Origin of the sequence: Roseburia hominis, from assembly GCA_040702975.1 — a bacterium.
In the GTDB taxonomy this organism is placed as follows: Bacteria; Bacillota; Clostridia; order Lachnospirales; family Lachnospiraceae; genus Allocoprococcus; species Allocoprococcus hominis_A.
The window spans coordinates 1,268,775-1,326,445 of sequence record CP159990.1; the positions used below are offsets into that span (position 1 = coordinate 1,268,775).

Here is a 57,671-nt window from a genome sequence, read left to right on the forward strand (position 1 = left end):
CCGGACTTATTATCAAGCTGGCCAAGATTATTGGACGGGTAGAAGACGAGACACAGGACGAGGGAGCGATCCTTCTCGACGAACGTATGCTGGAGACGCCGGGTATCGCCCTGCAGTCCCTGATTTCCGAGATTGTGCGTATGGGCCATATCGTGGCAAGATCTTTGGATACAGCGCAGAGAGTGCTGTTCTCACAAAAAGAAGAAGAGATACAGGCTTTGAAGGAAGACGAAGAGAAGGTGGACCGCTTAAGTGCAGGTATCACCGAATATGCGATCAAGCTTTCCGCCTTGCAGATCAGTCAGCGTGAGCATGAGTCCGTTTCAAGAATGCTTCAGGTGGTTTCCGATATGGAACGTATCAGTGATTACTGCGAAAATATTTCCGAATTTGCAGAAAGCATGATCGACCGGAAAATCGTATTTTCCGAAATTGGCGAGGAGCATTTAAGACATATGATGGAAGTGTGCAGCGGCAGCTATCTGTATGCACTGGAAGCATTTGAATCCAACGATCATGAAAGTGCACTTAAGACCGTGGAAAAAGAAACAGAGGCTGACGGACTGGAGATTTCCCTCCGTTCACAGCACATTGCGCGCCTTACCAATAATCAGTGCAATACGGAAGCCGGAATCGTGTTCCTGGATACACTTGTATACATGGAACGTATTTCCGACCATGCGAGAAATATTGCGGAGGAAGTATTGGAGCAGGGAAGATAAGAGGACTTGGCGTTAAAAAATCAGGAATAGGAGAACTGGATATCCGCTTATAGGGGGGAGGTCCGGTTCTTTTAAATTTATGGAAAATTCCATAGACTTTACACAGTTTAAGTTTACAAAATAGAACGACTATAATATAATAAATGTAAATATTTTCAGAATTTTTAACATGACAGGAGGCGGTCTATTATGAAGAAACATACGATTATCACAATCGGCAGACAGTTTGGGAGTGGCGGGCATGAAGTGGGGAAGCGCCTGTCAGACAGACTGGATATTCCACTTTACGACCGCAACCTGATTCAGATGGCGGCGAAAGAGCTGAAAGTAGAGACAGCAGAAGCTGAGAAAATGGACGAGTCCCTTCTGGGCCACCTGTTATCAGGGATGAAGGGGGCCGGCGACTATGTCAATTACGTAAGCGCCATGAAAGAAGAACCCCTAAGTGACCGCATGTTTCAGGTACAGTCCGAACTGATTCGGGGACTCGCACGCCGGGGTCCCTGTATCATCATAGGAAGATGCGCAGACTACATACTACAGGAATTCCCCTGCATCAACGCTTTCATTTACGCAGAAATCCGGGACAGAATCGAAAGAATCCAGAAAATCTACAACCTGAACGAAGAACAGGCGTGGGAAAAAATTAAAAATGTAGACAAAGAAAGAAAATACTACTACGAAGCCCACACCGGCAGCACCTGGGGCAGCATCGAGTCCCACCAAATGCTGTTCAACGTAAGCCTGTTACCAATGGAAGACGCCGTAGACGTACTAACCGCCATGTACCGTGCAAGGCGGTAAAATATTTAGATGCTTTTGTGAAGACCGTTCCCCACACAACCCCAAAAAATGGCTCTCCAGGAAGAGCCAGCCCCGCGCGCTACACTAGTTATGCAGGACCGTAAAAAACGCCGGCACTAGATGGCAGCAGCCGCTTTTGCGGCGCCCTGGCATCGTACGTACCGCTGCGTTTTTTTCCGAGCGAGAGCGTGTCCTGCATAACTAGTGTAGCGCGCGGGGGCGTCCCTTCCGCCAAAATCTTAAAGAATTCTTAAACAATCTTAATCCTTTACCAACATTTTCCCGCCTCTAATATGATACAATAATACCAAAGTGCGAATGAGAGGAGGTCCTCAATGGAAAATGTAATTGAAGTACGTAATTTATATAAATTCTACCGCGTAGGCGACAGCATCGTCCGGGCCCTTAACGGAGTCAGCTTTGATATCCACCAGGGCGAATTCTGTGCCATTGTCGGCACATCCGGTTCCGGCAAGTCCACACTTCTGAATATGCTTGCCGGCCTGGAGAAACCCACAAAAGGTGAGATCCTCATTGGAGGAGAGCACATAGAAAACAAAAAAGAAGATGAATTGGTAAAGTTTCGCCGTGAGAACGTCGGGTTTATTTTCCAGTCCTTTCATTTGATCAGTACGCTGAATGCCTTGGAGAATGTGGCGCTTCCGCTGAGCTTCCGGGGAGAAAAGAAGGCGGTACGGCTGAAAAAAGCGGAGAAGATGCTGGATCTGGTGAATCTGAAAAAGCATAAGAAGCATCTTCCAAATCAGATGTCCGGCGGACAGCAGCAGAGAGTCGGGGTGGCAAGGGCGCTGGTAGTGGAGCCAAAAATCATTTTTGCGGACGAACCGACCGGGAATCTGGATTCCCACACCTCGGAGGAAGTAATGCATCTGATGCAGGATGTGGTAAGAAAGCAGAAAAAAACACTGGTAATGGTTACCCATGATAATCATCTGGCCACGTACGCGGACCGGGTGTTCCATATAATAGACGGAGAAATTGTGCGGATTGAGGAGAATCCGGGAAAGGAAGTAGGAGAACATGAGGAGGATTAAACAATTTGGAGCGATGATGGTATGTCTGGCGATGGTGCTGACATGCGTTCCGGCGTTACCGACAAATGCGGAGGGGGAGAATGCTCCAAAGGTGGTGGAAGCAGACCCTTCCCAGTCTGAAGGAGAACAGAAAACAGTGCGAATGAGCGTGCAGGCGGCGACAAAGGATATAATCAGCTATAAACATTCCGAGTCGAAAAGCATCAAATTGATCGTAAAGAATACGGGTGAGGCAGAGCTGAAAAATATCAAAGTTGCGCCACCTGTCAGCGAAGATATTGATGTGTGGCCATTTGAGATTGCGAATAAGGATTATACATACACCATTGAAAAACTTGCCAAAGGGGAAGAAAAAACCATTGAATTTGCACTCACCGCAAGAGAAAATGTTTGCAGCAAATACTATAAGCTGGTTTTTACGTGCAGTGCGGAGACGGAAGAAAACGATGGCATGAAACTGACTGGTGACTATGGTATTTACGTAAAAACGGTGGCAAAGCCTAAAGATAGTGGCAAAAATGAACAGAATACACCGAACCAGAATAATAATCAGGACTCTCAGAATAACAATCAAAATACTGACGGGCAAGATCAGATCGGGGCAGATTCACTGGGAGGCGTAGATGCCGGCGGCGTGATGAATGCAGATCCTGTTTCAACTGGAGGTGGAGATAGCTCTACCGCTGTTCCGAGAGTGATCGTGACCGGATTCTCCACAGAACCGGGGGAAGTAAAGGCAGGAACGAATTTCAAACTGATTATTCACCTGAAGAATACATCAAAGAAAACAACAGTTTCCAATATGCTTTTTGATTTAAGTTCACCGACTGAGGGAACCGATGAGACGGCTTCTCCGGCATTCCTTCCGTCGTCCGGTTCCAGTTCCATTTACCTGGAGAAGATCAAGGCGGGCGGCACACAGGATATTTCCATCGAACTGAATGCCAAGGCAGATTTGGCGCAGAAGCCATATAGTGTAGACCTTTCTATGAAATACGAAGACGGCCAGGGCGGGCAATTCGAGAGCACTTCTGCGGTTTCGATACCTGTAAAACAGGAAGTAAGATATGAGTTCAGCGAGTTTGAGATCAGTCCGCAGTCCATTTCTGTGGGTGAAGAGGCAAATATTATGTGCCAGCTCTACAATCTGGGACGTGTAAAGCTGTACAATGTGAAAGCTAAATTTGAGGGACAAGGAATTAAAGCTGAAGAGGTGTTTCTCGGCAATATCGAATCCGGAGCAACGGCCAGTATCGACGGTATGCTGCTCGGCGAGGAAGAATCCGGTGGAATGGTGCCGATGAAGATGACGCTTAGCTATGAGGACGAATCCGGAAATGTGACGACCTCCGAGGAAGAATTCCAGTTAGAAGTGATGGCGGCGACGGAGGATATGCCGATGGAGGCTATACCGATGGAGGAGGAAGCACCGGGGCTTCCCATTATCCCGATCGTGGCAGCAGTGCTGATCATCGCGGCGGTCGTGGCAGGTATTATCATTTATAACAAGAAGAAAAAACGCAGATTGATGGAAGAGGAGGAAGGATTAGTCGATGAATTTGACAGACTTACTGAGGATGAGCCTCGGGAACCTTAGGAGACGAAAACTAAGAACGTTTCTGACGGTGCTTGGCGTTATCATCGGTACGGCGTCAATCGTCGTTATGATCTCTCTGGGACTGGGTATGCAGGAATCCATGTATGCAGATCTGGAGCAGTCCGGCGGCCTTACCATGCTTACGGTCACAGGACAGATGGCGGGAGGTGGAGGATATTATTACTCAGATGATGAGGAACAGTCCACCAAATATATTACAGATGACTCGATCAAAGAGTTTGCGGCCGTTGACCATGTTACCTTAAGTGCTCCCGTCTATCAGATGAGCGCCTACCTCCTGAAAGGGAAATATTTCTGCTATTTAGATTTGGTAGGGACTACCAGAGAGGCAATGGAAGCCCAGAAGATTACCCTAAAGGAAGGCGGAAAGTTTCCTGAGGAGAACACAAATCAGCTGGAGCTGGTATACGGAAACGGAATTATCACGCAATTCTATGAGGAAAAGACCGGAAAAGGCTACTGGGATAGTGGTGAATTGCCGGATATTGATCTGGAAAATGATTCCATGTTTCTGGTGCTTGATACGGAATCCTACGATAATGTCCGTTACAATAATGGAATGGGCGATTCCGGTGATGGCAGCGGCGGTGCAAAACGGATTGCCAAGAAGCGGGTTGTTAAGGCCAGTGGTGTGGTAGAAGGGGATATGAATTCTTACAATCCGTGGTTCTACAGCGGTTATTGTGATATCAACGTGTTGAAAACTATATTGAAAAAAGAATTTACCGGAAGAGTTATGCCCGGACAGCCGTCTACCAAAACCGGAAAACCCTTTAATTTCTTTGCATATTCTTCGGCAAAGGTCAAAGTAGACGATTTGGACCATGTGGAAGAAGTGTCCGAACAGATCCGCTCTATGGGATATAACGTGGAGAGTAATGTGGAATACATGGAAGCCATGCAGAAACAGTTTGCCATGGTGCAGGCAGTTCTCGGCGGCATCGGTGCAGTGTCCCTGTTCGTTGCGGCAATCGGAATCGCCAATACGATGATGATGTCCATTTATGAACGTACAAAAGAAATCGGCGTATTTAAAGTATTAGGCTGCAGTTTGAAGAATATCAAGCAGCTGTTCCTATTGGAGGCTGGTTTTATCGGTTTCATGGGAGGCGTGATTGGTAACGTGCTGAGCTATGGGATCTCGACAGTGATCAATATTGTTGCGGGAAATGCCGGAGAGTCCATGGGGCTTAGCCAGGGAATCTCGTATATTCCGCTCTGGCTGGTGGCGGTTTCCATGGGATTTGCCGTGCTGGTCGGAATGGTGGCAGGATATTTCCCGGCGGTACGGGCGATGAAGCTGAGTGCGCTGGAAGCGATCAGGAATTCGTAGAATGCAGTTCATATATAACTATATTCATAAGAATAGGTTGGTGGACAACTGGTGAAAACTATAGAATAACTATAGTCGATTTATAAAGTGAAATAATAACAAAAAATCTCAGCGGTTGCTCGTCTGAGATTTTTTGTTGTCATGATTGAATCGATTTTAAAATGATTTTTATAAAACTTTATCGCATCTTTTCTACTCTTCGATCACCTGAATCTCCAGATAATCAAACTCGATGGAATCCACAAAATTGTCCTGGTAGAACCGCGCCTTGGAATGCCGTTTGAACTCATGAATCGTATTTTCTAACCAAATCGGTTTACTTAAATCAAACTGATAACATACCTCGTCAAGAGCGTGGAAAATCTTGTGAGTACGCGTATCATCACTGTCATCACAAATGGTAGTATCCCGAAGCATGCGATTGTCCTTAAATTCTTTTGCCCACAGTCGAAACATGAAAATAATCTCCTTGTATTTCAAATTCGTAAATCAAGTATAACATTCGATAAATGAGATGTAAATATGCAAAAAATGTAGTAAGATTTTAATGAAAGGTTTCCATGAAGAATGGTACTTAGATTATGCAAGGGGACTTGCAGATACGTAAGACTTCAATAAATAATTCCCATGAAGGATTTAGGAAAGATGCATATTTGCTGGAAAAATTTCAGAATATGATGAATAGAAATAGAATAATAGAAAAATAAGGAAATGCGGGACATGTTACAAGAAGAAATAAGTAGGATAATACAATTGAATCGAAGGAAGATAGTGCTTTTGGGAGCCATTTTGGTTCTTACAGTATTTGCCGGGCTTTTAGTGTACAAACGAATGGAAAAAAACGGGACAAAAGCCAGCTTTTTTGCTATGCTCCTTGGTGAGGAACAGGAACAGGAGCGCAAGGCGGATCAGGAAGTGTCCGGGAAAAAGAGAAGGGGCAGTGCAGGTGGGGAGGAAAGGAAGGCGGACACGGAAAGTACAGAAGAAATGGCTCTGACTGAAGAACAGAAAAAGGAAATTGAAGCGGTGGAGGCCTCTATTGTTCCCGGGCAGTACCCAATCATGGGGGCAAGCAGTATTACCAGGCAGCAGATGGTCGATTATTTTAAAGAAAGTGGCGAAGCTTATCCGGCAGAGATTCTAGGCCAGGGCGGCGCTGCGGACATAGAAACATTTTGTCAGATTTATTATGAGGAAGCGGTAAAGGAAGGCGTTCGGCCTGAGGTTGCGTTTGCACAGACGATGAAAGAAACCGGCTGGCTGCAATATGGAGGAGATGCAAAAATTGAGCAGTATAATTTTGCCGGGCTTGGCACCACCGGAGGCGGCGTGCCGGGAAACAGTTATCCGGATGTGCGAACCGGAGTCCGCGCGCAGATCCAGCATCTCAAGGCGTATGCCACAGATACGGCGCTGGAAGGAGAATGCGTGGACGATCGTTACCAGTATGTGGCGAAGGGCAGCGCCCCTTATGTAGAATGGCTCGGACAGAAAGAAAATCCGAAAGGGTGCGGCTGGGCGACAGGGGAGAATTATGGATATGATATCGTGGAGATGATACGGGATATGCGGAGGTGAGCTTTGGCGCAGGATTTTCTTGAAAATGGTTAAATTAGCTTTAAAATAACAAAATTATATAGTAACATCATAATATCAAGGTACCCTATGTAAAATGGAAGGAGTGTTTTATGCGTGAGGATAATATTGCGATGCTGCAGGAAACCTTGCAGATTATGAGGAAAGGCAGTTATAGCGTGAACGGAAAAACGGTAAAGCTTAAGTTGTCGGAAAAAGAAATGGAGGCGGTACACGTATTGCTTCCTGAGATTATCCGCGATGAGAACGGCAAATTGCTCGAGGATACGGTGGTTGTTGCCGCGCTTACCTGTGCAGCGCCTATGGTGCGCCGTGGGAAAGAAGGACTCAGTGAGTCGGAATATCAGAAGCTGGTCTATACCAGAATCATGGGTATGCATGAGAAAGGCTTATTCCGTAGAATTGATTTTGCTGTGCTGGACAGAACAAAGGAACAGTATAACTTCAAGGAGTTTTACCGGAATTTTTCCTTTGACAACTTTTTCGGAGAGGAGAATTAGAGGAAGACGTGTCGCCGGGATTAAAACTGTATACTGCGATAGTCTTTGCGCTATTCGTCAGTGTGCGCTGAAAAATCTCAAAGGATAGACTGTATAGTTTATGAGGTGATTATTATGATAACGATTGATAATTTTGATTTACCTGATTTTGAATTATATGATATTAATTTAGTCCAAAAAGAAGTTGATGGCGGAACAATTTCTATTGAACAAATTGATACTATTAGTGATTTCCCAGATGCTAAATCTATCGTTATTTCTGGTCTAAAGCAAGATACGTTTGATTATTTTGTAAAAACTTATGGTAAGCAATTTCAAGCAATAACATTTTGGGAGAATAAATCGGTTTCAGATTTGTCAGCTTTATCGGAGCTATATGAAATTGAGTACATTAGTTATTTCTACAATCAAAAAGCAAGTGAACTATGGAATATGAGCAATAATAAGAGGCTTGTTGGATTAAGTCTTACTGATTTCAGGAAGATTCATTCATTGGTGGGCATTGAAAAAGCTCGTAATCTTACAAATATTTAAATGAATTTGATAGTTCATTAAGGAAATGTAGGGAGATAACTTCCGGCTTAATAGAATGATAATTTGCGAATCATCGTGAAAAATGGCATCAAATTAGAAAATGAAGTAAAAAATGAAGTTGGGTTAAGTGAGTGCGGGATTATTCAGCGATACTGGATTACACTGCAACTTAAATTTTTAAGAGGTGAACCGAATGACAAAGGTGGAATTTGTAAGAATTAAGTCAGAATTGTGTGGATATGGTTTGGGTAAAGGAACAAAGTATTCTTTTGTTGATGCTGAGGAAATCATAAAAGAACGTATTGAAAATGGTTGGTCTTTTGAAGGCTATATTCCAATTGAAACAAGAGGTACCGGCGATATTGAAACAATGTCGCTCATATTTCAGATGGAAGAATAATCGATAATTCTCATTTCCTAAGAATTGAAATAAAAAGGAAATGTGAATCGGTCTTTGCGGAGGTGTTCGTTAAAATGACAGTTAAAAAAGCACGAAAATTAAGGGATATGCTTTTAATTGTTGGAGCTATTATGATGTTGCTGGCGTATTTTTATGAACCTATGTTTATAGTGGGGGTTATTGTGGCATTTTCCTGCCTTATTCCACATTTTGTTTTTAACAAATGCCCTCATTGTGGAAGACAATTAGGCCGAAACGAGGGGGAGTTTTGCCAGTATTGCGGAGAACGTATCGAGGAGATGAACTCATTTTGATTTGTGTATACCTTTCCAAATGATAGAAGCCATTGCTATGTGGGGAAATTGTTACAAGAAATTGAGAACCTGACCAAAGATGAGAAAGTACATGATATTTTTATATCGGCAAACCATACCGGATTATATGAAAAGTATGGATGTGAATTTTATCAGATGATGAACGATATACACGGCGGGCCTTCATGAGTTTATAGGAAACAAATAAATTAAAACAATTTGTAGTTGCAGTGCAGGTAGCGTTGGATAAGGCGCAACTTCTATTTGATAGTTTAATGCAGAAATATTTTGGCTGAAAGGAGGAAAACGATGAATAAAAACCAAAACTGGAAGATGGAATTGGAGCGCCGTATACTCGGCTGAAAATCAGTGGTGTTGAAATCCGTATGCGTGAATTAGGACGGAAACTTAACTTAAGCAGAATTCACCCGTATAAATTCAGAAGAACAATGGCAACCAGAGCTATTGATAAAGGAATGCCTATAGAACAGGTGCAGAAAATTCTTGGGCATTCACAGATTGATACGACAATGCAGTACGCTATTGTAAATCAAACAAATGTCAAAACTTCTCATCAGAAGTATATTGTTTGATTCAGTTTTTGGAATTTAATGGAGGGTATGGCATGGGATTTTTTTCGATTGATGCGACAGATTTTGAATGGATTGACGGAAGCAAAGATGATCCGGAGGATTTATGCTTGCACGGTCATGCGATTGCTTATATTGGAACGCACAAACTTGAATATGATGCAACAATCAGCGCAACAGCGCTATATTTGCTTAAGACATTGACAGAAGATCATATCATTGATACCGATAATCAAATGTTGCCTTGCTGTGGATTTAGTATATATCCTTATCCTGATGATTCGTTAGATAATGTTATAATTTGCGGATGTCCGAATGGAATTGACTGGACAGTACTGCATGATGGGAACACTATCATATTGGAATTAGATGATGGCACAAGAGAGCGCATTTCACTTGATGATTACAAGAATGAGGTTTTCCGGTTTGCAGATAAAATTGAGATGTTTTACAAGTCATGCACTCCTAAAAAACTGCCTGAAGATAAGCTTGATCGCGATGGTTATATTGCTTTTTGGAAGGAATGGCATAGAAGAAGAAACGCGTAAAGGACGGGATTTTATGAGGTGTTCAATGGATAAGAAACTATCAGAAATGAGTTTAAAAGAGTTATGGCAACTGTTTCCTATCTTTTTGACAGAATACCAGCCTTGCTGGAAAGAATGGTATTCAGAGGAAGAAATATTTTTGAAAAAGGTAATACCGCAAGGTGCAAGAATAAGTCATATAGGGAGTACAGCAATTGGTTCTATTTGGGCAAAACCGATTATTGATATTCTTGTGGAAGTACCAAAGGAATCCAAGTTATCGAATTATAAGGATTTGATTGTAAATAGTGGCTATATTTGTATGGCCCAAAATACAAAAGGTGTTTCTTTCAACAAGGGTTATACAGAAAATGGATTTGCTGAGAGGGTATTTCATTTGCATTTAAAATACACCGGAGATAACAATGAATTGTATTTTAGAGATTATCTTATTGAACATCCCGATGTTGCAAGTGAATACGAGAAAATGAAATTGAAATTATGGAAAAAATATGAGCATAACAGAGATGGATATACAAATGCTAAAACTGAATTCATTCAAAAGTACACAGAAAAGGCGAGGGCTTTGTATGGGAATAGGTATTAGAAGGGCTCATGCTATCACAAAAGTTTGGGTTTTGTATGAAAGGTGATAATCAATGAACAATAAAGATAAGAAGGAGAAAAAAGGCATGAAAAAATTATTGGTAGTCGTAGATATGCAGAACGATTTCGTAGACGGCAGTCTGGGCACAAAGGAAGCACAGGAAATTGTGGCGAATGTAGTAGATAAGATCAAGGACGCCCGGGAAGAGGAGACGGACATTATATTTACCCGGGATACACATCAGGAGAATTATCTGAGCACGCAGGAAGGCAGAAAACTGCCCGTGGTACATTGTGTGGAGGGCACGCACGGTTGGGAGATCATCGGCGTGCTGAAACCTTATGTAACAAAGGTGCTGGACAAACCTACCTTTGGCAGCACGGTCCTTGCGCATTTTGCTTCTCGCAGGGAATATACGGATATCGAGCTTGTGGGTCTGTGCACGGATATCTGCGTGGTGTCCAATGCACTGCTTTTAAAAGCGGCACTTCCGGAGGCAAACATCAGTGTAGATGCTTCCTGCTGCGCCGGGGTAACGCCGGAAAGTCATGAGGCAGCGCTTACGACCATGCAGATGTGCCAGATTGATATTGTGCGTTAGAGGAAGCAGTTTTGCTTTTATTAATGAAAATCAGAGGTGCAGTATGGCGAGACAGGTAACGAATATAGAAGTTCTGATAATATAAATGTATAATCTAAGAAATGTTTTATGTAAGTTTAAGGAGGAAAACATCATGAAATTAATATACCCTGCGGTTTTTTATCCGTTTTCTGATGGCAGTGGAGGGTATGTGGTTGAATTCCCGGATTTGCCCGGCTGTGTTACGGAAGGAAAAAACTTAGAAGAGGCATTTGAAATGGCAACGGATGCGGCAAGCGGTTGGGTACTTGATGAATTGGAAGAGGGGAATCTGGCCCCCGTACCGTCAAAGTATGAAAATGTAGTTCCCAGAGAACACGGACAGGTTAATATGGTGTTGTTGGATATGGAGGCTTACGCGGAGAAGTATGGAGAAAAAGCGGTGAGAAAAAATGTAACTATTCCAGCGTGGCTCAATACATTCGCGGAAAAACAGAAAATTAATTTTTCACAAGTGTTGCAGGAGGCATTGTTATCTTTGGCAGCAAAAAATAGACAATAAGGAGAAAGGTATTCTTTAGGATACCTTTTCTTATTGTCAGGCATACCTAAGTGAACGTCCAGTGGACGTTCATCCCGGTGATATTTGTGCGTATCTGCCACTCGAGCAAAATTGCATATGAATATTAAAATACTATAAAGAACCCTCGCGCTTTATAGCTTTTTCTCTCGTTCAATGTTATACTAAATGCAGAATAAAGAAAAGGAGAGAAACACATGCAGTCAGCAATGAAGTATTATGACGATGTAGATAGTTGGAAGACCGTCATGTTCCTTTATAATTCAGCGCTGAAAGAGATAGGAACCAAACTGGAGATTCTGAACGATGAATTCCAGCATGTACACAGTTATAATCCGATAGAACATATAAAAACCCGGGTAAAAAGCCCGGAAAGCATCGTTAAAAAATTAAAACGGCAGGGCAGGGAAAGTACCATAGAGAACATGGTACGCTATGTCAACGACATAGCCGGAGTCAGACTAATCTGCTCCTTCACCTCCGATATCTACCGCCTCGCCGAGATGATAGGAAACCAAAGCGACCTGAAGGTTCTGGCCATTAAAGACTATATCAAGAACCCAAAAGAAAGTGGATATAAAAGCTATCATATGTTGGTTTCCGTCCCCATTTTTCTGACAGACAGCGTAGTTGACACCAAGGTAGAGATTCAGATCCGTACCATCGCAATGGATTTCTGGGCCAGCCTGGAACACAAGATCTATTACAAATTCGAAGGCCCGGCTCCGGACTATATCAGCAAAGAACTCCGCGAATGCGCCGAGATGGTATCCGCCCTGGACGAGAAAATGCTATCCCTCAACGAGGCAATCCTGGCCTGTCTCAAGCAGCCAGTAGAAGCACAGCCCCTGTCTGTACCCGATCCTATGTTGAAAGAACAGTAATACCGAATTTGGAAAAAGCACCGAAGGGTGCTTTTTCTATATTGTAAAGCATATAAAACATTTTTTGTGATATTTTCAAGCCCAGATGCGTTCATATATTGAAAGGCCTTTTACCAAACAGAATAGGAGGGATATTGTGGAGGACAGAGAATATGGGCGGATCGTCTGTCAATATCTGGATATCGTTTACAGAACAGCACTAAACTGCTGCAAAAATCCATATGATGCCGAGGACGTAGTCCAGAACACATTCTTAAAACTGCTGAACAGCAATGTCGCATTTACAGACGATGTCCATATTCGGAAATGGCTGATCCGCGTAGCGGTAAACGAAGCCAATTCAATGTGGCGGTCATTCTGGAAAAAACGAGTATCTTCTCTGGAAGAACTGTCAAAAGAGCCGGAATTTGAAATCCCCGAGAACAGCGAACTGTACTACGCTGTACAGAAACTGCCGCCCCGCTATAAGGAAGTGGTACATCTGTACTATTATGAAGAATACAGCGTAAAAGAAATCGCAGAAATCCTCCACATATCGGAAACCACTATTCAGACCCGTCTGATGCGGGCACGTAAAAAATTAAAACAACAACTCAAGGAGGCGTGGCTATGAAAAACGAAATAGAAAATAAAGAATATTATCAGCGAACCTTTAACGAAATACATGCTTCTGAGGAACTGTTGGGAAAGGTGAAAACTATGAAAAAAGAAGAAATCAAGAAAAAAGTCATCAAAATGCGTTATGCCGTCGCCGCAGCGGCAGCAGTCCTTTTGCTTTCCAGCAACCTGGTCGCATACGCCGCCACAGGGAGCACCTGGATCCATGCTTTGATCACAATTAACGGCGAACAAAAAAACGTAGACCTTGAAGAGAAAACCGATGAAGATGGAAACAAGTATTTTGAAGGAAAAATCGAGGACGAAGATGCAAGCGCAGTAGTACGATACGACGGCGAAGAAGCAGACATACCCGAAAATATGCAGTTCGACTCTCCAGAAGTTATAGAAAAAGATGGAAAAGTATATTTCGTAGTAAATACAGACATTTCTATCGACATCACCGAAGACATCAAAGACCAAAAATGCGAAGGCACTTTTGAGCAGGAGGGAAAGACTTACAAATACGAAATAACAGGCACGGTAGAATCCCACTCCGTCAATATCTCCGAAGCCGAATAGCCCTAAATTGCAACAAAACAATGCTTACAGCAAAGAACAAACTCAGGCAGAAAATTCAAAAAACGATAAATCTCTACAGTTTCAATCACATGCCGGTCAAGGCTGAAAAGAAACTTTACAAAAAAGTAAATCCTTACAATTTCATTAGGATTCTCTTCCGACTTGAAGCGCCAGCAAGGGAGCGCGGGGAAGGAATTACGCAGGTTAAGCGGCGAGACCGGAGAATCCATGCCGTAGATGTTAGTGCCCGGGGCAGGAGGTCCAATGACCGACTACCCCGGACACTTACATATACGTGCATTAGTCGCAGGTCTCAAAGCGTCGGAGTAATTCCTTCCCCGCGCTCCCTTGCGTCCCCTCAAGCCAAAATCCCCCTCGTCACATTTTACAAACACTTAACATCCCCCCTCTTTCAGATTTAACACCGTCCTTGTAATCTATCTCTTGTACCAAGCAAATAAAAAATCTTCGGCTTATTAAAAAATCTTTTCTCGTAATCAGCCCTACATATCAAACCAACGGCCAGATTACCAGCTTAGCAGAAAACCAAACCATAAACCGAAGAAAAGCAAAGGGAGGAAATAACTAACATGAAATTAAAAACCGTAAAAAAAGCATTCGCACTTACCCTTGCCGCCGTTATGGCAGCAACTCTGTTAACAGCCTGCGGAGGTGGTGAAGACACGTCTGGTGATGACAGCGCAAATAAAGATTCTGGCGCCACGACCGAATTCGACGCTTCAAACGACATCACCGTAGTATCCCGTGAGGACGGCTCCGGCACCAGAGGCGCTTTCATTGAATTGTTCGGAATCGAAGAAAAAGATGAAAGTGGTGAGAAGGTTGACAGAACAACGGTCGATGCCAACATCACCAACAGCACGGAGGTCATGATGTCCAGTGTGGCCGGTAACGAATACGCCATTGGCTATGCTTCCTTAGGTTCTCTCTCCGACACGGTAAAAGCGGTGAAGATCGACGGAGCCGAGCCGACGGAAGATAATATCAAATCCGGAACCTACAAGGTATTCCGTCCGTTTAACATTGCGACTAAAGGCGATCCCTCCGATATCACTCAGGATTTCATCAATTTCATCTTAAGCGAAGAAGGCCAGAAGGTGGTATCTGATAACGGCTATATTGCACTTGATGGGGCTAAAGCATTTGAGTCAAACGGCGCGACAGGCAAAGTGGTAGTGGCAGGTTCTTCCTCAGTCACTCCGGTCATGGAAAAACTCAAAGAGGCATATGAGGCAGTCAACAAAGATGCTGAAATTGAGATTAATACGAGCGACTCTACTACGGGAATGACGTCCACTATGACAGGCATCTGCGACATCGGAATGGCGTCGCGTGAACTCAAAGAAGAGGAAGCAAAAGAACTTACTGCGACCGTGATTGCGAACGATGGAATTGCAGTGATCGTAAATAAGAGCAATCCGGTGGAAGATCTGACCAGTGAGCAGGTAAAGGCAATCTTTGTAGGAGAGAGCACCGCCTGGGAAGAACTCCAGTAATAGGCAACTTAAAAATTGAGGTATTTCATTATGAAAGCATGGAGTGAAAAAATCATGCGGGGCGTATTTTTTATTGCTGCCTGTACATCGGTACTGGCGGTTGCGCTCATTTGCATTTTCTTATTTGCGAACGGGATTCCGGCCATGAAGGAAATTGGATTTTTGAATTTTCTGAGAGGGACCACATGGCGCCCGGGAAATGATATTTACGGTATATTTCCCATGATTCTGGGCAGCATTTATGTGACAGCCGGAGCCGTATTAATCGGAGTTCCGATCGCAATTCTGACCGCTGTTTTTATGGCAAAATACTGTCCAAAACGGATCTACCCGGTTCTCAAAGCGGCAACAGAATTACTGGCAGGTATCCCTTCTGTAATCTACGGCTTTTTCGGCTTGGTTGTCATGGTCCCGGCAATACGGAGTATCGGGGTGGCTTTAAGAAGAGCGGGGATTTTGGAAAAAGCAGGGGACGGGAACAGCATTTTGACGGCGTCTCTTCTGCTGGCAATGATGATTCTTCCTACCATTATCGGGGTGACAGAGTCTGCTATCCGCGCCGTACCGTCCCACTATTATGAAGGGGCCCTGGCCCTCGGCGCGACGCATGAGCAGAGCATTTTTAAAGTAGTGCTCCCGGCTGCCCGGTCAGGGCTTGTGGCAGGGACCGTACTTGGAATCGGCCGTGCCATAGGGGAGACCATGGCGGTAATCATGATCGCGGGAAATCAGCCGCGAATGCCGGAGAGCATTTTTGGAGGAATACGCACCATGACGGCCAACATCGTAATTGAGATGGGCTATGCGACGGGACTTCACAGGGAGGCGCTGATCGCGACGGCAGTGGTCCTGTTCGTGTTCATTCTGCTGATCAATTTTTGCGTAGCGATGCTGAACAGGAGGTCTGAGCATGAGTAAAAAAATGAAACAGAGGCTGATTTCATACCGTAACGCGCCGTTATCCGCTTTGCTGGCATTTCTTGTGCTTCTTGCGGCGGCGCTTACCTTTACCGTATTACTTTTTCTGATCGGTTATATCCTGATTAAAGGGGTGCCGCACATTACGGCAGATTTGTTTTCACCCACCTATACTTCGGAAAATGTGTCGCTGGTTCCGGCGCTTATCAATACCGTAATCATGACACTGATGGCGCTGGCGATCGCAGTTCCTTTGGGAATCTTTTCCGCAGTTTTCCTTGTGGAGTACGCGAAGAAAGGAAACAGGTTCGTGGGAATTATTCGGCTTACGACAGAGACCCTGCAGGGAATTCCTTCAATCGTATACGGACTTTTCGGACTGTTGTTCTTCGTTACTACCTTAAAATGGGGCATGTCCCTGCTTGCGGGAGCATTTACCCTGTCGATCATGATTCTTCCGCTGATCATGCGGACGACGGAGGAAGCCCTGAAATCGGTGCCGGATACCTACCGGGAAGGGAGCTTTGGCCTGGGTGCCGGGAAGCTTCGGACAATCTTCCGTATCGTTCTTCCAGCAGCGGTCCCGGGAATACTGGCGGGCGTGATTCTTGCGGTCGGGCGTGTGGTTGGTGAGACGGCGGCGCTGATGTACACCTCGGGAACGGTTGCGAAGGTGCCGGACAATCTGATGGGGGCGGGCAGAACGCTGGCGTTACATATGTATACTCTTGCAACTGAAGGCCTGCACACGGATAAGGCCTATGCGACTGCGGTGATTCTTCTGGTTCTGGTGATCGGGATTAACCTGCTGTCGACCCTGGTGGCGAAAAAGATTACGAAAGGAAATGGAAATGGCGAAAATTAGTGTAAAGAACCTGGATTTATTTTATGGAGATTTCAAGGCGCTTAAGAAAGTGGATCTGGATATTGAGGCCAATAAGATCACCGCATTTATCGGGCCCAGCGGCTGCGGAAAGTCCACGCTTTTAAAATCCCTGAATCGTATGAATGACCTGGTGGAGGGGTGCCGGATCGAAGGAGATATCCTTCTGGACGGCGAAGATATTTACGGAAATATGGACGTGAATCATCTGCGGAAACGGGTGGGAATGGTATTTCAAAAACCGAATCCATTTCCTATGAGCATATATGACAATATTGCCTATGGCCCGAGGACGCACGGAATCCGGTCCAAGGCAAAGTTAGATGATATCGTGGAGAAATCCCTGCGCGATGCGGCAATCTGGGAGGAGACCAAGGACAGACTGAAAAAAAGCGCCCTCGGCATGTCCGGCGGGCAGCAGCAGAGATTATGTATTGCCCGTGCGCTGGCGGTGCAGCCGGAAGTGCTCCTGATGGACGAACCGACCTCCGCGCTGGACCCGATCTCTACGTCGAAGATAGAAGACCTTGCGATGGAGCTGAAAAAAGAATATACTATTGTCATGGTAACGCATAATATGCAGCAGGCCGTGCGGGTATCTGACAATACGGCGTTTTTCCTTCTGGGTGAGGTCATTGAGTACAATGATACGGAGAAATTATTCTCCATTCCGTCCGATAAGCGGACAGAGGATTATATTACAGGGAGGTTTGGATAGAATGCGGAACCGATTTGACAGACAGCTTATAGAACTGAATCAACTGCTCATTCATATGGGTGAACTTTGCGAGACGGCTATCGAGGAAGTGGCGGCAGCTCTGGAGGAAAGGGATGTGCAGCGGGCACGCTCCGTGATCAGGGCAGATGAAGAGATTGATCACATGGAGAAGGATATTGAATCGCTTTGTCTGAAGCTCCTTTTGCAGCAGCAGCCGGTGGCAAAGGATCTGCGGCAAATCTCGGCCGCGCTTAAGATGATCACTGATATGGAACGGATTGGGGATCAGACGGCAGACATTGCAGATATTGTGACGGCGGACACGATTCCGGAGGGGCAGAGTCTTACGGATATAGGCCGTATGGCTGAAGCGGCAGCGAGAATGGTGAGGGACAGTGTTTCCGCGTATGTGCAGAAGGATCTGGAACTGGCGAGAAGGGTCATGGAAGCCGATGATGAGGTGGATGCGCAGTTTGATATAGTAAAGTGTGAGCTGGTGACACAGATTTCCCAGAGTCAGGGGAATGGCGGAGATGAGATGATGGACCTTTTGATGATCGCAAAATACCTGGAAAGGATTGGAGACCACGCGACCAATATCGCGGAGTGGGTGGAATTTTCCATCACGGGGACTCATGCGGGTGAGGTCCATGCCTAAAATCAGGCATTATCATAGCGTCTGGGAATATTTATGCCGTTATAAAAGCGGAGGAAAATGGAGAACGATATGATTTATTGTGTGGAAGATGACGGAAATATCCGGGAATTGGTTGTCTATACTCTGGAGACCACGGGGTACCACGCCCGCGGCTTCGGGGAAGGGGCAGCATTATTTGAAGCTCTGGCAGAGGAAGTGCCGGAGCTTGTTCTGCTTGATATCATGCTGCCGGGAATGGACGGCATGGAGATCTTAAAGAAAATGAAGGAGTCGGCGCGGACGCGCCATATTCCGGTGATCATGCTGACAGCAAAGGGGACGGAATATGATAAGGTCATGGGGCTTGACGCAGGGGCAGACGACTATGTGACGAAGCCCTTTGGCATGATGGAACTGATATCCCGTGTCCGTGCGGTGCTGCGAAGAAGTACGAAGGATTCCGGGGACGATATTTACCGCTTTGGAGAGCTTCTGATGGACGTGAAAAAGCATATAGTGACTGTAGAAGGGAGTGAGATTTCCCTGACGCTCAAGGAATTTGAATTGCTCAGACACCTGATGGAGAACCGAGGAATCGTGCTGACCCGTGACCGCCTTCTGGAAGAGATCTGGGGGTATGATTTTGACGGGGAGACCCGGACGGTAGATGTCCATGTGCGGACGCTCAGACAGAAACTGGGAAGTGCGGGAGAGCGGATCGAGACGGTGCGCGGGGTCGGGTACCGGATAGGAGATAAGGAATGAGGAAGAGGATTCAAAAAAATCTGCTGATGATCGTATCACTGGCACTGCTATTATCCTATCTTATCATGACGGTATTTATTTACCGGCAGACGCTTCTGATCATGCGGGAAGAACTGGAGCAGGAGGCCGGTTATATTCAGGCGGCAGTTATGATTTCCGGGGAAGAGTATCTGCGGGAAATGGACGATGTCCAGAAGGATACCAGGATCACACAGATAGGTTCTGATGGGCGGGTTTTATATGATTCTGTGCAGGATGATGCCACGCTGGAAAATCACAGCTCCCGGAATGAAGTGCAGGAGGCGTTTAAAAACGGAACCGGGCAGGATATCCGTATGTCGGATACGGTGGGACGGGAGATGTTCTATTATGCCGTGCTTCTTCCGGACGGTACGGTGCTCAGAGTGTCCAAGGGAATGAGCACGGTCTGGCATACAGCTTTTCGGATTCTGCCGTTTATGGCGGGAACAGGGGTATTCCTTGCCGTGATTTCATGGATTCTGGCACGTTTGCAGGTGTCACGCCTGATTCGCCCAATCAATGCACTGGATCTGGAACATCCGCTGCAAACGGAGGTCTATGAGGAGCTTTCCCCCCTTTTGGAGCGGATTGACCGCCAGAATAAGGAAAAAGAGAAGATAGAGCAGATGCGGAGGGAATTTTCAGCGAACGTTTCTCATGAATTAAAGACGCCGCTCACCTCCATATCCGGGTATGCGGAGATTATGATGAACGGTCTGGTCAAAAAGGAAGACGTCCCGCAGTTCTCTGCAAGAATCTATCATGAGGCCAGCCGTATGATCGCTTTGGTGGGCGACATTATCAAGCTGTCCCGTCTTGATGAAGGAAGCATCGAGCTGGAGAAGGAGGAGGTAGATCTCTATCAGCTCACGCGGGAAATCGTGAGCCGGCTGGCTCTGGAGGCGGGCAAGCGCGGCGTGCGTATGGAAGTCGTAGGGGAGCCTGTCGTGATCCGGGGAATCCGCCAGATTCTGGACGAGATGATTTACAATTTATGTGAGAATGCAGTGAAATACAATGTGGAAAACGGAACAGTGAGCATCTGGGTCGGGAAAACGCTTTCGGGCAGCAAGGTGATCGTAAAGGATACCGGAATCGGAATTCCAAAGGAGCATATAGAGCGGATCTTCGAGAGGTTCTACCGGGTGGATAAGAGTCATTCCAGGGAAAGCGGGGGGACCGGCCTTGGGCTTTCTATTGTAAAACACGGGGCAATTCTTCATGGAGCCAGGATTGAGGTAGAAAGCGACAGCGGAAAAGGGACGAAAATGGAGTTGATTTTCCCTTAAGATGTGTTAAAAAAATGACGAAAATGCCTGAAAATAAAGGATAAAAGCGCAAATGATTGGTTTGACTTTTCCATTGGTTTTGTCTATAATGAATAGGGAAAGGAAGAAGGGATTTGCGTATGTGGGATATTGAGAAGGCAATTTTGATTACGAATAATGATCGTGTGTATGAGAAGTATAAAGAGATATTGACTGTAGTGTTGGTGGATTCTTATGAAGAGGTTTTGATAAAGGCCCGGGATATGGTGTATGACAGACATATTCTGCTTACGCATCCGCAGGCGTCCAGCTTGAAGCCGAATCAGACACCTTATCGTTCGGTCGTTGTTTATCCGAAAGGAGAGGAGGATAATACCAATGATATCCTCCTGATCGAGAAATGTCTGGAGACTTATTATCAGTGGCAGGAGATAGCTCCCACGCCTCGCAGATATGAGGACAGAGTTGCTTATGATTTTAAGACCATTGATTTATCTGTTATCGACAATATCATTCCCAGAATTTCTTAAAATCAATGACAAGGATGTGGAGGGATATGACCGAAGAGTCCACAAAGGCCTATATTAAAGGGCTGTCCAGGCGCGACTATATCCAGAAGGTCCATGATCTGATCAAGGAGGAAGGACTGGAAGCGATTTCGATTCGCCGGATAGCCAAAGAACTCGGCTGCTCGTCTGCCAGCTTATACCGGCATTTTGAGAGTCTCTCGGAACTGCTTTATTATGCAGAGCTGAGAACGCTTACGGATTACATTGTAAGGCTGAATGAGGCAGAGAAGAAGTGGGAGAACATATGGGATCTTTACGTTGGAGTATGGGACTGCTACAGCAGGGAGGCATTTGCACACCCGGAGGCGTATAATCTGTTGTTTTTTGAGTATACGAACGAGAAGCTGAAGAATTCTATTAAGGAATACTATGAGATGTTTCCGGAGGATATTAAGGAGACGAATCAGATTTTTTTTGAAATGCTCAAATGCGCCGATTTCATGGGAAGAGATTATCAGATGTGCCTGAGGTGTGTTCAGGCAAAGGTGCTCAAAAGTGAGGACGCCACCCGGCTGAACCGGCTGGCCTGTCTTTTGTTCAAGGGCTATTTTAAGGGAGTTCTTGATGACGGGATCAGACCGGAAGAGATTGACGAACGTGTAAAACTGTTTGTTGAGGATCTGGAGTTGGTAGTACGCGCACTGGCGATTGATTTGCAGGGTTATGAAGGATACCACAGAGTGTAGAGGCGATTGTGGTGTCAGATGTCAGGAAAAAAGAGGCTTTGGGCCTCTTTTTTCTTGTGCTGCCAGGCATACCAGAGTAAAGGTCCGGTGGACCTACAGGAGTTGCATCTTGCACAATTTTACTATATAAACTGATAATACATTACCAAGACAAAGTGAAAAAGCGCTATAGAAAATTTCTATATTGCGACAATATTTATAAAAAACCTTGCATGTTATCGCGATTAGTTGTATAATGTGAAATATAGAAACGGGATACGGCCTAGCCGATATTTTTTTTGGTGGCTTGTTATCGCGATTACAAAAATTTTATAAAAGGAGGGAACTTGTATGAAATTGGAACTCGGTAAAATTGAGATCAAAGATATCCAATTTGCAGACAGAACTTACATTGAGGATCATGTGCTTTATGTAAACAAAGAAGAAGTAGAAGCCATGGTACTGGAAGATGATAAGCTGCTTGAATGTCATCTGGATATTGCAAGACCGGGCGAGAAAACAAGAATCACACCGGTCAAGGATGTTATTGAGCCGCGTGTAAAGGTTAGCGGAGGCGGGGAGATCTTCCCGGGAATTTTAGGAAAGGTAACACCTCCGGTCGGCGAGGGAAGAACCCACGCACTGGACGGCTGCTGTGTAGTGACCGTTGGACGGATCGTTGGATTCCAGGAAGGTGTTATCGATATGAGCGGTGTGGCAGCAGATTACTGCCCGTTCTCAAAGACCGTGAATCTGTGTGTTGTCATTGAGCCACAGGAGGGTCTTGAGACACACGTATATGAGAAAGCAGGACGTATGGCCGGCCTTAAAGTAGCTGCATATCTTGGGGAGGCAGGAAAGAATGTAGAGCCTGATGTGCTTGAGACCTATGAGACCAAACCGATTTTCGAGCAGGCAGCCGAGTATCCGGACCTTCCGAAGGTTGGATATGTACATATGCTGCAGTCTCAGGGACTTCTGCATGACACCTATTATTATGGAGTAGATGCAAAGCAGTTTGTACCGACCCTCATGTACCCGACAGAGATCATGGACGGCGCGATCGTTTCCGGTAACTGTGTGGCTCCGTGTGATAAGGTTACGACCTATCATCATCTGCACAATCCGGTTATTGATGAGTGCTACAAGCGTCACGGAAAAGAGATCAACTTCATGGGCGTGATCCTGACAAATGAGAATGTATTCCTTGCTGATAAGGAACGTCATTCCGACATGGTAGCAAAGCTGGCTGAGTGGATGGGACTTGACGGTGTTCTGATCACAGAAGAAGGATACGGCAACCCGGATACAGACCTTATGATGAATTGCCGCAAGGTAGAGAGAAAGGGAACCAAGGTGGTTCTGATCACAGATGAGTTCCCGGGCAAAGACGGTAAATCTCAGTCATTAGCAGATACCTGTGACGAGGCAACTGCACTTGCATCCTGTGGACAGGGCAATATGACCCTTCAGTTCCCAGCTATGGACAAAGTCATCGGTATGCAGGATTACATTGAAAGCCAGATCGGCGGCTGGGCTGGCTGTATCAATGAGGACGGCTCATTCGAGGCCGAAATTCAGATCATTATCGCATCTACGATAGCGAACGGCTTTAACAAGCTGGCTGCTAGAGGATACTAGGAAAGGGGGATTAGAAAGTTATGGCAAAATATAAAATCGTTCATTACCTCAACCAGTTCTTCGGCGGAATCGGTGGAGAGGATAAAGCAGATTTTGAACCGGAAGTTCGCGAAGAAATCATCGGACCGGGAGCTGCAATGGCTTCAGCTTTAGGGGAAGATTATGAGATCGTTGCTACAGTGATCTGTGGTGACAACTATTTCGGTGAGAACCTGGACAAAGCAACGGATACCATTGTTGAGATGGTTAAGAAATATGAGCCGGACGTATTCGTGGCCGGACCGGCGTTCAATGCAGGACGTTACGGTGTTGCCTGTGGTACGATCTGTAAAGCAGTAGAAGAGAGAATGGGAATTCCGGTACTTACCGGTATGTATATCGAGAACCCGGGCGCTGATATGTTCAAGAAGGACATCATCACGGTTTCCACTGGAAACTCCGCTGCGACCCTTCGGAAATCGATGCCGAAGATTGTGAATCTGATTAAGAAGATGGCGACAGGCGAGGAAATCTTAGGACCTTCTATTGAAGGATACTTAGAGAGAGGCATCCGTGTAAATTATTTCGCGGAAGAAAGAGGCGCAACCCGTGGTATGGATATGTTGATCAAGAAGATGGCAGGGGAACCATTTGAGACCGACCTTCCGATGCCGAAGTTTGACCGTGTACCGCCTGCTGAGCCGATCAAAGACATCAAAACAGCGAAACTGGCAATTGTGACTTCCGGTGGTATCGTTCCGCAGGGGAATCCGGATCACATCGAGTCCTCCAATGCGACCAAGTTTGGCTTCTATTCCATCGAAGGTATGGACAGAATGTCGGCAGATGATTTCATGACTGTTCATGGTGGATATGACAGACAGTTCGTACTGAAAGATCCGAACCTGGTAGTACCGCTTGACGTTCTTCGCAAGCTGGAAAAATCGGGCGAGTTCGGCGAACTTTTGAATTACTTTGCAGCTACGACAGGAACCGGAACAGCGACAGGATCTGCTGCCAAATTCGGCGATGAGATCGGTAAGAAATTTATCGAGGAAGGCGTAGATGGCGTTCTCCTCGTCAGCACATGAGGTACCTGTACACGTTGCGGTGCAACGATGGTAAAAGGTATTGAAAAATACGGTATCCCGGTAGTACATCTTGCTACGGTAGTGCCGATTTCCAGGACGATCGGTGCGAACAGGATTATTCCGGCGGTTGGTATTCCTTATCCGCTGGGCGACCCGACTCAGAATGCAGAGGATTCTTATAAGATTCGTGAGAAACTGGTCAGAAGAGCACTTAAGGTACTTCAGACTCCGGTTTCAGAACAGACTGTATTTGAGAAAGATTTCTAAGAATTTACAAGGTATGTCACGACGAGGGAAATGCTTGAGAGGCGTTTGCTTAAGTAAAATTGATACATTTAACAGCACATCTAAGCGCGGTTTCGGCAAGACCGCACTTGGATGTGCGTAAGAGAAGTTGAAAACTGTTCATGACCGCGGAAGTTGCATTGGGAGTGCAGTGCGGCAAAAGAACAGAATTCATTAATTATTAAAGGACAGGAATAAGATTTTGTCAATGGAAAATTGCAATAAAAATTGATAACTTTTTATCAAATCTTGTAAAATTCTGTGTAATCAGACAATAGATTTATTCTCTGACCGGGAAATGAGAGAGAAGGATTCCCTCTTAGGAAGGAGAGTGTTTTATGAGTAGTAATAACGGACAGGCTCAATTTAAGTCACGTTTTGGTTATATCATGGTTGCGGCAGGTGCCGCGATCGGATTAGGAAACATCTGGAAATTTCCCTACCTTGCATATAGAGGCGGCGGTGGTATTTTCCTCGTTACGTATATCATTATTATTGCATTGATGGCGCATCCGATGGTTGAGATGGAGACTGCAATCGGTCGTCACGGCAAATCCGATACGGTAAGCGTATTTGAGAAAATCAACAAAAAATGGGGCTTCGTAGGCTGGATCGCAAATATCTGTACACTGGGAATTAATATGTTCTATGTAGTTGTCGGCGGCTGGGTAATGAAGTACGCGGTGCAGTTCATCATAAGTGGTGATTTTGGCGAAGATACCAATGCATTCTTTAACGGATTTATCAGCAAACCGGTAGAACCATTGATCTGGGCATTCATTGTATTGTTCATCACTTCGTTCCTGCTGCTTTTCGGTATCACCGAGATTGTAGAGCGTGTGACCAAAGTCATCATGCCTGCATTATTTGTAATCCTGATCTTCTGTGCGATTTACGCGTGTGCGACCCTTCCGGGTGCGGTAGAAGGTCTGAAATATTATCTGGTTCCGGATTTTAGTCATTTCAGTTTCAAGGTGTTCGCTGATGCGGCAACGCAGGTACTGTTCTCTGTTGGTATCGGCTGGGGAATCTTTACCACATTGGGCGCCAGCCTTCCGGATGCGAATAATTTAAAGAGCGATGCGCTTATGGTAAGTATCATGGATACTCTGGCAGCTCTTCTTGCTGGTTTTGTAGTAATTCCTACCGCTTTTGGTGCAGGTATGGAAGTATCCAAAGGACCGGCCCTGCTGTTTGACGTTATGGCAGAAATTTACGGAAGCCTTCCGGGCGGAAGACTCATTGGTTCCGTATTCTTCGTCGGCGTTATGTTTGCAGTATTTTCTTCCCTGTTCACATTCTTTGAGATTTCAATGAAGACATTCGAGATCAAATTGAATATGGGACGTAAAAAAGGTGTTATTGCTGTTTCCATCATCATTTTAATAGGAAATATTCTGGTATCTCTTGGATTTGGACCGCTTTCAGGTTTCAAGATTCCGTGGCCGAGCTTTACCGGAATGGAAATGTATGGCTTGTATGACTGGCTCGATTGCTTTACCGGCTATCTGCTGCTTCCTCTTGGCTGTCTGCTCACCTGTATCTTTGTGTCAAAGATCTGGGGCTGGGACGGTTACGAGAAAGAATTATTCCAGAATGGCCGCGACGGCAAGCTCCGCACTTTTGATAAAGTGCTGGTCGTAGCTGTCATTCCGGTCTTCATGGTAATCGTTCTTTTGAACGTATTTGGTTTCCTTGGATAAGAAACGAAAAATCTGTGGAACATCGTATGTTTTTGTGACATTCACTATTTAATTACATAACCCTCTACATCCGAGAAGGAGACTCTGCTTATCTGGCGAGCCTCCTTCTCATTTTACTCAACTCTTCTTCGTATCTGTGATTGGCAGATACTGGTTCTGGGCTCTCCACTGCCTGGGCGAGAGATTGTAAATATTCTTAAACGCCCGGGAAAAGTGAAGCGGGTTGGAGTATCCCACGGCATTCCCGATGTCTCCTATGGTAAGCTGTGTCAGCTTGAGCAGCTCCGCCGCCTTGACCATGCGGTAATCCATCAGAAATTCCTGGGGAGATTTGCCGATGGTATCCCGGAAAATCTTACCGAAGTAGCTCCGGTTCAGTCCGCAGACTGCAGCGATGTCCTCCACACTGATCTCATTTTGAAAATTTTCTTCAATGAAAGTCAGCGCTTCCTTGACGTAGAAATCCCGCAGATGGCCGCCCTGTTTCAGGCGGATAGACGCAGAGGAGCGGGACAGGTAGTCCAGGAACAGATAGAGATGTCCGATCAGGTGAATTGGGGACTCCTCCGAGTTCCGGACAATGTACAGCATCTCATTCATCATATTCAATCGAAGCTCCTTGGAGTGGGCGTGGTAGATCGGGTTATCCTTCGAAATGCCGCTTAGTTCAATCATTTCTTTTACGCGCAGACCATCGAACTCCAGCCAGGTATACTCCCAGGGGAGCTGCTTGTCCGCGACATAGGTGGAAATCTGGCCGGGGAACAGCATGAATCCCTGACCGCTTTTGACCTGGTAGGTCTTCGTCTCTCCCTTGGAATCGTCAGCCATTAATGAACCGGTACCGGAAATCACATAATGAAACAGGTAATGGTTTCTGGCGGCCGGGCCATAGAGGTGGGAAGGCTCGCATTGCTGCCAGCCGAATTGGTAAAGTCCTAAATCCACGAAATTCTCATTAGGAAAAACGGAAAACAGAAGATTATCACTCATTTCTCATACCTCCTTACCTTATAGTTCCAGAGAAAGAATACTGTCTGGATATTTTATTGGTGATATTATATACCAAAATGCTAGATGACTTCAAGTTATATAACAAAAAATAGCATTTTGATATAAAAACAAAAAAATGCTGCTATTTTAAGACGCATAGAGGCATGTTATAATCTTTTCAGCGAAGGAAACCTGGTGTTCTAATTTATCGGAAAGGAGCAAATTGAGAGATGCAAAGGAAAGGTAAAATTGGAATCAGCGTGCTGCTTATCGCAGCAATGCTGACAGCGATGACACTGACAGCCTGCGGCAGCAAGGATGACAGTGGCAAGACAGTCATTGAACTGGTTCAGTACAAACCGGAGGCGGTCGATGCCTTCGAGGCGATTGAAGAAAAGTTCAATGCGACACATGACGATATCCAGCTTAAGATCGAATCCCCGAATGATGCGATGACGATCTTAAAGACCCGGTTTATCCGCGAGGACGCGCCGGACATTATCGGAATCGGTGGAGATGTAAACTTCTCCTCTTTCATTGATTCAGATATGCTGATGGATATCTCAGATTTTGAAGGACTTGCTGATATCAAACAGTCTTATAAGGATATCGACAAAGCCCTTGAATATGTTCCGGAGGAAGGTGTATACGCAGTACCGTATGTGGCAAATGCCGCAGGTATCCTGTACAACCGGGAGATGTTCAAAGAACACGGATGGGAGATCCCGGAGACCTGGGACGAGTTCATTTCCCTGTGTGACGAGATTCAGGCAGAAGGCATTATGCCTCTGTATTTTGGATTTAAAGATGTATGGACGACCCTGGCGCCGTGGAATGCGATGGCAGTAGGTATCGCAGATGCAGATGTATGCCGCCAGGTAAACAAAGGCGAGACCACTTTCACGGAAGAATACCGCGAGGTGGCCCAGAAGATGCTTGAGCTTCTGCCTTATGGCCCGGACGATCCGTTTGCTTACGATTACAACGGTGCATGTACCGCATTTGCAAATGGAGAATCCGCAATGTACACCATCGGTAGCTATGCAGTACCGCAGATCATGTCCGTAAACCCGGATATGGATATTGATTCCTTCGTGTTCCCTGTAAATGACAAAGAAGAGGATAACATCCTGAACTCAGGTATTGACCTTCAGTTTTGCGTTATGAATGACTGCGAAAACAAAGAGGCAGCGTACGAAGTATTAAGTTTCCTATTGAAGGACGAGAGTATTCAGGAATATCTGGACAATCAGAATGCTGTACCGTGTAAGGAAGGCGATTTCCAATTACCGTCCATGCTTGACGGTATGAAGAAGTATATCGATGAGGACAGGATGGCAGATTATCAGGATCACTACTATCCGGCAGAGATGTCAGTTGACGCGCAGATTCAGACCTTCCTTATGAAGAAGGACGTAGACGCGTTCCTGACTAAGTTCGATAAGGACTGGATCCGTTATAACCGTGACATCATCCGTAAAGTAGAAGATTATGAGGCCGAACATTAGAGAAAGGGGATTTAAGACATGGATAAAGCAGGAATGACTGGTAGAAAGAAAACATTTCTATTAATAACAATCCCGATCATGATACTGTTCTTCTGTTTTAATACCCTGCCGCTGATTCAGGGTGTGATCTACAGTTTCACGAACTTCAAGGGATACGGGAGTTACGACTGGGTCGGACTTCGGAACTATATTGACCTGTTCCAGGACGGCCGTGTAGGAGGCTCATATCTGTTCACATTTAAACTGGCTGTATGTGCGACCATCGTTGTAAACGTGATCAGCCTTCTTCTGGCACTGGGACTTAACAGCAAGATTAAATTCAAAAGTGCGCTGCGTGGAGCATACTTTATCCCGAATATTCTGGGCGCATTGGTTGTAGGTTACATTTTCAACTACTTCTTTACTTACATTCTTCCGGTTTGGGGACAGATGATTGGAAGCAAGACTCTTGGTTCCAGTATGCTGTCCAATGAGAAGCTGGCCTGGATTGCAGTAGTTATTGTCTGTGCATGGCAGTCCATTGCTATGAACACGATCATTTACATCTCCGGCCTTCAGACCGTTCCGGAGGACGTATACGAGGCAGGCTCCATCGACGGAGCTACCGGTTGGAAGCAGTTCAGACACTTAACCTTCCCGCTGATCTTCTCATTCTTTACCATCAACATGGTGCTTTGTATCAAGAACTTCCTGATGGTATTCGATCAGATCATGGCTTTGACAAAAGGCGGTCCGGCTCAGTCGACCGAGTCTATCTCATACCTGATCTATCAGAATGGTATGGGCGGCGGCCAGTTCGGTTTCCAGAGTGCCAACGCAGTCGTATTCTTCGTGGTGATCGTAGTGATCTCCGGACTGCAGCTTGGAGCATCAAGTAAGAAGGAGGAACAGTTATAATGAAAACGAAAGTAAAAGAAAGAGTCAATTGGCCAATTACGATCCTGCTCATTGTGGGACTTATAACTGTAGCATTCCCTCTGTATATGACGATCGTAATCGCATTTAAGCAGCCCAGCGAAATGACCAACAGCATCGCAGGTATCCTGTCTCTTCCGAAGAGCTGGAGTATTGCAAACTTCGCTGAGGCGATGAGAGTTACCGATTTCTGGCGTTCACTTGGAAACAGCTTTATCATTACGATTCTTACCGTCGTGGTTTCCATCGTGATTCACTCTCTGGCCGGTTATGCGATTGGCCGTAATAAAGCGAAGAGCAAATTCTACAGCTTTGTGTATCTGTACATTGTAAGTGGTATGTTCGTACCATTCGCGATTCTGATGATGCCTCTGGTAAAACAGACTGCGATGATCGGACTTGCTAACTGGGTTGGTGTAATCGTACTTTACGTTGTATTCTATATGCCGATGAACGTACTTCTTTACTCAGGCTATCTGGTAAATATTCCGATGGCTCTTGAGGAGGCGGCTTATGTAGACGGCGCTACGACCTGGCAGACATACTGGAAGATCATCTTCCCGATCATGAAGCCGATGCACGCTACCGTGGCAGTTCTTACCGCACTGGGAACCTGGAACGACGTTATGACACCGCTTGTTATTATGTCCGGTTCCGGAATGACCACCCTGCCGCTGGCACAGATGACATTCCAGACACAGTTCGGAACGAACTACAACCTGGCATTCGCTTCTTACCTTCTGGCACTTTTGCCGATCCTGATCTTCTATCTGGTTTGTCAGAAGCAGATCCTGAACGGCGTTGTAAATGGTGCTGTAAAATAGGAGCAACCGACCTTTCATCGATACGATACACAGCCGTCCGGCAGGATTTGCCGGGCGGCCACTTTAGAATAGGAGTTTAATACAGAGCTAAAGGAGAGACGACATGAGTATTATTTTTGATAACGAGAAGAGAACCTTTACTTTGCATACGAAAGATACGACGTATCAGATGCAGGTAGATGCGTATGGTTTTTTACTGCATCTCTATTATGGAAACCGCGCACAGGGCTGTATGGATTATCTCCTCACCTACCATGACAGGGGATTTTCCGGGAATCCCTATGATGTGGGAAGGGACAGGACCTATTCAATGGACGCGCTGCCGCAGGAATTCCCCTGCTACGGCAACGGGGATTACAGAAGCAGCGCTCTGGTGGTACAGAATGAAAATGGAACATATAGCTGCGACTTAAGATATAAGACTTATGAGATAAAAAATGGGAAATATTCTCTTCCGGGGCTTCCGGCGGTGTATGCCTCTGAGGAGGAGGCGCAGACTTTGGAGGTCGTTCTGGAGGATCCGGCGATCGGCATGGAGGCGGTGCTGTATTATGGAGTGCTGGAACAGGAGAATATCATTACCAGAAGTGTGAAACTGGTAAATACAGGAAGCCAGAAAGTGTATCTGGAAAAGGTGCAGTCGGCGTGCCTGGATTTTCTGAGCGGCAAATTTGATGTGATCAATTTCTACGGCCGCCATGCGATGGAGCGTAATTTTCAGAGAACACCGGTGTCGCACAGCAATATGGTGATCGGAAGCCGCCGCGGTACGTCCAGTCACCAGTACAGCCCTGTCCTGATTCTTGCGGAGCACCGGGCGACGGAAAAACAGGGGAGCTGCTACGCAATGAATTTTGTATACAGCGGCGGTTTTAAAGGCGAGGTGGAGATGGACCAGTTCCATCAGACCAGGGCGATGATTGGAATTCAGGACGAGACGTTTTGCTACCCGCTGGAGCCACAGGAGGTCTTCTACGCACCGGAGGCGATCCTGACCTACACCAACCGGGGGCTGAATCATTTGTCACAAAATATGCACACCTGTATCCGGAAACATATCTGCCGGGGCAGATACCGTGATGAAGTGCGCCCGGTCCTGGTAAATAGCTGGGAAGCGTCGTATTTCCAGTTTGACGGGGAGTCCTTGTGCCGTCTTGCCGCACATGCGTCCGAAGTGGGAATCGAGATGCTGGTCATGGACGACGGCTGGTTCGGAAGGCGTGATGACGACAACAGTGGTCTTGGCGACTGGTATGTGAATGAAAAGAAGCTGGGCATGAGTCTTTCGGAGCTGAGTCGGCGTATTCATTCCCTGGGGCTGGGGTTCGGTATCTGGGTGGAGCCGGAGATGGTAAATGAGGACAGTGACCTTTACCGGGAGCACCCGGACTGGGCGTTCACCATACCGGGAAGAAAGCCTGTGCGGGCCCGCAATCAGTTGGTACTGGATTTTTCACGTAAGGAGGTCGTGGATCACATCTACGATCAGATCTGTAAGGTGCTCGATCAGGGCGAGATCGAGTATTTGAAATGGGATATGAACCGGAGCATTTCCGATGTCTATTCCGCAGTGACCAGGGACCAGGGCAAGGTTCTGTATGACTATGTGCTGGGACTTTATGATTTCCTGGAGCGGCTGCATAACCAGTACCCGGATATGCTGATCGAGGGCTGCAGCGGAGGCGGCGGAAGATTTGACGCAGGTATGATGTATTATACGCCGCAGATCTGGTGCAGCGATAATACGGACGCCATCGACCGGGTGCGGATTCAGTACGGCTCTTCCTTCGGTTTTCCGATCGCGGCGGTGGGATCTCACGTATCGGCCGTACCGAATCATCAGACCGGAAGGACGACGCCGATCGGAACCAGAGGAATCGTTGCCATGGCAGGAACTTTTGGCTATGAGCTGGATCTTGGAAAGCTGACGTTTGAGGAGAAGGAAGAGATCCGCCGTCAGGTGCAGGCTTATCACCGGTTCGCACCGCTCATCATGAACGGCGACTATTACCGGCTTACCAATCCCTTCGAGGAGGAAGTGGGCGCGTGGGCCTTCGTCTCCAAAGCGAAGGACCAGGTGCTGTTAAATGTAGTCATGCTGGAGGTTCATGGAAATATGACCACCAACTATGTCAGACTTCAGGGGCTTGAGCCGGAGACGATGTATCGGGAAGAGGGAAGCGGGAAGGTGTATAGCGGAGCGGCGCTAATGGAAGTGGGTCTTCCGATCCTGATGGAATTCGGCGAGTATCAGTCGCGGCAGCTTTATTTCCAAGAGCAGCGAGCCGAGTAGCTATGCCTGCGTGGATATTTGACTTTGCAAGAGCCAAATAGCAGACGGAATTCGGCAGTCAGGCATATTTAAAAGACGGAATTGGGTAATCAGAAGTTTTATGGACCGGCAACGGGCATTTGCAGGAGTAAATGTTCGCTGCCGGTTGTTTTTTTATTGACATTTTTGTGGTAAACTTTCGTTGAGGTGAGAAAATGCAATACAGAATTTTGATCGTAGATGACGACAGAGAGCTTCTGAAAATGTTGAAGAGTTTTTTTGAAATCCGGAAGTATGCTGTCATGACAGCCGAAGATGGAATGAGCGCATTAAAGATGGCGGAAACTGCCCCGGACCTGATCCTGTTAGATGTGAATATGCCGCGGATCGACGGGCTGGAGGTTTGTAGGCGAATACGGGACAAGGTGTCCTGCCCGATCCTGTTTTTGACGGCCAGGGTGGAGGAGCAGGACAGGGTAAACGGCCTGATGTCCGGCGGCGATGATTATATCTTAAAACCATTTAGCTTAAAAGAGCTGGAGGCAAGGATCATGGCGCACCTAAAGCGGGAGGAGCGCCGCAGGATAAAATCCGAATATCGTTTTCAGGGGGAGCTTCTGATCGATTATGCTGCGAAGACCGTGCAGATCGGCGAGGATTATCTGGAACTTACGAAGCTGGAGTATGGAATCATTGAATTTTTATCCATGAATCCCGGACTTGTTTTCGATAAGGAGAGAATCTATGAAAAGGTCTGCGGCTATGATGCGGAGGGCGACAGCCGGGTTATCACCGAATTGGTGCGCAGGATACGAAAGAAAATGAGTGTGCATACGGAAAAGGAATATATAGAAACGGTATGGGGGTTGGGGTATAAATGGACAAGATAAGAAATCTTTCGGTCAGGAAAACGATTCTTCTGTATCTGGCAGTGGGTCTGGTGTGCGGATTTGTGTGCTCGGCTATCGTGGAGGAAGCAGCGTCCCGAGTGCAGGAACATGTCTGGTGGAAGTATGTGGACGAGGAGGAGTATTTTAAGGCGATAAGCGGAGAGTTTGATGAGGAGCTTAAGACGCCTTATTATAAAGCGGAGATTCCAAGGCCTTTCGCCTCAGATATGAGTAAAAGGGATCATCAGATTTCTGAAACCTGTGATTTTTTGCAGACGTATTCCGTGTTGATTTTGTCGATCAGTGCTTCCTGCGTGGCAGTCTTTCTTTTTTATCAGCACAAGCTGAGGCAGCCTCTCGAGGAACTTAACAGGGCGTCTAAGCGAATTGCCGAAAATGACCTGGATTTCCATGTCACCTATGAAAACCAGGACGAGATGGGGCGTCTGTGCCGGGAATTTGAGCGCATGCGCGGGCAGCTTGCCAAAAATCAGCAGGAATTGTGGCGGATCATAGAGGAGGAGCGGGAACTCAGGGCGGCCATCGCACATGATATACGTTCGCCGCTTTCTGTCCTGAAAGGGTATCAGGAGATGCTCACCAACTACCTGCCGGACGGGAGCATTGACATGGAAAAGGCGGTGGAAATGTTATCAGAGAGCAGGAAACAGATCGAGCGTATGGACAGTTTTGTGGAGACGATGCGGAAAATGAACAGTCTGAAGCAGAGGACGCTTCTTACGGGGCCGATCACGGCAGAGCAGATGAAACAGGATATTCAGGCAGAGCTTGTGATATTGAAGGCAGAGGCGGAAAGGGAAGTGTTCCTGGCGGTGCAGGGGGATCAGGAACTGTTCTGGGGAGATAAAGAAGTGATTCTGGAAGTGGCGGAGAATCTGTTATCCAATGCTTTGCGCTATGCAAAAGAGAGGATAGAGGTGCAGGTCGACGTCGCCTTTGGGGAACTCAAAATACGTGTGGTCGATGACGGCAGTGGATTTATGGAATCATCGGAGATGGTCACGAAGGCGTTTCATCAGCAGAACGCCAGGGACAGCCTGAAGCATGCAGGAATGGGAATGTACATCAGCAGGCTGTACTGCGAAAAGCATGGGGGAAAGCTGCTGATAGAAAATCAGGAGAGGGGCGGCGCTGCGGTGACCGCGGTATTTCGTCGGATTGTGTAAGCAATCCGACATTTTTATTTTGATTGATTTTTTGTTGTTATTTCGATTTTACACTATAATTATCAAAAGCAAAGGAGTGAAATTTATGAAAGCGATCGCAAGACGAGAGATCAAAAACTACCTGAAGAGACCGCTGTTCTGGCTGGGCGTAGTACTCGTAATTTTCGGCGTGTTTCAGCAGCTTGAACCGTACATGAGGATTCACTATGTGTCTTCTGAGAAGGAAATAGAGGAGCTGATTCAGGAGTATCCCGAGTATGTGCCTGATGCGGATATTTCCGATGGGTATGTGCCTACGGAGGAAAAAGAGCGAAAGGAAATTTGGGAGAGCGAGATCTGGAAGGTTCTCCTGACCGAATTTGAGATGAGTCAGCCGGAAGCAGAGAAGGTACTTGAAGAAATACAGGAACTGGATATTGAAGATGCCTGCGAATACCTGGAGACAAAATATCAGTATTACAATACAATTTACGCTTACGAGGATACCGCGTTCCATCAGGGAACAAAGGAGGAGATTAATTCCTATATCAAGGAAAAATTGGAGCATAAGAGATTTTCCTATTACTTTTCCAGAAAATTTGCAGATTTTGCGGGGCTTTATATGGGCTTTTTCGCCACTATTCTGCTTGCCGCACTATTCTGGCAGGATACCAGAAAAAATACGTATGAGCTTCTTCACACAAAGCCGGTCACTGCCGGGCAATATGTGGCCGGAAAAACCGCAGGGGGCTTTCTGGTGTGTCTTCTGGTCCTGGCGATCTTGAATTTACTTTTCTGGGGAGCCTTAAGCGTTATGACAGGAGGCAGCGGCTTTGAGGTAAAACTGACGGATTTCCTGGCTGCGACCGCCATGTACATTTTGCCCAATATGCTGATGATCGTATGTGTGCATGGCCTGATATCCCTGCTGTTTAAAAATCCGCTTCCGGCGGTCCCGCTTTTGATTCTCTACATGGTGTATTCGAATATGGGAAGCCGAAATACGGAGGGAATGTTCGGCTATTATGGAAGATGGCTGGCCATTATGGTGCGGTTCCCGGGACGTTTTTTTGACACCACACCGCCGCCGCTTGCGATGGTCAACCAGAGTTTTCTGATTCTGGCTTCTCTGGGGATTCTGGTTTTGTGTACACAGTTGTGGAAGAGGAGGCGCATGTGATGGGGAAGGAACAAAAAATCTGTTTGCCGGCATATAAAATCGCCTATTCTGTCTTTTTTGTCGCGGTTTTGACCGTGATACGCGGCGTGGGTTCAACGGCTGAGATCGGAGCGGCCCTGGAGCCGCCGGTTGCAATCCTGGCCGCCGTATTCTGCGCGGATACCTATGTGCAGGAGATTGCAAGCAAACGGTCGGAGGTGGAGAGGCTGTATCCGATGAAGAACAGACTGGCTTCGCTGCTTAAAAGGCTGTTCATACAGGAAGTGTATCTGCTGATTCTTTCTCTGGCAGGGTATGGCTTGTTCGCCCTGGTGCAAAGGCCAATTCCTTTTTACGGAAAGGCTGATGAGGAAAGAGACCTGTTTTTGGTCTATATTGCAGCGATAGGAATCACTTTGATTTTCTGGGCAATTTTCTCGATGACACTTTCCTGCCTGTTTCGTAATATGTGGGTCGGAATCGGAGGCAGTCTGATTCTTTGGATTACGACGAATTCCAAATTTGGCGAGGCGCTTTTGGGAAAATGGAATCTATTTTCCTATACGTTCGGAGATCTGGACTACCGTGGGAATGTAAGCTGGGTATGCGGGAAGATTGTCTGTGTAGGGATCAGTGTTATTTTGGCGGCAATGCTTCCGCGAATCATAAAGAAGAGAGGGTAAATATATGAGCATAAAAATAAGTGACCTGACTGTGACGTTTAAAAATGGAGTGACTGCAATCGACCATGCGGATTTGGAAATCCCAAAGGGAATCTTTGGGCTGCTTGGCGAAAATGGAGCCGGCAAGACCACGCTTATGCGGGTGCTGACGACGGTTCTTGCTCCTTCCGGGGGGACGATCCTTCTGGACGGACTTAGGTATCGGGAAGGAAATTATGAGGAGATACAGAGAAAAATCGGGTATCTCCCACAGGAAATCGATCTGTATCCGGGTCTGACCGTGCAGGAATGTCTGGAATATATGGGAGATTTGGCGGGAGTTCCGAAGGAGACCTGCAGGAAACGGATTGACTATTATCTGGAAAAAACGAGCCTTATGGAACATCGAAAAAAGAAGATGCGGCAGCTTTCAGGCGGTATGAAAAGAAGAGTAGGGCTTGTGCAGGCTCTTTTAAATGGGCCGGAGTTTCTGATCGTGGACGAACCCACGACCGGGCTTGACCCGGAGGAGCGGATTCGTATCCGCAATCTGCTGGTGGATTTTTCGGAGAATCGTACCGTGCTGTTCTCGACGCATGTGGTAGAGGATCTGGCCGCGACCTGCAACCTTCTGGCTGTGATGAAAAAGGGGAGATTTTTGTATTCCGGAAGTATGAGAGGGCTCCTTAATGAGGCAAAAGGCCATGTATGGAGATGTTGGGTTTCGAGTGAGGAGCAGGCGAGAGAGCTGGAACGGAAATATCACGTTTCATCAAAACAGTTTGTTGATGAAGGGCTGCAAGCTTAAAATGCTCTGTGACAGAAAGCCGGATCTGGAATGTGTGCCTTGTGAGGCAACGCTGGAGGACGCGTATATTTATGTTACCATGTATACCTAAGCGAAGGCGTTGCAAAATCATAAAGTTAGATGATTGGGCGATTCCTTCGCTCCATATGTAGAAAAATCTGGAAGAAATCCTTTGATTTGTGGATTTTTTCCGGATTTTTTTCAGACAAACGTGAGTTTTCAAACTTACCTTTTCCCCTGTGGGAGTTTGGGCATAGGGGGAAAGAAAGGGAGGCAAGGAATGGTATCCAAATAAAAATATCATTGAAGAATCAAAATGGAATAGCTATAATGTGGATATGAGAAATAGAAAAATCGTTAAGGAAAGAATCGAAGATGGTGCAAACGAAAAAGCAGCCTTGAACTCTTTGATAACTGCCCTTTCGTTTGCATCAATTTCGATTTTTCCTGGTTGAACAAAGCGCATCCGGGCGGCCGCTATATATGGGCTTTCAATTCTGACGCTCTTTGCAAAACAGTATATCGCATGCCTGTGCAGATGGAGAAAAATCCCTTTAAAATCATTTCCAGAGCACCACGAATAAGCCTCCATAGGAAGCTTTTTTGAAAATATTCAGTTGCAGGTGTTTAACATAATAGGTGTGGCTCAGGCCTTGTGTAATACCTGCCAGACGGCAGAGGAATGATGTTTCCACCGCAGGATGAGTATTTGCAGACATCCTTGTTATAGAGCAGTTTGATAATAGCGGGCGCATCAAGATCTTTAAGTCTGGAAATGTATTTCTTACAGCCAAGCAGATTGCGGCATAGTATAATCTTCTTGTTTTTATTCCGAGAAGAAAGCAGGCCGTAATGCCGAATCCGCACAAAACGTTTTGGAGGAACATGCATCAGAAATCTCCGGATGAATTCTTCCCCAGGAAGTGTAAGTTCCTTCCACTGGCCTTGATTTTTGTAATCCTTAACAGTAAACGTAACCGTGGAATCCGTCATACCCTTTATTCGGTAGTTGCTTATGGCAATCCTGTGAGTATATTTGCCAAGATATTTGATAACAGACTCCGCACCACGGAATGGCTTCTTGCAATAAGGAATCCATTCTTTGGCATAGCAGGTGTCCAAAAGTTCCATGAAGGCATAATGATTTTTGTAAGGTTCCGCTGTTCCATGGAACTCCAGCTTTCCATCCGTCCATAGCTGTTTTAGCCCGGCAAGATACTTGCCCCGAAAAACCCTGGAAATGACTTTGACAGGGAGAAAAAAATCCTCACCGTTATCTTTCCAGTGGTTCTTGGCATCCAGCCCTCCGCCTAACACGATGGTGTGGATATGGGGATGGAAATTCATCGCACTTCCCCAAGTGTGGAGAATACAGATATAACCGATGTCTGCCCCAAGGTATTTTTTATCTCTGGCAAGTTCGCTTAAAGTATCTGAAGCTGCATGATACAAGGCATTATAGAGTGACTTCTGGTTGCTGTAAATGACAGGATTTAATTCCTCAGGCACAGTGAAAACCACATGAAAGTATGGGGCGTCCAGTATATCCTCCCTGCGGGCATCTACCCACTTTTCCTTCGGAAACTCCTGACACATGGGACAACACCTGTCCCTGCAGGAATTATAATGGACGGAGATACAGCCGCAGTCCTCGCAAACACTTACATTAACACCAAATGCACCGGTTTTGCAATTCATGATGTGATAAGCTGCTTTTCGCTGTGCCGCAGACAGTTCATGAGTTTTCTCATAGTCAGAATAAAAGCGGTTAAACACATCCTGTATCGTGCAGTTTTCGCTCATGATTCACCGCCTTCCGGAGCATCAAAAGGGCTGCGGATACCAAGAAGAGTTTTGTTGCTTACATGAAGGTATATATCCGTAGAGCGGGGATCAACATGACCAAGAAGGGACTGGATATATTTGATATCCGTTCCACTTTCAAACAGGTGGCTTGCAAAACTATGGCGGCACGCATGGGAAGAAACACGGCGGGTAATACCGGCGCGTCTGGCACTTTCTTTAAAGAACTGGTTGATACTGTTCGGCTCAAGGTATCCACCGGTCCATGAGCTTGGGAAAAGAATGCCTTTCGGACGGCCGCACTGATACCAGTACTCTGTGAGAAGATCCAGATTTCTCCGGGAAAGGATCGTATACCGGTCGATCCTTCCCTTTGTCTCACGGACATGAATGGTCAAGTTGGTACGGGAAATATCATCATAGTGGAGATGGATCACCTCGGATACGCGCAATCCAGAGGAATACATGGTCGCAATGATGGCTTTATGCTTCAGGTTCGTTGTTGCATCAATGATGGCATTTATCTCCTGATGGGTAAGGACTGTTGGAAGATTACGTTCCCGCTTCATTGCAGGAATTTCATCATCGTCCCAGCGTATCTTCAATACTCTTTTGTAGAAGAACTTGATTGCTGAACGATAATGATTATGTGTTTCCGGCGATCTGCCTTCCAGACGTTTCATGGTAAGAAAGGCATCTGCATCCTCGAGTGTGAGGTCAGTAACAGGCTTATTGGTGCAGCGCAGGAAATAGCTGACATCACTGCAATACAGTTGAATGGTCCGTTCTCTAAGGTTGCGTTTTTCCGCAGCTTGGCGGATGGAATTAAAAATATCTTCGTACATTATAAAACCTCCATGAATAAGTAGTTGTTAATAGTGGCAGCTACCTATCAAGGAGGTGCATTGGCATCATAATTCCGATTGCGGAAGACACCAAAAAGTGCTATTGTATTCATAGGCAGTGGGAGTCTCCGTGTTTGATTGTTTTGTGTGGTAACTGAACAATACCGTATTACGGGAGATTTTTCCACTGCTTTTTATTTGTTGTTAAAGAAAAACTGCGCCCCAGCCTTGGCAGGCCATCGCGCAGCGATTTTGTTCAATCGGGATTTATGGGGGTGAAATAGTTGGATAAACAGAAAATACGGATCGACATAGAGGCATTGTCCTCAAAATATACTGTGCGAAGATTGTCTGTGGATGATTTAGAGCGTATCTATACCCTTTCCCTGGGCAATCCACTGTTTTTTCGATATTGTCCGCCTTTTGTTACAAGGGAGAGTATTCTTGCGGACATGAGAGCACTTCCACCTGGGATGACGCCTGACGATAAATACTATGTGGGATTCTTTCAAGATGACAAGCTGATTGCAGTCATGGATCTGATAACGAATTATCCTGACACGCATACCGTTTTTATCGGACTGTTTATGATGGAGAAGAGTGAACAGGGCCGTGGGATAGGGTCTGGTATTGTTAGCGAGTGTGCCCGCTATTTTAAAAGCGTTGGCGGTCACTATATCAGACTTGGGTTTGCAAAAGGAAATCCTCAAAGTGAAGCATTTTGGAGAAAAAACGGATTTGAACCTGTTGGGATAGAAACTGATAACGGAACATATATAGCCGTTGTCATGAGAAGAGTATTATAAAAGGTTCTTTGACAACTTCAGTTTTATCTATGAGCCCCTCTAAAAACGCTGTATTTTCAAGGCGTTTCGCCTGATTCGGGTTTCAAACTTATGTATTTTCCCTTGTTTTTGCCCTTACGAGCCGAAACAAGGGAAATATATTTATTTGAATATAAAACTTCTTTTTCAGCGAGTAATAAGCCCTCGGCGTTTGAGAGCGAAATACACCCCTCGCACAAATCTGACGATTTGTACTCAGGGTATTTCGCCCCTGCGGGGAGCTACCGGGGGTGCTTGCAGGAAATCTCTGCCGCTTTTGATACGGCGCTGTTCCGTCAGCAGAGCCGCCGAAACATGCTCAGACAGTTGCAGGAGCAAGGCAGACAGCAGAAACCACGTAGGAAATCCTTTGACAGAGACAGCCGATAGGCGAAGAAAAACCGCCGCTATGGTCTTACCCATACACGGCGGCGTACATATAGAGATTAACTTTCTTGTTTCTTTATAACGGTTATTTTCAAGTTTTCCGCTTCTATCAGCGTTTCCTGCTTGCATTTCGGACAGTAGAGCGGATAGTTTATCAATACAGTATCTTCTCGCAGCCTGTCATGGGTTTTGTTACCGCAAACGGGGCATAGTATCCATTCCTTTTTCATTATCAACTTACCTTCCATTTACCTTTTTGCGAAAGAACAAAAACGAGATTACACCCGGCACCACAATCCAAATCAACATAACACATAGCGTTACAGCCTCAAAGTTTTGAATTGTCCATGCACAAGCCAAATATAAAAGAACAATTGGCAGAGAGATATATCCTATTATTTTATGAGCAATGTTCCATGTTTCTTCGTCCTGCACTGTCCACGGTAAACGAAGTCCTGTATGTCTGCTGAATGGAAGCTTCGGAGAAATGATACCAGCGAACAAAATTACGCAGGAAACAAAAAGCATGGCAAACATTTTTTCTCCGTTTTCTGTGAATGTAATCACATCAAAAGCGGTTAAAATGGACACGAGTATTCCGATAATCAGAACTCCTATATCAAAAAGGGTCGTAATCCGCAGAACACCGATTTTCATATCGTTGGTTGTGACACTCGTCAATAGAGCAAGGTTGCGATATAAGACGATGACAGCAACAAATAAGCAAAGACTGACCAAAAGGATAGATATAATCTCATTTTTGGCTATTAAGGCGGTCAGCATAGCCAAAAATGAAAGCAGTAAAATCACGCCTCTTTTCTTGTTTGCCTGCAATAACAGCTTTTCCCTTTCCTTTTTTTGGGCAAGCTGCTCATTCAGTCTTGCCAGTTCTTTGGACAAATCTGTATTGGTATTGATGTCTTCCTCCGTACCGAGTAGTTGACTCACGGATACTTCGAGAAGCTCTGCTATGTGAATTAAAACATCTGCATCAGGAACAGATAAACCATTCTCCCATTTTGAAACAGTCTGTCTAACAACATTGAGCTTCACCGCTATTTCTTCTTGGCTTACTCCTTTTTTCTTGCGGTATTTTTTAATATTTTCATTTATCATATTGATACCATCCTTTCTTGGCTTGCTATCTGGAACAATTATAGCCGATGACCGTCTGTCGGGGCAAGCAACGGGAATTAACATTGTGCCAAAACAGCTTCAAAAATTGAATTATAAAAAGCAGAAGCGGTATTTCGATATACTGAAATCACCACCCGAAAGAGCAAAGTGACAGAGCTTTTACACTCTGCCTCTTTGTTTCTCTATGCGTATATGATTTCCTTTTCCACAATCTCCCTCGCACATGCCTGTATGTTATTGAGCCGACCAACCCATTCTAAAGCATCGTCAGCCTTTAGCTGTTCCGTGATACCCGGTGCCTGTTTCATTTGTTCTATGAGCCGCTCAAAGCGTTCCTGCGCCTGTTCGTTGATGTCGGCAAGATAAGTGTTGAGCTTGCCACTGGTCAGCAGCGTTGTGTAGGTCGCTTTTCTATGCTCTTTCAGGTAGCGTTTGTGCCGCTGTCCCCGTATCCCGATAGGCTTTTCTTCTTCGGGTGGTAGGGTAAGACATGGCTGATAGTAGTCGCCTTGCAGTTCGTACCAAAGCCCGTTGCTTTCGTCATAAATGTACTTGTCCATCTTGAAATCCTCCAGTATAATATATTTGCACATATGTCACAGTTTCCCGATTGCCACTTGCTGTTATAGCTTGTTATCAGTTTTTCCTTCCCTTATTTTTGCCCTTATGAGGTGGCGAGGGAAGCATAAACGCAAGTGAAATCGTATAAAGGGATAAGGCGGACACATTGCGATAAATCCTCTTTGTTTGGGGGCGTTTTGGAGGATTTTATTAAAGCCCTATGAGGGGCAGTAACCACTTATGAAATCGTGGTTTTCAAATTCAAATTTGTCTGGTGGAAACTTACGGAGGGTATGAAATGGTATATCAAATAATTGCAATATCCGTTATGGTTGCATTTTACGGAATTTATTTTATAAAGCTGTTTAATCAGCGAAAAAAAGGGATACAAACAAATCTATTAGGCAAGGGAAAACAGGGTTTTGTAAAATTTGTAGAAGTTGCATTGAAAGATGTAACATATCTTGTTCCATTAGTTGAAGTAATCAGTATTTTTACAAATACATATCTTGATTTTATATGGCTGAGAGTTGTAGGCATAACATTGGGAGTATGGGGTGTTATTATTTTTGCGGTATCAGTGTTTACAATGCATGATAATTGGCGAGCAGGTGTTCCCAAAGATGAAAATACGGAGCTTGTTACATCTGGAATATATGCTTTTAGTCGAAATCCTGCGTTCCTTGGATTTGATTTAATCTATATTGGGATACTCGCAATGTTTTATAATACGAGTTTGCTAATTGTTACCTTGTTGGCTGTTGTGCTTCTACATTTGCAAATAGTAAATGTAGAAGAGGATTTTTTAATAACAACATTTGGGGACGAGTATCTACAATACAGGGAAAAGGTTTGCCGTTATATTGGCAGAAAACGATAACATTCCGTTTGACGGGAAGAATCAAAAATCATCAAAGAGCCAGACGCAGGGCCGATGAACTTATGGGAAATGGAAAATTCGTGAGGTTAAAACCATGAGAATATTTGCATTAGAATTAAACAACGATATAAAAGGTATTGAACAAAGAAAAGAGTATATTGAGGCTCTTATTAAACGACTTCCAAAACCAGACCTTGTTGTACTTCCTGAACTGGCATTATGCAGCTATATGGCAAGTCAGGATATATGGCAATATGCTGATGATTGTGGTGTGAATACATCTGCATGGTCTGTTGCGATGGCTCAAAAATACAACACATACATTGGCACAGGATATTTAGACAAAGAGGCTGGTGACTACTTCAACCGCTATATGATTGTCGGCACGGAGGGCGTTTGCGGAGTTGTTTCCAAATCAGAAGGCGAATCTGCCGTTTTTAAGCGAGGCAGTTTCGGCAGCGTAATCGCTACACCGTTCGGAAAAGTCGGTGTTGGTATCTGCTTTGACTCCAGACGCAGACATTTTTACGATGAAGTGAAAAACGAAAAGCTGTCACTGATTTTGTTTCCTCATGGAGCGCCTGCTGATCCGAAGAAGCCCGAAAAAGAGCATAGGGAAAATGATACCCGATGTTTGATGTATGTTGATGCTTTTGGGGTTCCAGTCGTATATGTGAATAGCAAAGGAAGTCTGGAATATATGCCAGGGAAAATGGGAGCGATGATGAAAAGACACGGTTTCAAGATGAATGGTATGAGTAAAATTTACGCGCCAGACGCAATTGCGATTCATATGGGTACACCAGAGGTTGTTGCTTCGGAAGTCGTTATTTGCCCCAAACGACGAGTAAAGGATATTCGTTTCCACGGGGAGGACATATTACCGGGCAATTGGCTGTTTAAGCATTTGATTCTTGAACCCGATACAAAAGCAGGGATTATATCCTATGAAGTAAATCGATAGCTTCCTATTTATTGAAATGAATTAGGCATAAGTATTTGCTATATTAATTTTCTTTTACTATACTTTAATCAGAATATAGAAGGGGGCAAGGAAAGGTATCCAAATAAAAATATCATTGAAGAATCCAAATAAAATAGCTATAATGTGGATATGAGAAATAGAAAAATCGCAATTTTAGGCGACGAGAGAATTTATTTTAGAAGGAGAAGTAGAAATGGAAGAAAACCAGTCAGCTTTAACTATTATCACATATAAAGATAGAATGACCAGGCATTATCATGGCTTAAGTAAAAATAACGAAAAAGAAATTTTACAATTTTTATATAAAAATGGAATTCAATTTGGGAAAATACATATGCAGGAATCCCATGATATTGGTGACACAGATTATTATACCGGACATATTGATGGTTATGAAAATCTAATGCAATCAAAAGCATTCGAGCATCTTTATGGTGAGTGGACGATTATCGCATCTTACAACGATGTGGAAATTGTTATAGACAAACAATATCCAAACATTTGTCATGGTATATCTTTTCGATATCAAAAATCTGAAGATGGGCGTTTGGCTCCTATTTTTAAGAAGTTTGAGAAAAAATTCTGCTATAAAGATATTAGATTTTGGAGAGAGGATCGCTAAAATCCGGTTATTACAGAGTTCTTAGGACTTTCTTCCAATACTGATTTTACCGAAAGCGACCTTGAGAAGAGTATCCTTTCCAATTTGCAGAAATTCCTTATGGAGCTTGGGAAAGGGTACGCCTTTGTTGCGAGGCAGCAGCATATCACGATTGTTTTTAAATTTATATTCTAAAATTTTATCTAGCTCTGAATAGGAAAATCCTTCATTTTTTCTATAAATTTTTCCGAAGCTTTAGAGAATACCTGATATTTTTTCCATACGATACTCATACCTTCTTCCATTTTTGGAGAAAGAGGACGGAAGCAGAGCCTGCTGTTGCCGGAAGTATTGATGATTTTGTCAAATCCGAACGCATAGCCCAGGCCTTCCTCCACCATCAGAGAAGCATTAAAAAGCAGGTTGTAGGTCGCAACGATCTTCAATTCGGATAAATCCCGTTTTATCCAGGATTCGACGAAATATTGTCTTGAAATAATCAAAGGCTTATCCCATAGGTCCTCAGGGCAAATAGCCTCTTTTTCTGCCAGGGGAGAGTCTTTCCGCATCAGTACGCCCCAGGTATCTTTGTAGGGTAAAGGTATCGAATTGTATCTCTCATGGTCTACAGAACCAAACACAATTCCGAAATCAATCAGTCCTTTGTCTAATTGATCCAATACAAATTCGGCATTTCCGCTGGCAATATGATAATGGATGCCGGGGTGAGTTTTGTAAAGTTCTTTTGCTGCTCTGGCGATAAAACGGACCGCATCTGTTTCTCCTGTACCAATATAGACATCTCCCACAAGGACCTGGTCAGAGAGGGAGATTTCTCTTTCTGTTTTTCGCACCAGATTCAGGATTTCTTCTGCACGTTTTTTAAGGATCATCCCCTCGTCTGTGAGCGTGACTTTTCTGGAACCCTTTGATCCACGAATCAGGAGCTGTTTTCCTAATTCTTCCTCCATCGCTTTAAGTTGTGTGGAAAGTGTGGGTTGGGACAAGTGCAGGGACTTGGCTGCCCTTACAATGCTTTGTTCTCTTGCCACCGCAAGAAAATATTGGAGTACGCGCAATTCCATAGGGGTATTCCTCCTTTTCTAATCTGTTTAGTATAGAATAACACATGCTTGAATAGGTTTCAACTATTGAAATGGATTAGGCATAAGTATTTGCTATATTAATTTTCTTTTACTATACTTTAATCAGAATATAAAAGGAGGTTTCGCGATGGGAAAAAGATTGCTTTTGGTATTCTCTTTGCTCCTTGTTCTTGCATTGGCAAGCTGTAACGGAACGCAGTCTGTCCACCAAAAACCAAGTACAGAAGGCGTGGAAGCAGAAATGGACAGAGCTTTGACTGATATTACTCCTACAGAAAAAATTACAGAATTGGAAGAGGGGCTTTCGACCGTCCGGTATGAAGGCGATTACGTGTTTGAGGAGTTTCTTTCCGGCGGTGGAGCGTCTACCGATGGAGAAGTAATGGAGTTCTTGACAGAGAAAATATGGGGTAATTTGAATTTAGGATTTGAAGGTGAAATTTTTGGCTGCAGTACGATTACAGTACAAAATGCTGATGGAGAATTTCTATTCGGACGAAATTTTGACTGGAATTCCTGTGATGCAATGGTAGTTCTGTCTTATCCTGAAAATGCTTACGCTTCTATTTCCACAGTCAATATGGATTTTATACGTCAGGGAGCGGGGAGTATAGCAGGCTCGGCGCTAAATGCGGATGAAGTAAGGGCGATAGCTGCTTTGTATGCACCGTTAGACGGCATGAACGAAAAGGGGCTTGCGGTGTCTGTGAATATGATACAGGACTCGTCCACTATTGACCAGAACACAGAAAAACCGGATATTACGACAACAACGGCGATTCGTCTTCTGCTTGATAAGGCAGGAACGGTGGAGGAAGCACTGGAGCTGCTTGGACAGTATGATATGCATGCATCTATGGGCATGATGGTTCATTTCGCAATTGCGGATGCTTCCGGCAACAGTGTGGCAGTGGAATATATCGACAATGAGATGACGGTAACAGAAACGCCGGTGGTTACCAATTTTTATCTGGCCGAAGGTGAAAAGCACGGAATCGGTACGGAGCAGTCCCATGAACGGTACGAGACTCTGATGGATCGACTGAAAGAAAATGCGATTATGGATGAAACGGAAGTCAGAGATGCGCTGGATCGGGTGAGTAAGGACAACTTCGGCGAGTTTGAGTCTACGGAGTGGAGTATTGTGTTCCATTTAGACGAAGGAAAGGCTGACTACTATCATCGTGAAAATTATACCCGGGGATACACCTTTTCGATTGAGTAACGGAAAGAGGAACTCCTTTGAATTATGTAAAAGTGTTGACGGATTTAGGATTCCTATGCAGGGAAAAATCTTTGATTCCGTCGGAATGTGAGGTGACGTTATGAAAGAAATTTTACTTTCTGCCAGAGGAGTAAAGAAGGAATTCCCCGGCAGGAATGAGAAAGAACAGGTGTTAAAGAGTATTGATGTTGATATATATGAAGGCGATTTCACGGTCATTATGGGCTCCTCCGGTGCAGGAAAATCTACACTGTTGTATGCGTTAAGCGGTATGGATAGTATTACTGATGGGAAAGTGCTGTACCGGGGAGAGGAAATCAGCGGGTACAGGGAACGGCAGATGGCAAAGCTGCGCTCCCATGAATTTGGCTTTGTGTTCCAGCAGACTCACCTTGTCAGCAATTTGAGTCTTTTTGAAAATGTAGCGGTGGCAGGTTATCTGGATTCCCAAAAGACGGCAAAGGCAGTAAGGGAAAAGGCTGAAAAACTGCTGGAAAAAATGAATGTGACATCGGCAAGGGACAGACTTCCTTCGGAGGTTTCCGGTGGGGAAGCGCAGAGAGCCGCTATTGCAAGAGCGGTCATTAACAATCCCGGGCTTTTGTTTGCTGATGAGCCAACCGGGGCCTTAAACAAGCGGAATACCAAGGAGGTGCTGAACCTCCTGACAACCCTAAACGAAAGCGGCCAGAGCATTCTGATGGTGACGCATGATATCCATGCGGCGATCCGGGGCACCAGGATTCTTTATCTGGAGGACGGAAAAATTCTGGATGAAATGCGATTTCCGGTTTTTCAGGATACAGATGCAAAGAACCGGGAAAAGAAACTGAGCGAATGGCTGAGTGCGTTGGCATGGTAAGGCGGTGATGGAATGGAGATAAAAACACTTTGGCTGGCAGACAGCAGGCGGCATAAAGGAAGCCTGGCAGGAATCTTTGTCCTGATCTTTCTCGTATCCGTATCTCTTGTCTCTGTTATGACCATCTGGAAAAATTCCGGACAGTATGTAAAAGACGAGATGGAACGGCTCGGCTTTGGAACGATTACGGCCTGGGTATCCGGTATTTCCGATATTGAAATGCTGACGGAGGAAATAGATGAGGTTTCCGGTGTGGAGAAAACAGGCATACAGCCCATTATTTTTTCAGAATATGAAGTAAACGGGCAGGAATCCGACAGTGAAGGGCAGCTTATAACCTATGAGCCGGAACGATATGCTTACAAAATTTTCTCGAATGACCTGAAAGGGTATGGAGCGGAGGCGGTGATTCACCCGGGAGAAATCTGTGTTTCCCCTTCCCTTCATTCCATGTTTGGAGTGGAAATTGGAGATGAAATCAGTTTTCTGGTTTCCCGTAATGGAGGAAAAGTGACATTTACGGTAAAGGACTGGTTTGAAGATCCGTTTATAGGAAGTTCCATGATCGGCATGAAGTCTTTTCTGATCTGTAGCGAGGATTATGAAAGAATTACAGGGATGATTCGTAAGTCAGGGATAGATGCCCTTGCCCGTGATGGCTATATGGTACACATCTTTCAAAGTGGATCGGAGAGCGCGGCACAGCTTAATGCAGTTCTGAATCGTGATACTGCGCTTTTGCAGTATGCAGAGTTTACTCATTCAGACAGTGCAATCTTTGGTTTTATGATGACCCTGCAAAATGTATTTACCGGGCTTTTGCTGGCATTTGTCCTGATACTGATCGTTGTAGCCATGATTGTGATGGGGCACAGCATCAGCAGTTCTTTGGAACAGGACATGGAAGATATCGGAATTCTGAAGACCATCGGGTTTACAACGAAGAAATTGCAGAAGATACAGATGCAGTTATATTTGATTCCTGTTTTTCTTGGAATCATGTCAGGCGTTTTGGGTGCCATTCCTGTTTCTTTGGCAGTCAGCCGAATGACGATGACCACAACAGGGCTGCTGGTCCCGGCAGGGATACCGTTTGCCGTATGTTTTCCTACGCTGCTCCTGGTATTTGGCGTTCTGGCTGGGTTTGTCTGGCTGAGAACAGCGCAGCTTGAAAAAATCACACCGATGAAAGCCATCCGGGGTGCAGATGGGAGTAGTGGTATGGGAAAGAGCGGACGTTCCCCCATCCATCAGAGACATTTAAGCTTCTGGCTTGCACTTCGGCAGGTGGTTTCCGGAAAAAGGCGATATTTGGGAGCATGCTTTGTTGCGATACTTCTGGTGTTTTTTGCTTCCCTGATCGGGCGTATGGATTCGTGGCTTGGCTCGGACGGAAAGGGGTTAATGGACGCATTCAATCCGGCAGATTTGCATATTGCGGCACAACCAATGGGAGAAGCTACCAGTGAGGAGGTGGAACGGACGATAGAAGAATATACCAACATCACTGACCGGTATATGCTTGCGATGCCCAGCGTTTCCGTGGAGGGAACCGATTATACGGCCAATGTGATCACGCAGCCGGAGCGATTCCATATGTTGCAGGGGCAGTCCTGCATGGAAGCGGATGAAATTGTGCTGACAGAGTTTGTAGCTGCCGACCTGAATGTGGGAGTCGGAGATATGGTTTCGGTCAGTGCAGGGCGAGGAAATGCCAAGTACCGGGTTTCCGGCATCTATCAATGTGCCAATGATATGGGAGCGAATGTAGGGTTGAGCCGTGAGGGATACCAAAGGATTGGGCAGGAAACTGCTAATATGTGGTGTATACATTATTTCATTGAGGATATAGATGTGCAGCCGCAGGTTATGGAAGCACTGGATGCGGCTTACGGCGGGGATGTCTATCTCCATGAAAATTCCTGGCCGGGCCTTTATGGGATTCTCTCGGCAATGGAGCTTTTAATGTATTTCATGTATGGAACAGTGATAATCCTGATTTTCGTAATTACCGCATTGACCGGAAGTAAGCTGCTGGTGATGGAGCAGAAAGATATGGGTGTTTACCGTTCCTTTGGATTTACTGCTATGCAGCTTCGGATATCTTTTGCAATTCGGTTTGGAATAGTCTCTCTTCTGGGGGCTTTGATTGGAATGGCATGCAGTGCATTTTTTACAGACCCGTTGGTTGCGGCACTTCTTCGGAGCTTTGGGATCAGTAATTTTTCCTCGCATCCGAGCATAGGAAATGTCCTGTTTCCGGCCCTGGTGGTCATCACGGCTTTTACCGTGTTTGCATGGGGCGTTGCCGGAAAGATAAAAACAGGCAGGCTGGCATTCCTGCTCTCAAAATGAATAGAAAATTCCTATGCAAACATATTTGATATAAGTATTTGCTATTGTGAGCGATGGGGATTACAATAAAGTTAGAAGAAATGAAGAGCATTTTCAAAGAAAATATAAGGAGTAATTTGTAATGAAAAAACATATTTTTAGTGCGTTGAGTCTGGCTCTTGTGTTTGGAGTCATGCTGACAGGGTGCGGGAATTCTGCTGGGAAAGATTCGCCCAATACTACAGAAAGTGCGGCGGAGAATCCCGAAAGTGATGCACAGAGTGACAATGCAGCGGCAGTAACGGAACTGGTGGTACGGTTTGGCGATGAGGGAGAACCTTTTACCATGCATCTTTACGATAATGATACGGCAGCGGCTATTGCAAGGCATGTGGGGACCAGTGACTGGCGGCTCCCAATCTACCATTACGATGATTATGAGAATTGGGAAGTTATGCAGTATTACGATATCCCGAGTCGATATGAGATTCCATCTGCCCCGGAGCAGATTACTGAGGAAAAGGCCGGCACGGTTTATTATTCAGAACCGAACCGGGTTATCCTGTTTTATCAGGATGCAGAGGTTTCTGCTGAGTATACTCCTGTCGGATATTTTGATTATACGGATGAGTTTTTGAAGGCGGTGCAGGATAATCCGGTACTGGAAGGCTGGGGTAATAAAATCGTTCAGATTAGTGATGGTGAGTGAAAATGGAAGACAAGGGAATTAAGCTGGAACGACTGATAGAGTATGGTTCTAAGGAAGCAGTTATTCAGAACCTGAAAGATGCCGGGTGTGCCAAGGACATCATTGAATGCTGCATTGCCTGTATGGAACAGGGAAAGAAGAATGAACTGCTGAAAAGGCTGGAAGAACACAGAAAAGGCTTGTTGCACAAGGTGCATGAAGAAGAAAAACATATAGACTGCCTGGACTATCTGGTTTATCAGATCAGACGCTGTGAAAGTAAAAGCGAATAAAGGATATGGAGGAAGATAGCATGAAAGTGATTGAAAATCAAACATTTGATATGGAACGGGCGCTTTACGGAAGTGATGGCGTACTGGTGAGAAATTGCTCCTTTGACGGACCGGCAGACGGCGAGAGCGCATTTAAAGAAGGGAGGAATATTGAGACAGATCATTGCTTTTTTAATCTTCGTTATCCCTTCTGGCATGACCACGGCCTTAAGATTACCGATTCCGAGATGACGGAAATGTGCAGGGCAGCCCTGTGGTATTCGGATCATGTAGAGATTACAGGCAGCAAGCTGCATGGAATCAAGGCGCTGCGGGAATGCAGTGATGTCCTGATTCAAAACTGCGATATTATTTCACCGGAATTCGGCTGGTCAGTGAGGGGAATCCGCATGGAAGATACGACTGCAGTCAGTGAATATTTTATGATGCGCTCGGAGAATCTGACATTCAGAGGTGTAACTTTTAAGGGAAAATATTCCTTCCAGTACATAAAGAATGCGACCTTTGAAAACTGTGTATTTGATACGAAGGATGCGTTCTGGCATGGTGAAAACATAACGGTGAAGGATAGTGTGGTGAAAGGCGAATACCTGGCATGGTATTCCGATGGTTTGACGCTGGTGAATTGTAAGATTATCGGAACACAGCCTTTATGCTATTGCAAAAATCTCAAGCTGATTGACTGCGAAATGATTGATACTGACCTTGCATTTGAGAAATCCGAGGTGGAAGCGCGTATCACCACAAAGGTTGACAGCATCAAGAATCCGCGTTCCGGCCAGATTCAGGTGCCGGAGCTGGGAGAACTGATAATGGATGATCCGGATGCGAAAGGGCAGGTTTTGGTTGGCAGTGGTGCTGACGCAGGCGATACGATTAACGGGTAACCGGCATCGGATCAGGACTGTGAGCCGGGAAAAGCAATTTAGGAGACTGTTTATGAAAAAAATGATTTGTATGGCTCTGGTTTTTGCGCTGCTGTTTACAATAACAGCCTGTGGGAACAGCCGGGAGGAGCCAGATTCCGATAAAAAACAAAAAGTCAGTGAAAATGAACCTGTGCAGTCTGATGTGGAAGCAGAGGAGGTGGTGACAGAGATGAAGATGAAAATTCAGGTTGGAGATACTATTTTTACGGCAACGCTTGCGGAGAATTCTTCCGTAGATGCGTTGAAGGAGCTGATGGCAGACGGACCACTGACGCTCAATATGAGCGATTATGCCAATATGGAAAAAGGCGCGGATTTGGGCGTTACACTGCCGCAGAACAATGAACAGATGAACACGCAGGCCGGTGATATCATTCTGTATCAGGGCAGGACGTTTGTGATTTATTATGATACCAATTCATGGAGCCTGACGCCGATTGGAAAAATTGACAATGTAGATGCGGAAGAATTGAAAGCGGCACTCGGAACCGGCGATGTTACGGTGACGCTGTCGATGGAAAAACAGTAAGAGTTACGTGAAAAGTTAAAAGTGAAATTTGAAAAGGGTTTGCTATGACGGAACTCAAAAAGAATAGAAACAGGTGAAGGAGAGAGTGAAAATGAACATTTTAGTATTGAATGGAAGCCCCCGTGCAGAAGGAAATACGGCGGCGATGGTCAAAGCTTTTGCAGAAGGAGCCAGAGAGAACGGTCACACTATTACGGTAGTGGATGTATGCAGGAAAAAAATTGCAGGCTGCCTTGCCTGCGAATATTGCCATACAAAGGGAAATGGCAAGTGTGTCCAGCAGGACGATATGCAGGAGATTTATCCGATTCTGGAAGAAGCGGAGATGATCGTGCTGGCATCTCCTATTTATTATCATAGCTTCACAGGGCAGTTACAGTGCGCGATTAATCGTATCTATGCGCTGGATAAGCCGAAGAATCTGAAGAAAGCGGCCCTGATACTCAGCTCCGGCAGTGATCATGTATATTGCGGCGCTATTTATGAATATCAAAACTCCTTTTTGAATTATTTGAAGCTAGAGGATATGGGGATTTATTCAGCGTTCGGTAAGCAGAACAAATCTGAAGAAAAGATGAAAGAACTGAGAGAATTCGGACGAAGCCTGCAATAGAAACTTAAATAATTCATGGATAAGGAGAAGCATTATGGAATATCGAATTTTGCCGCACGGCGGTGAAAAAATCAGCGTAATAGGTCTTGGCAGCGGTAGTATTACCGGTACAGAGCAGGAAATGACAGAGGTAATTAATGCCGCTATTGAAAACGGAGTCAATTACTTTGATATGGCTCCTTCCGAGCAGGCGCCTTTTTTTGCTTATGCAAAAGCATTTGCCGGACGCAGGGAAAAGGTTATTACGCAGATGCACTTTGGTGCGGTTTATAATAGTGGGAAATATGGCTGGACGAGAGAATTGGATAAAATTAAGGAACAGTTTGAATGGGAACTGAAACTACTTAATACGGATTATACGGATATCGGGTTCATTCACTGCGTAGACGATACAGAGGATTTGGACGAAGTGATGCATGGCGGCTTGTGGGAGTATATGAAGGAACTGAAAAAGGAGGGAGCGATCAGGCATCTCGGGTTTTCTTCCCACAATCCGGAGACCGCACGCCGTATTTTGGATACCGGTCTTGTTGATCTGTTTATGTTCAGCATAAATCCCGCCTATGACTACCAAAAGGGTGAATATGGGATAGGCGAGGTTTCGGACCGGGCATCCCTTTACAGGGACTGCGAAAAGATGGGAGTCGGCATTTCTGTGATGAAGCCGTTTGCCGGAGGCCAGCTGCTGGATGCAAAGACTTCATTGTTCAAAAAGGCGCTGACACATATTCAGTGTTTCCAATATGCACTTGATCGCCCTGCTGTTATGACGGTTCTGCCCGGCGTTCGTAATATGGAGGATTTGCAGACTGTATTAAAATATGTGAGCGCTGCGCCGGAGGAAAAGGATTATTCGGTTATTGGGGAATTTACGCCGCAGAATGCTTATGGAGTGTGCGTGTACTGCAATCACTGTCAGCCCTGTCCTATGGGCTTAGATGTAGGGCTGATCAATAAATACTATGACCTAGCACTGGCGGGAGATGAAATGGCGAAGGGGCATTATTATAAATTGCCGGTTCATGCTGATGCCTGTGTGAAATGTGGGCATTGCGAATCACGCTGTCCTTTCCACGTAAAACAGGAAAGAAGAATGGAAGAAATCAGTCAATATTTTCAAAAGTAGATATTGATAGATTATAAGAGGGTTTGGGTTCCTTTTGGAAGGCCATTTATATATCAAAAATGGGCAAAATTGCTTCTTTTCGCGTACAATCCTCGTTAAAAATTTAATTAAATTGAAATCTGAAAAAAACGTGGTAAAGTATTGATAGGCAGAAAAGTATGGCACCCGGAACTAAAGTTCCGGAAGTGCCGAAGATGTGAAAATATATAGCATTTCAGGAGGAAAGAAAAATGGACAGAAACATGCAGGGCTTTGGTATGATGATCAAGCAGCTCAAAGAGAACCCGAAGACAATCGTATTTACAGAGGGGGCTGAGCCGAGAATTCTGGAGGCGGCTTCTCGTCTTCTGGCAAGTAATTTCCTGACCCCGGTTCTGGTAGGAAACGAGCAGGAAGTTTTAGAGGCGGCTGAGGAGTACGGATATAATATCCGCGGTGGCCAGATCATCGATCCGAATAATTTTGACAGAATGGAAGAGATGGTGGAATTATTCTGTGAGCTTCGTAAGAGTAAAGGTGTTACTCCGGAAGAGGCGAGAAAGATTTGTCAGCAGCCAAACTATTTTGGAACAATGCTTGTGAAGATGGGAATGGCAGATGCACTTTTGGGAGGCGCTACCTATTCGACAGCAGATACCGTGCGTCCGGCGCTGCAGGTAATCAAGACCAAACCGGGATTCAAAGTGGTGTCTTCCTGCTTCATCTTAGTACGTCCGTCTGCTACCGGTCAGAATGAAGTATTGGCTATGGGAGACTGTGCGATTAATATTGATCCTTCCGAGGACGAACTGGTCGAGATCGCATATGAGACGGCTGAGTGTGGTAAAAAGTTTGGTGTTGACCCGAAGGTTGCGTTCCTGAGCTATTCTACACTGGGATCAGGTAAAGGTGCAAGCGTTGATAAGATGCGTGGTGCTGCCGAGAAGGCAAAGGCATTGTATCCGGAGCTTCCGATCGAGGGTGAGTTACAGTTTGACGCTGCTGTATCTCCGCGTGTGGCAAGAACCAAATGCCCGGGCAGCAAGGTAGCAGGACAGGCAAACACCTTTATTTTCCCGGATATCAATGCGGGTAATATCGGATATAAGATTGCGCAGAGACTTGGTAACTTTGATGCTTACGGCCCGATCCTTCTGGGACTGAACGCACCGATCAATGATTTGTCTCGTGGCTGTAACGCAGAAGAGGTATATTCTATGGCGATTATTACGGCTGCTTTGGCTGACTAAAGAGGGGATTGTTTAAAAAGGGACGCCTCCGTGCGTCACCTTTGTACGCAGAACTCGCTCTCGCTCGGAAAAAAACGCAGCGGTGCTAAGATGCCAGACTGCCGCCTTGATGGGCGGCAGCTGCCATCTAAGAACCGGCGTTTTTTACGGTTCTGCATACAAAGGTGACGCGCGGAGGCTGTTTTTTTAAGACGGGAATTTGCGGTTGGGTATTTGCCTTGAAATGATGGGAGACTTATGATAGTATGAGTGTACGGAAATTTTGATAATGGTAGCAGGCAGTGTGATTGTGGCGGGAATTCCGCCTGTATAATGGAGGAATTGATAATGTGTAGAGAAGTGAAAGAGATTATAATGGATTTTGCAGACCGCGACTGGACGCTTGCGGAGAAGATTTTATTTGGGGTGGATTGCATTTTGCTGGGGGTGATTCTTGGACGTCTGTTGTTCCCGAGGAAGAAAGTGGTGATCAAAGGGAACCAGTATGGCTGCTGCAAGGAAGGCGACGCAGAGGAATAAGAAAAGATATAATTGACAATTTTAGGGACTATCATTATAATATAGGGCAAACAAGGGCGTTTTCACGGGGCTGAGAGCGCCTTTTTCCATTTATTCCAGTGGGGAGGCGGTCAAGGTAACCCGGCTCACAGGAATATGCGAACTTAAAAGTGAGTAGTATACCCATAGGGCATCCCGTATGGCCATTCGGCCGTTTCACAAGGTATACCCATAGGGCATCCCGTATGGCCATTCGGCCGTTTCACAAGGTTTAGTTAGGCACAGTGCAGCTAAAATGGGATTGCATGCCTACGGTAATTAAGATTTAGGAGGAATAACGAATATGAAACATAATTATACAAGAGAGGATATTCTTCGTATGGTCGAGGAGGATGATGTTGGATTTATCCGTCTTCAGTTCACGGACATTTTCGGAATGATGAAAAATGTGGCAATCACCACCAGTCAGCTTGAGCGGGCACTGAATAATGAGTGTATGTTCGACGGTTCGGCGATCGAAGGGTTTTCCAGAATCG

General features: G+C 45.4%; 62 protein-coding genes and 2 pseudogenes (2 of these 64 cut by a window edge). 56 read left to right on the forward strand and 8 right to left on the reverse strand.

Annotated features, from left to right (window positions below):
- The 5 genes from ABXS75_05930 to ABXS75_05950 all read left to right on the forward strand — a co-directional run.
- On the forward strand, positions 1–722 hold the 3' end of the coding sequence (locus tag ABXS75_05930; GenBank protein XCP86339.1) for a Na/Pi cotransporter family protein. The gene continues 919 nt to the left of window position 1, outside the view; only the last 722 of its 1,641 coding nucleotides appear in the window; its start codon lies off the left edge, out of view; it ends in the stop codon at positions 720–722.
- Positions 723–911: 189 nt separating this feature from the next.
- A complete protein-coding gene (locus ABXS75_05935) occupies positions 912–1,526 on the forward strand; it encodes a cytidylate kinase-like family protein (protein ID XCP86340.1) in 615 nt (204 codons plus the stop codon).
- A gap of 335 nt (positions 1,527–1,861) precedes the next feature.
- Entirely contained in the window at positions 1,862–2,581 is a 720-nt protein-coding gene (locus ABXS75_05940; GenBank protein XCP86341.1) for an ABC transporter ATP-binding protein, read from the forward strand.
- Positions 2,568–4,178: a hypothetical protein gene (locus ABXS75_05945; GenBank protein XCP86342.1), complete on the forward strand. Its 1,611-nt coding sequence runs from the start codon at positions 2,568–2,570 to the stop codon at positions 4,176–4,178. The genes ABXS75_05940 and ABXS75_05945 overlap by 14 nt, the downstream gene beginning before the upstream one ends.
- Positions 4,135–5,532 carry an ABC transporter permease gene (locus ABXS75_05950; GenBank protein XCP86343.1) on the forward strand — a complete coding sequence of 466 codons (1,398 nt, stop codon included), beginning with the start codon at positions 4,135–4,137 and terminating at the stop codon, positions 5,530–5,532. The genes ABXS75_05945 and ABXS75_05950 overlap by 44 nt, the downstream gene beginning before the upstream one ends.
- 192 nt (positions 5,533–5,724) lie before the next feature.
- On the opposite strand, the gene ABXS75_05955 is transcribed toward ABXS75_05950, so the two are convergent.
- Positions 5,725–5,988: a hypothetical protein gene (locus ABXS75_05955; GenBank protein XCP86344.1), complete on the reverse strand. Its 264-nt coding sequence runs from the start codon at positions 5,986–5,988 to the stop codon at positions 5,725–5,727.
- A gap of 375 nt (positions 5,989–6,363) precedes the next feature.
- Here ABXS75_05955 and ABXS75_05960 point away from each other — a divergent pair, with 375 nt between their 5' ends.
- The 25 genes and pseudogenes from ABXS75_05960 (at position 6,364) to ABXS75_06080 (ending at position 26,483) form a co-directional block, all read left to right on the forward strand.
- On the forward strand, positions 6,364–7,110 hold the full coding sequence (locus ABXS75_05960; GenBank protein XCP87093.1) for a glucosaminidase domain-containing protein: 747 nt from the start codon (positions 6,364–6,366) through the stop codon (positions 7,108–7,110).
- Between the two features lie 110 nt (positions 7,111–7,220).
- On the forward strand, positions 7,221–7,628 hold the full coding sequence (locus tag ABXS75_05965; GenBank protein XCP86345.1) for a hypothetical protein: 408 nt from the start codon (positions 7,221–7,223) through the stop codon (positions 7,626–7,628).
- Positions 7,629–7,742: 114 nt separating this feature from the next.
- On the forward strand, positions 7,743–8,162 hold the full coding sequence (locus ABXS75_05970; GenBank protein ID XCP86346.1) for a hypothetical protein: 420 nt from the start codon (positions 7,743–7,745) through the stop codon (positions 8,160–8,162).
- 193 nt (positions 8,163–8,355) lie between these two features.
- Positions 8,356–8,562, forward strand: a complete 207-nt coding sequence (locus ABXS75_05975; protein ID XCP86347.1) for a DUF4177 domain-containing protein — start codon at positions 8,356–8,358, stop codon at positions 8,560–8,562.
- Between the two features lie 74 nt (positions 8,563–8,636).
- Positions 8,637–8,876: a hypothetical protein gene (locus ABXS75_05980; GenBank protein ID XCP86348.1), complete on the forward strand. Its 240-nt coding sequence runs from the start codon at positions 8,637–8,639 to the stop codon at positions 8,874–8,876.
- A 344-nt stretch (positions 8,877–9,220) separates the two neighbouring features.
- Positions 9,221–9,469 (forward strand): annotated as a pseudogene (locus ABXS75_05985) (tyrosine-type recombinase/integrase).
- A 32-nt stretch (positions 9,470–9,501) separates the two neighbouring features.
- Positions 9,502–10,014, forward strand: a complete 513-nt coding sequence (locus ABXS75_05990; protein XCP86349.1) for a hypothetical protein — start codon at positions 9,502–9,504, stop codon at positions 10,012–10,014.
- Positions 10,015–10,039: 25 nt separating this feature from the next.
- Positions 10,040–10,600, forward strand: coding sequence for a GrpB family protein (locus ABXS75_05995; protein ID XCP86350.1), 561 nt, complete (start codon positions 10,040–10,042; stop codon positions 10,598–10,600).
- Between the two features lie 85 nt (positions 10,601–10,685).
- Positions 10,686–11,201, forward strand: a complete 516-nt coding sequence (locus tag ABXS75_06000) for an isochorismatase family cysteine hydrolase (GenBank protein XCP86351.1) — start codon at positions 10,686–10,688, stop codon at positions 11,199–11,201.
- A gap of 133 nt (positions 11,202–11,334) precedes the next feature.
- Positions 11,335–11,742 carry a type II toxin-antitoxin system HicB family antitoxin gene (locus tag ABXS75_06005; GenBank protein ID XCP86352.1) on the forward strand — a complete coding sequence of 136 codons (408 nt, stop codon included), beginning with the start codon at positions 11,335–11,337 and terminating at the stop codon, positions 11,740–11,742.
- 215 nt (positions 11,743–11,957) lie between these two features.
- Positions 11,958–12,644, forward strand: a complete 687-nt coding sequence (locus ABXS75_06010; GenBank protein ID XCP86353.1) for a GTP pyrophosphokinase family protein — start codon at positions 11,958–11,960, stop codon at positions 12,642–12,644.
- Between the two features lie 136 nt (positions 12,645–12,780).
- Positions 12,781–13,257 (forward strand): RNA polymerase sigma factor, encoded by a 477-nt coding sequence (locus ABXS75_06015; protein ID XCP86354.1) that lies wholly within the window; start codon positions 12,781–12,783, stop codon positions 13,255–13,257.
- Entirely contained in the window at positions 13,254–13,823 is a 570-nt protein-coding gene (locus ABXS75_06020) for a hypothetical protein (protein ID XCP86355.1), read from the forward strand. The genes ABXS75_06015 and ABXS75_06020 overlap by 4 nt, the downstream gene beginning before the upstream one ends.
- Before the next feature lie 590 nt (positions 13,824–14,413).
- Entirely contained in the window at positions 14,414–15,340 is a 927-nt protein-coding gene (locus ABXS75_06025; GenBank protein XCP86356.1) for a substrate-binding domain-containing protein, read from the forward strand.
- A 30-nt stretch (positions 15,341–15,370) separates the two neighbouring features.
- Complete coding sequence (gene pstC / locus ABXS75_06030) at positions 15,371–16,258, forward strand: phosphate ABC transporter permease subunit PstC (protein XCP86357.1); 888 nt, start codon at positions 15,371–15,373, stop codon at positions 16,256–16,258.
- Positions 16,251–17,123 (forward strand): phosphate ABC transporter permease PstA, encoded by an 873-nt coding sequence (pstA, locus tag ABXS75_06035; protein XCP86358.1) that lies wholly within the window; start codon positions 16,251–16,253, stop codon positions 17,121–17,123. The genes pstC and pstA overlap by 8 nt, the downstream gene beginning before the upstream one ends.
- Positions 17,110–17,859, forward strand: coding sequence for a phosphate ABC transporter ATP-binding protein PstB (pstB, locus tag ABXS75_06040; GenBank protein XCP86359.1), 750 nt, complete (start codon positions 17,110–17,112; stop codon positions 17,857–17,859). The genes pstA and pstB overlap by 14 nt, the downstream gene beginning before the upstream one ends.
- Before the next feature lies 1 nt (position 17,860).
- Positions 17,861–18,517 carry a phosphate signaling complex protein PhoU gene (gene phoU, locus ABXS75_06045; GenBank protein ID XCP86360.1) on the forward strand — a complete coding sequence of 219 codons (657 nt, stop codon included), beginning with the start codon at positions 17,861–17,863 and terminating at the stop codon, positions 18,515–18,517.
- Between the two features lie 69 nt (positions 18,518–18,586).
- Complete coding sequence (locus ABXS75_06050) at positions 18,587–19,261, forward strand: response regulator transcription factor (protein XCP87094.1); 675 nt, start codon at positions 18,587–18,589, stop codon at positions 19,259–19,261.
- Positions 19,258–20,571: an ATP-binding protein gene (locus ABXS75_06055; GenBank protein XCP86361.1), complete on the forward strand. Its 1,314-nt coding sequence runs from the start codon at positions 19,258–19,260 to the stop codon at positions 20,569–20,571. Before ABXS75_06050 ends, ABXS75_06055 begins: the two co-directional genes overlap by 4 nt.
- Positions 20,572–20,690: 119 nt before the next feature.
- The gene (locus ABXS75_06060; protein ID XCP86362.1) at positions 20,691–21,080 is read left to right on the forward strand and encodes a GrdX family protein; all 390 of its coding nucleotides are present in this window, start codon (positions 20,691–20,693) and stop codon (positions 21,078–21,080) included.
- A gap of 26 nt (positions 21,081–21,106) precedes the next feature.
- Positions 21,107–21,805: a TetR/AcrR family transcriptional regulator gene (locus tag ABXS75_06065; protein XCP86363.1), complete on the forward strand. Its 699-nt coding sequence runs from the start codon at positions 21,107–21,109 to the stop codon at positions 21,803–21,805.
- Positions 21,806–22,135: 330 nt separating this feature from the next.
- Positions 22,136–23,425: a sarcosine reductase complex component B subunit alpha gene (gene grdG, locus ABXS75_06070; protein ID XCP86364.1), complete on the forward strand. Its 1,290-nt coding sequence runs from the start codon at positions 22,136–22,138 to the stop codon at positions 23,423–23,425.
- A gap of 20 nt (positions 23,426–23,445) precedes the next feature.
- Positions 23,446–24,762 carry a sarcosine reductase complex component B subunit beta gene (grdF, locus tag ABXS75_06075; protein ID XCP86365.1) on the forward strand — a complete coding sequence of 439 codons (1,317 nt, stop codon included), beginning with the start codon at positions 23,446–23,448 and terminating at the stop codon, positions 24,760–24,762.
- 356 nt (positions 24,763–25,118) lie between these two features.
- On the forward strand, positions 25,119–26,483 hold the full coding sequence (locus ABXS75_06080) for a sodium-dependent transporter (protein XCP86366.1): 1,365 nt from the start codon (positions 25,119–25,121) through the stop codon (positions 26,481–26,483).
- 117 nt (positions 26,484–26,600) lie between these two features.
- Here the strand turns inward: ABXS75_06080 and ABXS75_06085 are convergent, their stop codons facing one another.
- Positions 26,601–27,476, reverse strand: a complete 876-nt coding sequence (locus ABXS75_06085) for an AraC family transcriptional regulator (protein ID XCP86367.1) — start codon at positions 27,474–27,476, stop codon at positions 26,601–26,603.
- A 230-nt stretch (positions 27,477–27,706) separates the two neighbouring features.
- Between ABXS75_06085 and ABXS75_06090 the strand changes: the two genes are divergently transcribed.
- The 9 genes and pseudogenes from ABXS75_06090 to ABXS75_06130 all read left to right on the forward strand — a co-directional run bounded on the left by ABXS75_06090 (position 27,707) and on the right by ABXS75_06130 (position 37,771).
- Positions 27,707–28,984 (forward strand): extracellular solute-binding protein, encoded by a 1,278-nt coding sequence (locus tag ABXS75_06090; GenBank protein XCP86368.1) that lies wholly within the window; start codon positions 27,707–27,709, stop codon positions 28,982–28,984.
- 18 nt (positions 28,985–29,002) lie between these two features.
- Positions 29,003–29,881: a sugar ABC transporter permease gene (locus tag ABXS75_06095; GenBank protein XCP86369.1), complete on the forward strand. Its 879-nt coding sequence runs from the start codon at positions 29,003–29,005 to the stop codon at positions 29,879–29,881.
- Positions 29,881–30,723, forward strand: coding sequence for a carbohydrate ABC transporter permease (locus ABXS75_06100; GenBank protein ID XCP86370.1), 843 nt, complete (start codon positions 29,881–29,883; stop codon positions 30,721–30,723). The genes ABXS75_06095 and ABXS75_06100 overlap by 1 nt, the downstream gene beginning before the upstream one ends.
- 103 nt (positions 30,724–30,826) lie before the next feature.
- On the forward strand, positions 30,827–33,016 hold the full coding sequence (locus tag ABXS75_06105; protein ID XCP86371.1) for an alpha-galactosidase: 2,190 nt from the start codon (positions 30,827–30,829) through the stop codon (positions 33,014–33,016).
- Between the two features lie 194 nt (positions 33,017–33,210).
- Positions 33,211–33,885: a response regulator transcription factor gene (locus ABXS75_06110; GenBank protein XCP86372.1), complete on the forward strand. Its 675-nt coding sequence runs from the start codon at positions 33,211–33,213 to the stop codon at positions 33,883–33,885.
- Positions 33,873–35,072, forward strand: coding sequence for a HAMP domain-containing sensor histidine kinase (locus ABXS75_06115; protein ID XCP86373.1), 1,200 nt, complete (start codon positions 33,873–33,875; stop codon positions 35,070–35,072). The genes ABXS75_06110 and ABXS75_06115 overlap by 13 nt, the downstream gene beginning before the upstream one ends.
- A gap of 85 nt (positions 35,073–35,157) precedes the next feature.
- Positions 35,158–36,231 (forward strand): ABC transporter permease subunit, encoded by a 1,074-nt coding sequence (locus tag ABXS75_06120; GenBank protein ID XCP86374.1) that lies wholly within the window; start codon positions 35,158–35,160, stop codon positions 36,229–36,231.
- Complete coding sequence (locus ABXS75_06125; GenBank protein XCP86375.1) at positions 36,231–36,893, forward strand: hypothetical protein; 663 nt, start codon at positions 36,231–36,233, stop codon at positions 36,891–36,893. The genes ABXS75_06120 and ABXS75_06125 overlap by 1 nt, the downstream gene beginning before the upstream one ends.
- Before the next feature lie 4 nt (positions 36,894–36,897).
- Positions 36,898–37,771, forward strand: a pseudogene (locus ABXS75_06130) (ABC transporter ATP-binding protein).
- 536 nt (positions 37,772–38,307) lie between these two features.
- On the opposite strand, the gene ABXS75_06135 reads toward ABXS75_06130, so the two are convergent.
- Together ABXS75_06135 and ABXS75_06140 are read right to left on the reverse strand one after the other, a co-directional pair.
- Positions 38,308–39,483, reverse strand: coding sequence for an IS91 family transposase (locus tag ABXS75_06135; GenBank protein ID XCP86376.1), 1,176 nt, complete (start codon positions 39,481–39,483; stop codon positions 38,308–38,310).
- A complete protein-coding gene (locus tag ABXS75_06140) occupies positions 39,480–40,328 on the reverse strand; it encodes a site-specific integrase (protein ID XCP86377.1) in 849 nt (282 codons plus the stop codon). Before ABXS75_06140 ends, ABXS75_06135 begins: the two co-directional genes overlap by 4 nt.
- A gap of 284 nt (positions 40,329–40,612) precedes the next feature.
- Here ABXS75_06140 and ABXS75_06145 point away from each other — a divergent pair, with 284 nt between their 5' ends.
- Positions 40,613–41,134 carry a GNAT family N-acetyltransferase gene (locus tag ABXS75_06145; protein ID XCP86378.1) on the forward strand — a complete coding sequence of 174 codons (522 nt, stop codon included), beginning with the start codon at positions 40,613–40,615 and terminating at the stop codon, positions 41,132–41,134.
- Positions 41,135–41,598: 464 nt separating this feature from the next.
- On the opposite strand, the gene ABXS75_06150 is transcribed toward ABXS75_06145, so the two are convergent.
- The 3 genes from ABXS75_06150 to ABXS75_06160 all read right to left on the reverse strand — a co-directional run bounded on the left by ABXS75_06150 (position 41,599) and on the right by ABXS75_06160 (position 43,236).
- Complete coding sequence (locus tag ABXS75_06150; protein XCP87095.1) at positions 41,599–41,772, reverse strand: cysteine-rich KTR domain-containing protein; 174 nt, start codon at positions 41,770–41,772, stop codon at positions 41,599–41,601.
- 4 nt (positions 41,773–41,776) lie between these two features.
- Positions 41,777–42,655 (reverse strand): helix-turn-helix domain-containing protein, encoded by an 879-nt coding sequence (locus tag ABXS75_06155; GenBank protein ID XCP86379.1) that lies wholly within the window; start codon positions 42,653–42,655, stop codon positions 41,777–41,779.
- Positions 42,656–42,858: 203 nt separating this feature from the next.
- Positions 42,859–43,236 carry a TnpV protein gene (locus tag ABXS75_06160; protein ID XCP87096.1) on the reverse strand — a complete coding sequence of 126 codons (378 nt, stop codon included), beginning with the start codon at positions 43,234–43,236 and terminating at the stop codon, positions 42,859–42,861.
- 299 nt (positions 43,237–43,535) lie between these two features.
- On the opposite strand from ABXS75_06160, the gene ABXS75_06165 reads away from it, so the two are divergent.
- The 4 genes from ABXS75_06165 (at position 43,536) to ABXS75_06180 (ending at position 45,898) form a co-directional block, all read left to right on the forward strand.
- Entirely contained in the window at positions 43,536–44,117 is a 582-nt protein-coding gene (locus ABXS75_06165; protein ID XCP86380.1) for an isoprenylcysteine carboxylmethyltransferase family protein, read from the forward strand.
- Between the two features lie 94 nt (positions 44,118–44,211).
- Positions 44,212–45,081, forward strand: a complete 870-nt coding sequence (locus ABXS75_06170) for a carbon-nitrogen hydrolase family protein (protein XCP86381.1) — start codon at positions 44,212–44,214, stop codon at positions 45,079–45,081.
- 214 nt (positions 45,082–45,295) lie between these two features.
- Positions 45,296–45,724: a hypothetical protein gene (locus tag ABXS75_06175; protein XCP86382.1), complete on the forward strand. Its 429-nt coding sequence runs from the start codon at positions 45,296–45,298 to the stop codon at positions 45,722–45,724.
- Positions 45,725–45,733: 9 nt separating this feature from the next.
- Positions 45,734–45,898 (forward strand): PDDEXK nuclease domain-containing protein, encoded by a 165-nt coding sequence (locus ABXS75_06180; GenBank protein ID XCP87097.1) that lies wholly within the window; start codon positions 45,734–45,736, stop codon positions 45,896–45,898.
- A gap of 8 nt (positions 45,899–45,906) precedes the next feature.
- Here ABXS75_06180 and ABXS75_06185 read toward each other — a convergent pair whose 3' ends face one another.
- Positions 45,907–46,788: a LysR family transcriptional regulator gene (locus tag ABXS75_06185; GenBank protein ID XCP86383.1), complete on the reverse strand. Its 882-nt coding sequence runs from the start codon at positions 46,786–46,788 to the stop codon at positions 45,907–45,909.
- Between the two features lie 148 nt (positions 46,789–46,936).
- Between ABXS75_06185 and ABXS75_06190 the strand changes: the two genes are divergently transcribed.
- The 12 genes from ABXS75_06190 to glnA all read left to right on the forward strand — a co-directional run.
- The gene (locus ABXS75_06190) at positions 46,937–48,034 is read left to right on the forward strand and encodes a C45 family peptidase (GenBank protein XCP86384.1); all 1,098 of its coding nucleotides are present in this window, start codon (positions 46,937–46,939) and stop codon (positions 48,032–48,034) included.
- A 100-nt stretch (positions 48,035–48,134) separates the two neighbouring features.
- Positions 48,135–48,896 carry an ABC transporter ATP-binding protein gene (locus ABXS75_06195; GenBank protein ID XCP86385.1) on the forward strand — a complete coding sequence of 254 codons (762 nt, stop codon included), beginning with the start codon at positions 48,135–48,137 and terminating at the stop codon, positions 48,894–48,896.
- A 12-nt stretch (positions 48,897–48,908) separates the two neighbouring features.
- Complete coding sequence (locus ABXS75_06200; protein XCP86386.1) at positions 48,909–51,251, forward strand: ABC transporter permease; 2,343 nt, start codon at positions 48,909–48,911, stop codon at positions 51,249–51,251.
- Positions 51,252–51,372: 121 nt separating this feature from the next.
- Positions 51,373–51,939: a cyclophilin-like fold protein gene (locus ABXS75_06205; protein XCP86387.1), complete on the forward strand. Its 567-nt coding sequence runs from the start codon at positions 51,373–51,375 to the stop codon at positions 51,937–51,939.
- Between the two features lie 2 nt (positions 51,940–51,941).
- Positions 51,942–52,211, forward strand: a complete 270-nt coding sequence (locus ABXS75_06210; protein ID XCP86388.1) for a hypothetical protein — start codon at positions 51,942–51,944, stop codon at positions 52,209–52,211.
- A 20-nt stretch (positions 52,212–52,231) separates the two neighbouring features.
- Entirely contained in the window at positions 52,232–53,098 is an 867-nt protein-coding gene (locus ABXS75_06215; GenBank protein ID XCP86389.1) for a DUF3737 family protein, read from the forward strand.
- A gap of 52 nt (positions 53,099–53,150) precedes the next feature.
- Positions 53,151–53,669 carry a cyclophilin-like fold protein gene (locus tag ABXS75_06220; protein XCP86390.1) on the forward strand — a complete coding sequence of 173 codons (519 nt, stop codon included), beginning with the start codon at positions 53,151–53,153 and terminating at the stop codon, positions 53,667–53,669.
- Positions 53,670–53,760: 91 nt separating this feature from the next.
- Positions 53,761–54,282 carry a flavodoxin family protein gene (locus ABXS75_06225; protein XCP86391.1) on the forward strand — a complete coding sequence of 174 codons (522 nt, stop codon included), beginning with the start codon at positions 53,761–53,763 and terminating at the stop codon, positions 54,280–54,282.
- A gap of 34 nt (positions 54,283–54,316) precedes the next feature.
- A complete protein-coding gene (locus ABXS75_06230; GenBank protein ID XCP86392.1) occupies positions 54,317–55,408 on the forward strand; it encodes an aldo/keto reductase in 1,092 nt (363 codons plus the stop codon).
- Between the two features lie 242 nt (positions 55,409–55,650).
- Positions 55,651–56,637, forward strand: a complete 987-nt coding sequence (gene pta, locus ABXS75_06235) for a phosphate acetyltransferase (protein ID XCP87098.1) — start codon at positions 55,651–55,653, stop codon at positions 56,635–56,637.
- A 327-nt stretch (positions 56,638–56,964) separates the two neighbouring features.
- On the forward strand, positions 56,965–57,156 hold the full coding sequence (locus tag ABXS75_06240) for a hypothetical protein (protein XCP86393.1): 192 nt from the start codon (positions 56,965–56,967) through the stop codon (positions 57,154–57,156).
- Between the two features lie 322 nt (positions 57,157–57,478).
- Positions 57,479–57,671, forward strand: partial view of a type I glutamate--ammonia ligase gene (gene glnA, locus ABXS75_06245; GenBank protein XCP86394.1) — the start only. The gene runs 1,142 nt beyond the window's last position; the window shows 193 of its 1,335 coding nt (coding positions 1–193); the start codon lies at positions 57,479–57,481; its stop codon lies beyond the right edge, outside the window.

Coding starts and splice junctions, on each gene's coding strand:
- ABXS75_05935 (XCP86340.1), top strand. CDS start 912: ATGAAGAAACATACGATTATCACAATCGGCAGACAGTTTGGGAGTGGC.
- ABXS75_05940 (XCP86341.1), top strand. CDS start 1,862: ATGGAAAATGTAATTGAAGTACGTAATTTATATAAATTCTACCGCGTA.
- ABXS75_05945 (XCP86342.1), top strand. CDS start 2,568: ATGAGGAGGATTAAACAATTTGGAGCGATGATGGTATGTCTGGCGATG.
- ABXS75_05950 (XCP86343.1), top strand. CDS start 4,135: ATGAATTTGACAGACTTACTGAGGATGAGCCTCGGGAACCTTAGGAGA.
- ABXS75_05955 (XCP86344.1), bottom strand. CDS start 5,988: ATGTTTCGACTGTGGGCAAAAGAATTTAAGGACAATCGCATGCTTCGG.
- ABXS75_05960 (XCP87093.1), top strand. CDS start 6,364: ATGGAAAAAAACGGGACAAAAGCCAGCTTTTTTGCTATGCTCCTTGGT.
- ABXS75_05965 (XCP86345.1), top strand. CDS start 7,221: ATGCGTGAGGATAATATTGCGATGCTGCAGGAAACCTTGCAGATTATG.
- ABXS75_05970 (XCP86346.1), top strand. CDS start 7,743: ATGATAACGATTGATAATTTTGATTTACCTGATTTTGAATTATATGAT.
- ABXS75_05975 (XCP86347.1), top strand. CDS start 8,356: ATGACAAAGGTGGAATTTGTAAGAATTAAGTCAGAATTGTGTGGATAT.
- ABXS75_05980 (XCP86348.1), top strand. CDS start 8,637: ATGACAGTTAAAAAAGCACGAAAATTAAGGGATATGCTTTTAATTGTT.
- ABXS75_05990 (XCP86349.1), top strand. CDS start 9,502: ATGGGATTTTTTTCGATTGATGCGACAGATTTTGAATGGATTGACGGA.
- ABXS75_05995 (XCP86350.1), top strand. CDS start 10,040: ATGGATAAGAAACTATCAGAAATGAGTTTAAAAGAGTTATGGCAACTG.
- ABXS75_06000 (XCP86351.1), top strand. CDS start 10,686: ATGAAAAAATTATTGGTAGTCGTAGATATGCAGAACGATTTCGTAGAC.
- ABXS75_06005 (XCP86352.1), top strand. CDS start 11,335: ATGAAATTAATATACCCTGCGGTTTTTTATCCGTTTTCTGATGGCAGT.
- ABXS75_06010 (XCP86353.1), top strand. CDS start 11,958: ATGCAGTCAGCAATGAAGTATTATGACGATGTAGATAGTTGGAAGACC.
- ABXS75_06020 (XCP86355.1), top strand. CDS start 13,254: ATGAAAAACGAAATAGAAAATAAAGAATATTATCAGCGAACCTTTAAC.
- ABXS75_06025 (XCP86356.1), top strand. CDS start 14,414: ATGAAATTAAAAACCGTAAAAAAAGCATTCGCACTTACCCTTGCCGCC.
- pstC (XCP86357.1), top strand. CDS start 15,371: ATGAAAGCATGGAGTGAAAAAATCATGCGGGGCGTATTTTTTATTGCT.
- pstA (XCP86358.1), top strand. CDS start 16,251: ATGAGTAAAAAAATGAAACAGAGGCTGATTTCATACCGTAACGCGCCG.
- pstB (XCP86359.1), top strand. CDS start 17,110: ATGGCGAAAATTAGTGTAAAGAACCTGGATTTATTTTATGGAGATTTC.
- phoU (XCP86360.1), top strand. CDS start 17,861: ATGCGGAACCGATTTGACAGACAGCTTATAGAACTGAATCAACTGCTC.
- ABXS75_06050 (XCP87094.1), top strand. CDS start 18,587: ATGATTTATTGTGTGGAAGATGACGGAAATATCCGGGAATTGGTTGTC.
- ABXS75_06055 (XCP86361.1), top strand. CDS start 19,258: ATGAGGAAGAGGATTCAAAAAAATCTGCTGATGATCGTATCACTGGCA.
- ABXS75_06060 (XCP86362.1), top strand. CDS start 20,691: ATGTGGGATATTGAGAAGGCAATTTTGATTACGAATAATGATCGTGTG.
- ABXS75_06065 (XCP86363.1), top strand. CDS start 21,107: ATGACCGAAGAGTCCACAAAGGCCTATATTAAAGGGCTGTCCAGGCGC.
- grdG (XCP86364.1), top strand. CDS start 22,136: ATGAAATTGGAACTCGGTAAAATTGAGATCAAAGATATCCAATTTGCA.
- ABXS75_06080 (XCP86366.1), top strand. CDS start 25,119: ATGAGTAGTAATAACGGACAGGCTCAATTTAAGTCACGTTTTGGTTAT.
- ABXS75_06085 (XCP86367.1), bottom strand. CDS start 27,476: ATGAGTGATAATCTTCTGTTTTCCGTTTTTCCTAATGAGAATTTCGTG.
- ABXS75_06090 (XCP86368.1), top strand. CDS start 27,707: ATGCAAAGGAAAGGTAAAATTGGAATCAGCGTGCTGCTTATCGCAGCA.
- ABXS75_06095 (XCP86369.1), top strand. CDS start 29,003: ATGGATAAAGCAGGAATGACTGGTAGAAAGAAAACATTTCTATTAATA.
- ABXS75_06100 (XCP86370.1), top strand. CDS start 29,881: ATGAAAACGAAAGTAAAAGAAAGAGTCAATTGGCCAATTACGATCCTG.
- ABXS75_06105 (XCP86371.1), top strand. CDS start 30,827: ATGAGTATTATTTTTGATAACGAGAAGAGAACCTTTACTTTGCATACG.
- ABXS75_06110 (XCP86372.1), top strand. CDS start 33,211: ATGCAATACAGAATTTTGATCGTAGATGACGACAGAGAGCTTCTGAAA.
- ABXS75_06115 (XCP86373.1), top strand. CDS start 33,873: ATGGACAAGATAAGAAATCTTTCGGTCAGGAAAACGATTCTTCTGTAT.
- ABXS75_06120 (XCP86374.1), top strand. CDS start 35,158: ATGAAAGCGATCGCAAGACGAGAGATCAAAAACTACCTGAAGAGACCG.
- ABXS75_06125 (XCP86375.1), top strand. CDS start 36,231: ATGGGGAAGGAACAAAAAATCTGTTTGCCGGCATATAAAATCGCCTAT.
- ABXS75_06135 (XCP86376.1), bottom strand. CDS start 39,483: ATGAGCGAAAACTGCACGATACAGGATGTGTTTAACCGCTTTTATTCT.
- ABXS75_06140 (XCP86377.1), bottom strand. CDS start 40,328: ATGTACGAAGATATTTTTAATTCCATCCGCCAAGCTGCGGAAAAACGC.
- ABXS75_06155 (XCP86379.1), bottom strand. CDS start 42,655: ATGATAAATGAAAATATTAAAAAATACCGCAAGAAAAAAGGAGTAAGC.
- ABXS75_06160 (XCP87096.1), bottom strand. CDS start 43,236: ATGGACAAGTACATTTATGACGAAAGCAACGGGCTTTGGTACGAACTG.
- ABXS75_06165 (XCP86380.1), top strand. CDS start 43,536: ATGGTATATCAAATAATTGCAATATCCGTTATGGTTGCATTTTACGGA.
- ABXS75_06170 (XCP86381.1), top strand. CDS start 44,212: ATGAGAATATTTGCATTAGAATTAAACAACGATATAAAAGGTATTGAA.
- ABXS75_06175 (XCP86382.1), top strand. CDS start 45,296: ATGGAAGAAAACCAGTCAGCTTTAACTATTATCACATATAAAGATAGA.
- ABXS75_06185 (XCP86383.1), bottom strand. CDS start 46,788: ATGGAATTGCGCGTACTCCAATATTTTCTTGCGGTGGCAAGAGAACAA.
- ABXS75_06190 (XCP86384.1), top strand. CDS start 46,937: ATGGGAAAAAGATTGCTTTTGGTATTCTCTTTGCTCCTTGTTCTTGCA.
- ABXS75_06195 (XCP86385.1), top strand. CDS start 48,135: ATGAAAGAAATTTTACTTTCTGCCAGAGGAGTAAAGAAGGAATTCCCC.
- ABXS75_06200 (XCP86386.1), top strand. CDS start 48,909: ATGGAGATAAAAACACTTTGGCTGGCAGACAGCAGGCGGCATAAAGGA.
- ABXS75_06205 (XCP86387.1), top strand. CDS start 51,373: ATGAAAAAACATATTTTTAGTGCGTTGAGTCTGGCTCTTGTGTTTGGA.
- ABXS75_06210 (XCP86388.1), top strand. CDS start 51,942: ATGGAAGACAAGGGAATTAAGCTGGAACGACTGATAGAGTATGGTTCT.
- ABXS75_06215 (XCP86389.1), top strand. CDS start 52,232: ATGAAAGTGATTGAAAATCAAACATTTGATATGGAACGGGCGCTTTAC.
- ABXS75_06220 (XCP86390.1), top strand. CDS start 53,151: ATGAAAAAAATGATTTGTATGGCTCTGGTTTTTGCGCTGCTGTTTACA.
- ABXS75_06225 (XCP86391.1), top strand. CDS start 53,761: ATGAACATTTTAGTATTGAATGGAAGCCCCCGTGCAGAAGGAAATACG.
- ABXS75_06230 (XCP86392.1), top strand. CDS start 54,317: ATGGAATATCGAATTTTGCCGCACGGCGGTGAAAAAATCAGCGTAATA.
- pta (XCP87098.1), top strand. CDS start 55,651: ATGCAGGGCTTTGGTATGATGATCAAGCAGCTCAAAGAGAACCCGAAG.
- ABXS75_06240 (XCP86393.1), top strand. CDS start 56,965: ATGTGTAGAGAAGTGAAAGAGATTATAATGGATTTTGCAGACCGCGAC.